General features: G+C 67.7%; 48 protein-coding genes (1 of these 48 running past the window's edge). 27 read left to right on the plus strand and 21 right to left on the minus strand.

What is annotated here, in order from left to right:
- On the plus strand, positions 1-1,139 hold a 1,139-nt coding region (locus KEG57_RS27755; protein WP_272458924.1), incomplete at its 5' end, for a M13-type metalloendopeptidase.
- 167 nt (positions 1,140-1,306) lie between these two features.
- Here the strand turns inward: KEG57_RS27755 and KEG57_RS56125 are convergent.
- Complete coding sequence (locus KEG57_RS56125) at positions 1,307-1,585, minus strand: transposase domain-containing protein (protein ID WP_372518262.1); 279 nt, start codon at positions 1,583-1,585, stop codon at positions 1,307-1,309.
- Positions 1,586-1,769: 184 nt separating this feature from the next.
- Here KEG57_RS56125 and KEG57_RS27765 point away from each other — a divergent pair, with 184 nt between their 5' ends.
- Positions 1,770-2,288, plus strand: a complete 519-nt coding sequence (locus tag KEG57_RS27765) for a hypothetical protein (RefSeq protein WP_272458925.1) — start codon at positions 1,770-1,772, stop codon at positions 2,286-2,288.
- Positions 2,289-2,581: 293 nt separating this feature from the next.
- Positions 2,582-4,327 carry an adenosine deaminase gene (locus tag KEG57_RS27770; RefSeq protein WP_272458926.1) on the plus strand — a complete coding sequence of 582 codons (1,746 nt, stop codon included), beginning with the start codon at positions 2,582-2,584 and terminating at the stop codon, positions 4,325-4,327.
- A 394-nt stretch (positions 4,328-4,721) separates the two neighbouring features.
- Here the strand turns inward: KEG57_RS27770 and KEG57_RS27775 are convergent, their stop codons facing one another.
- From KEG57_RS27775 to KEG57_RS27785, 3 genes are all read right to left on the minus strand, one after another.
- Complete coding sequence (locus KEG57_RS27775; RefSeq protein WP_272458927.1) at positions 4,722-5,264, minus strand: hypothetical protein; 543 nt, start codon at positions 5,262-5,264, stop codon at positions 4,722-4,724.
- Between the two features lie 213 nt (positions 5,265-5,477).
- On the minus strand, positions 5,478-5,906 hold the full coding sequence (locus KEG57_RS27780) for a hypothetical protein (protein ID WP_272458928.1): 429 nt from the start codon (positions 5,904-5,906) through the stop codon (positions 5,478-5,480).
- A gap of 97 nt (positions 5,907-6,003) precedes the next feature.
- Entirely contained in the window at positions 6,004-7,140 is a 1,137-nt protein-coding gene (locus tag KEG57_RS27785) for an IS630 family transposase (RefSeq protein ID WP_272458929.1), read from the minus strand.
- 52 nt (positions 7,141-7,192) lie between these two features.
- Between KEG57_RS27785 and KEG57_RS27790 the strand changes: the two genes are divergently transcribed.
- Positions 7,193-7,438, plus strand: coding sequence for a LexA family protein (locus KEG57_RS27790; protein ID WP_272458930.1), 246 nt, complete (start codon positions 7,193-7,195; stop codon positions 7,436-7,438).
- A 386-nt stretch (positions 7,439-7,824) separates the two neighbouring features.
- On the opposite strand, the gene KEG57_RS27795 is transcribed toward KEG57_RS27790, so the two are convergent.
- Positions 7,825-8,220, minus strand: coding sequence for a VOC family protein (locus tag KEG57_RS27795; protein WP_272422914.1), 396 nt, complete (start codon positions 8,218-8,220; stop codon positions 7,825-7,827).
- 442 nt (positions 8,221-8,662) lie between these two features.
- On the opposite strand from KEG57_RS27795, the gene KEG57_RS27800 reads away from it, so the two are divergent.
- Positions 8,663-10,357, plus strand: a complete 1,695-nt coding sequence (locus tag KEG57_RS27800; protein WP_272458931.1) for an AIPR family protein — start codon at positions 8,663-8,665, stop codon at positions 10,355-10,357.
- Between the two features lie 453 nt (positions 10,358-10,810).
- Positions 10,811-11,302: a hypothetical protein gene (locus KEG57_RS27805; protein ID WP_272458932.1), complete on the plus strand. Its 492-nt coding sequence runs from the start codon at positions 10,811-10,813 to the stop codon at positions 11,300-11,302.
- A gap of 339 nt (positions 11,303-11,641) precedes the next feature.
- On the opposite strand, the gene accC (KEG57_RS27810) is transcribed toward KEG57_RS27805, so the two are convergent.
- A complete protein-coding gene (gene accC / locus KEG57_RS27810; RefSeq protein ID WP_272458933.1) occupies positions 11,642-13,147 on the minus strand; it encodes an acetyl-CoA carboxylase biotin carboxylase subunit in 1,506 nt (501 codons plus the stop codon).
- Positions 13,148-13,280: 133 nt separating this feature from the next.
- On the opposite strand from accC (KEG57_RS27810), the gene xseA (KEG57_RS27815) reads away from it, so the two are divergent.
- The 3 genes from xseA (KEG57_RS27815) to KEG57_RS27825 are packed head-to-tail and all read left to right on the plus strand — an operon-like array spanning position 13,281 to position 17,672.
- Positions 13,281-14,747, plus strand: a complete 1,467-nt coding sequence (gene xseA / locus KEG57_RS27815) for an exodeoxyribonuclease VII large subunit (RefSeq protein WP_272458934.1) — start codon at positions 13,281-13,283, stop codon at positions 14,745-14,747.
- Positions 14,737-15,672: a shikimate dehydrogenase family protein gene (locus KEG57_RS27820; RefSeq protein WP_272458935.1), complete on the plus strand. Its 936-nt coding sequence runs from the start codon at positions 14,737-14,739 to the stop codon at positions 15,670-15,672. Before xseA (KEG57_RS27815) ends, KEG57_RS27820 begins: the two co-directional genes overlap by 11 nt.
- Positions 15,669-17,672 (plus strand): amylo-alpha-1,6-glucosidase, encoded by a 2,004-nt coding sequence (locus KEG57_RS27825; protein WP_272458936.1) that lies wholly within the window; start codon positions 15,669-15,671, stop codon positions 17,670-17,672. Before KEG57_RS27820 ends, KEG57_RS27825 begins: the two co-directional genes overlap by 4 nt.
- Here the strand turns inward: KEG57_RS27825 and KEG57_RS27830 are convergent.
- Both KEG57_RS27830 and KEG57_RS27835 read right to left on the minus strand, forming a co-directional pair.
- Positions 17,626-18,552: a glycosyltransferase family 2 protein gene (locus KEG57_RS27830; RefSeq protein ID WP_272458937.1), complete on the minus strand. Its 927-nt coding sequence runs from the start codon at positions 18,550-18,552 to the stop codon at positions 17,626-17,628. The genes KEG57_RS27825 and KEG57_RS27830 overlap by 47 nt on opposite strands.
- An 8-nt stretch (positions 18,553-18,560) precedes the next feature.
- Positions 18,561-19,277 carry a class I SAM-dependent methyltransferase gene (locus KEG57_RS27835; RefSeq protein ID WP_272458938.1) on the minus strand — a complete coding sequence of 239 codons (717 nt, stop codon included), beginning with the start codon at positions 19,275-19,277 and terminating at the stop codon, positions 18,561-18,563.
- On the opposite strand from KEG57_RS27835, the gene KEG57_RS55745 reads away from it, so the two are divergent.
- Entirely contained in the window at positions 19,249-20,301 is a 1,053-nt protein-coding gene (locus tag KEG57_RS55745) for a M13-type metalloendopeptidase (protein ID WP_272458960.1), read from the plus strand. The two genes, KEG57_RS27835 and KEG57_RS55745, sit on opposite strands and share 29 nt — an antisense overlap.
- A gap of 167 nt (positions 20,302-20,468) precedes the next feature.
- Here the strand turns inward: KEG57_RS55745 and KEG57_RS56130 are convergent, their stop codons facing one another.
- The gene (locus tag KEG57_RS56130; protein WP_372518262.1) at positions 20,469-20,747 is read right to left on the minus strand and encodes a transposase domain-containing protein; all 279 of its coding nucleotides are present in this window, start codon (positions 20,745-20,747) and stop codon (positions 20,469-20,471) included.
- 184 nt (positions 20,748-20,931) lie between these two features.
- Between KEG57_RS56130 and KEG57_RS27850 the strand changes: the two genes are divergently transcribed.
- Together KEG57_RS27850 and KEG57_RS27855 are read left to right on the plus strand one after the other, a co-directional pair.
- Positions 20,932-21,450, plus strand: a complete 519-nt coding sequence (locus KEG57_RS27850; RefSeq protein ID WP_272458925.1) for a hypothetical protein — start codon at positions 20,932-20,934, stop codon at positions 21,448-21,450.
- 293 nt (positions 21,451-21,743) lie between these two features.
- Entirely contained in the window at positions 21,744-23,489 is a 1,746-nt protein-coding gene (locus KEG57_RS27855; RefSeq protein WP_272458926.1) for an adenosine deaminase, read from the plus strand.
- Positions 23,490-23,883: 394 nt separating this feature from the next.
- Here the strand turns inward: KEG57_RS27855 and KEG57_RS27860 are convergent, their stop codons facing one another.
- The 3 genes from KEG57_RS27860 to KEG57_RS27870 form a co-directional block, all read right to left on the minus strand.
- Entirely contained in the window at positions 23,884-24,426 is a 543-nt protein-coding gene (locus KEG57_RS27860; RefSeq protein WP_272458927.1) for a hypothetical protein, read from the minus strand.
- Positions 24,427-24,639: 213 nt separating this feature from the next.
- Complete coding sequence (locus KEG57_RS27865; RefSeq protein ID WP_272458928.1) at positions 24,640-25,068, minus strand: hypothetical protein; 429 nt, start codon at positions 25,066-25,068, stop codon at positions 24,640-24,642.
- A 97-nt stretch (positions 25,069-25,165) separates the two neighbouring features.
- Complete coding sequence (locus tag KEG57_RS27870) at positions 25,166-26,302, minus strand: IS630 family transposase (RefSeq protein WP_272458929.1); 1,137 nt, start codon at positions 26,300-26,302, stop codon at positions 25,166-25,168.
- A 52-nt stretch (positions 26,303-26,354) separates the two neighbouring features.
- Between KEG57_RS27870 and KEG57_RS27875 the strand changes: the two genes are divergently transcribed.
- On the plus strand, positions 26,355-26,600 hold the full coding sequence (locus tag KEG57_RS27875; protein WP_272458930.1) for a LexA family protein: 246 nt from the start codon (positions 26,355-26,357) through the stop codon (positions 26,598-26,600).
- 386 nt (positions 26,601-26,986) lie between these two features.
- Here the strand turns inward: KEG57_RS27875 and KEG57_RS27880 are convergent, their stop codons facing one another.
- A complete protein-coding gene (locus KEG57_RS27880; RefSeq protein WP_272422914.1) occupies positions 26,987-27,382 on the minus strand; it encodes a VOC family protein in 396 nt (131 codons plus the stop codon).
- 442 nt (positions 27,383-27,824) lie between these two features.
- On the opposite strand from KEG57_RS27880, the gene KEG57_RS27885 reads away from it, so the two are divergent.
- Positions 27,825-29,519, plus strand: coding sequence for an AIPR family protein (locus tag KEG57_RS27885; RefSeq protein ID WP_272458931.1), 1,695 nt, complete (start codon positions 27,825-27,827; stop codon positions 29,517-29,519).
- 453 nt (positions 29,520-29,972) lie between these two features.
- Complete coding sequence (locus KEG57_RS27890) at positions 29,973-30,464, plus strand: hypothetical protein (protein WP_272458932.1); 492 nt, start codon at positions 29,973-29,975, stop codon at positions 30,462-30,464.
- A gap of 339 nt (positions 30,465-30,803) precedes the next feature.
- Here KEG57_RS27890 and accC (KEG57_RS27895) read toward each other — a convergent pair whose 3' ends face one another.
- Entirely contained in the window at positions 30,804-32,309 is a 1,506-nt protein-coding gene (gene accC / locus KEG57_RS27895) for an acetyl-CoA carboxylase biotin carboxylase subunit (RefSeq protein ID WP_272458933.1), read from the minus strand.
- Positions 32,310-32,442: 133 nt separating this feature from the next.
- Between accC (KEG57_RS27895) and xseA (KEG57_RS27900) the strand changes: the two genes are divergently transcribed.
- From xseA (KEG57_RS27900) to KEG57_RS27910, 3 genes are read left to right on the plus strand one after another with little or no spacing between them, the layout of a single operon-like run.
- Positions 32,443-33,909: an exodeoxyribonuclease VII large subunit gene (xseA, locus tag KEG57_RS27900; protein ID WP_272458934.1), complete on the plus strand. Its 1,467-nt coding sequence runs from the start codon at positions 32,443-32,445 to the stop codon at positions 33,907-33,909.
- Positions 33,899-34,834 carry a shikimate dehydrogenase family protein gene (locus KEG57_RS27905; RefSeq protein ID WP_272458935.1) on the plus strand — a complete coding sequence of 312 codons (936 nt, stop codon included), beginning with the start codon at positions 33,899-33,901 and terminating at the stop codon, positions 34,832-34,834. The genes xseA (KEG57_RS27900) and KEG57_RS27905 overlap by 11 nt, the downstream gene beginning before the upstream one ends.
- Entirely contained in the window at positions 34,831-36,834 is a 2,004-nt protein-coding gene (locus KEG57_RS27910) for an amylo-alpha-1,6-glucosidase (RefSeq protein WP_272458936.1), read from the plus strand. Before KEG57_RS27905 ends, KEG57_RS27910 begins: the two co-directional genes overlap by 4 nt.
- On the opposite strand, the gene KEG57_RS27915 is transcribed toward KEG57_RS27910, so the two are convergent.
- Both KEG57_RS27915 and KEG57_RS27920 read right to left on the minus strand, forming a co-directional pair.
- Entirely contained in the window at positions 36,788-37,714 is a 927-nt protein-coding gene (locus KEG57_RS27915) for a glycosyltransferase family 2 protein (RefSeq protein WP_272458937.1), read from the minus strand. The genes KEG57_RS27910 and KEG57_RS27915 overlap by 47 nt on opposite strands.
- 8 nt (positions 37,715-37,722) lie before the next feature.
- On the minus strand, positions 37,723-38,463 hold the full coding sequence (locus KEG57_RS27920) for a class I SAM-dependent methyltransferase (protein ID WP_272458939.1): 741 nt from the start codon (positions 38,461-38,463) through the stop codon (positions 37,723-37,725).
- 105 nt (positions 38,464-38,568) lie between these two features.
- Here KEG57_RS27920 and KEG57_RS27925 point away from each other — a divergent pair, with 105 nt between their 5' ends.
- From KEG57_RS27925 to KEG57_RS27955, 7 genes are read left to right on the plus strand one after another with little or no spacing between them, the layout of a single operon-like run.
- The gene (locus KEG57_RS27925; RefSeq protein WP_272422927.1) at positions 38,569-39,414 is read left to right on the plus strand and encodes a class I SAM-dependent methyltransferase; all 846 of its coding nucleotides are present in this window, start codon (positions 38,569-38,571) and stop codon (positions 39,412-39,414) included.
- Positions 39,411-40,361: an NAD-dependent epimerase/dehydratase family protein gene (locus KEG57_RS27930; protein ID WP_272422928.1), complete on the plus strand. Its 951-nt coding sequence runs from the start codon at positions 39,411-39,413 to the stop codon at positions 40,359-40,361. Before KEG57_RS27925 ends, KEG57_RS27930 begins: the two co-directional genes overlap by 4 nt.
- Entirely contained in the window at positions 40,358-41,539 is a 1,182-nt protein-coding gene (locus KEG57_RS27935) for a glycosyltransferase (protein ID WP_272422929.1), read from the plus strand. Before KEG57_RS27930 ends, KEG57_RS27935 begins: the two co-directional genes overlap by 4 nt.
- 12 nt (positions 41,540-41,551) lie before the next feature.
- The gene (rfbF, locus tag KEG57_RS27940) at positions 41,552-42,340 is read left to right on the plus strand and encodes a glucose-1-phosphate cytidylyltransferase (protein ID WP_272422930.1); all 789 of its coding nucleotides are present in this window, start codon (positions 41,552-41,554) and stop codon (positions 42,338-42,340) included.
- Positions 42,325-43,362: a GDP-mannose 4,6-dehydratase gene (locus KEG57_RS27945; RefSeq protein WP_272422931.1), complete on the plus strand. Its 1,038-nt coding sequence runs from the start codon at positions 42,325-42,327 to the stop codon at positions 43,360-43,362. The genes rfbF and KEG57_RS27945 overlap by 16 nt, the downstream gene beginning before the upstream one ends.
- On the plus strand, positions 43,359-44,891 hold the full coding sequence (locus KEG57_RS27950; protein ID WP_272422932.1) for a lipopolysaccharide biosynthesis protein: 1,533 nt from the start codon (positions 43,359-43,361) through the stop codon (positions 44,889-44,891). Before KEG57_RS27945 ends, KEG57_RS27950 begins: the two co-directional genes overlap by 4 nt.
- Positions 44,891-46,606, plus strand: coding sequence for an asparagine synthase-related protein (locus tag KEG57_RS27955; protein ID WP_272422933.1), 1,716 nt, complete (start codon positions 44,891-44,893; stop codon positions 46,604-46,606). Before KEG57_RS27950 ends, KEG57_RS27955 begins: the two co-directional genes overlap by 1 nt.
- Positions 46,607-46,610: 4 nt before the next feature.
- Here the strand turns inward: KEG57_RS27955 and KEG57_RS27960 are convergent, their stop codons facing one another.
- On the minus strand, positions 46,611-47,183 hold the full coding sequence (locus tag KEG57_RS27960; protein ID WP_272458940.1) for a class I SAM-dependent methyltransferase: 573 nt from the start codon (positions 47,181-47,183) through the stop codon (positions 46,611-46,613).
- Between the two features lie 77 nt (positions 47,184-47,260).
- Here KEG57_RS27960 and KEG57_RS27965 point away from each other — a divergent pair, with 77 nt between their 5' ends.
- Complete coding sequence (locus KEG57_RS27965; RefSeq protein ID WP_272458941.1) at positions 47,261-49,084, plus strand: hypothetical protein; 1,824 nt, start codon at positions 47,261-47,263, stop codon at positions 49,082-49,084.
- A 6-nt stretch (positions 49,085-49,090) separates the two neighbouring features.
- Here KEG57_RS27965 and KEG57_RS27970 read toward each other — a convergent pair whose 3' ends face one another.
- Genes KEG57_RS27970 through KEG57_RS27980 form a run of 3 tightly spaced genes read right to left on the minus strand, consistent with a single transcriptional unit; the run spans position 49,091 to position 53,698 of the window.
- Positions 49,091-50,107, minus strand: coding sequence for a glycosyltransferase family 2 protein (locus tag KEG57_RS27970; RefSeq protein WP_272458942.1), 1,017 nt, complete (start codon positions 50,105-50,107; stop codon positions 49,091-49,093).
- A gap of 53 nt (positions 50,108-50,160) precedes the next feature.
- Positions 50,161-51,549, minus strand: a complete 1,389-nt coding sequence (locus KEG57_RS27975; RefSeq protein WP_272458943.1) for a CCA tRNA nucleotidyltransferase — start codon at positions 51,547-51,549, stop codon at positions 50,161-50,163.
- Between the two features lie 40 nt (positions 51,550-51,589).
- Complete coding sequence (locus tag KEG57_RS27980; RefSeq protein ID WP_272458944.1) at positions 51,590-53,698, minus strand: serine/threonine-protein kinase; 2,109 nt, start codon at positions 53,696-53,698, stop codon at positions 51,590-51,592.
- Between the two features lie 225 nt (positions 53,699-53,923).
- Here KEG57_RS27980 and KEG57_RS27985 point away from each other — a divergent pair, with 225 nt between their 5' ends.
- On the plus strand, positions 53,924-55,630 hold the full coding sequence (locus tag KEG57_RS27985) for an ABC transporter permease (RefSeq protein ID WP_272422939.1): 1,707 nt from the start codon (positions 53,924-53,926) through the stop codon (positions 55,628-55,630).
- Positions 55,631-55,633: 3 nt separating this feature from the next.
- Here the strand turns inward: KEG57_RS27985 and KEG57_RS27990 are convergent, their stop codons facing one another.
- Positions 55,634-57,671: the 3' portion of a PAS domain-containing sensor histidine kinase gene (locus KEG57_RS27990; RefSeq protein ID WP_272458945.1), read on the minus strand. Its footprint extends 698 nt past the window's final position; 2,038 of the gene's 2,736 nt are visible here — the last part of the coding sequence; its start codon lies beyond the right edge, outside the window; it ends in the stop codon at positions 55,634-55,636.

A 57,671-nucleotide genomic window follows, 5' to 3' on the forward strand; every position in this document is an offset into this window, starting at 1 on the left:
TCGCGTCGACCAAGCCGGCGGCGTGGCAGGCCTACCTCGAGTGGCATGTTCTGAACGCCACCGCCGACGCGCTACCAAAGAGGTTCGACGACGAAAAGTTCACCATGTGGCGGTTTTTGAGCGGCCAGCAGAAGCAGCGAGACCGCTGGAGGCGCTGCGTGACCGCCACCGACGCCGCGCTCGGCGAGTCGCTCGGCCGGTTCTTCGTCGCCCGCCACTTCGCCGGCGAGAGCCGCGATGTCGTCCGGCAGATGATCGTCGCCATCAGCGAGGCCTTCGGCGAGCGCCTCGGCGAGCTCGACTGGATGGACGAAAAAACCAAAGAGCGCGCCCGCGAAAAGCGCCAGCAGGTAGCCTACCTCATCGGCTACCCGAGTTCGTGGCGTGTCTATGATTTCTCGCTCGACAAGAAGGTGTACGCGGCCAACGTGCTCGCCGGCCGGGCCTTCGAGGTGAAGCGCCAACTTACCAAGGTGGGCAAGCCCGTCGACCGCGAAGAATGGCAAATGAGCCCGCCCACGGTGAACGCCTACTACGACCCGCTCCTCAACCAGATGGCCTTCCCGGCAGGCATCTTGCAGCCGCCCTTTTTCTCGGCCCGCTCTGGCCTGGCCGTCAACATGGGCGCGACTGGCGAGACCATCGGCCACGAGCTCATCCACGGCTTCGACGACGAGGGCTCGCAGTACGACGCCAAGGGCAACCTCGCGTCGTGGTGGGAGCCTGAGACGCGCAGGCGCTTCGAGGCCAGGACGCAATGCGTCGTCGACCAGTATTCGGCCTACGAGCCCCTGCCCGGCGTGAAGATCAACGGCAAGCTGACCCTCGGCGAGAACATCGCCGACATCGGCGGCCTCAAGCTCGCCTTTCGCGCGTATCGCGCCCTGCGAAAGGGCGCAGAAGAGCGCCTTGTGGCCGACGGGTTCGACGAAGACCAACAGTTTTTTCTGTCGTTCAGCCAGTCTCAGTGCACGAAGTGGCGTGAAGAGCGGGCGCGCACGCTCTTGCAGACCGACACGCATTCGCTGCAAAAATTTCGGGTAAACGGGTCTGTCACGAACATGCCAGAGTTCGCCCGCGCCTTCTCGTGCGCCGAGGGCAAGGCCCTGAACCCCAAGCAGCGCTGCGACGTCTGGTGAGTTGCACTCGAGCGTGAGCGGGCGCGGTGATCGATGGCCGCGATCGCCACCGTGTGGAGAGACTGTGCCGGTACCTGGCCCGGCCGCCGACACAGGAACGGCTCGTCGAGATCGCCGGCAGGAAGCTGCATCATGACAAGCGACCGATGGCGCGCTCGCAGCTCGAGTCAGCCGTCGCGCGGAGAGCCGCCCGGCTTCCAGACGTTGGGGAGCAGCTCATCCAGCCGGTTTTTCGGCCAGCCCGATTGCAGCTTCCCGATGACATCGGTCAAGTAAGCGAGAGGATTGACACTATTCGTGGATATCCTTGAACCACCCGTACAGCTCATTGACCAGCGGCATGCTCCGCGCACCCCTTCCGCGGCCCCAAACTCCTCCGCCGTCTTCCCGCTGCGCTTCCACCGCGCCACGAGCGCGAACCACTCTGCTGCCTTCCTTCGTGCCATCTGTCCCTCCAGCGAATCGAGGCCAGGATGCAGCTCGACGGGAGGAGCGCGAAGATGTACTTGGTCGGGCGCTTACGCTGCGCCTCGACCGCGTACAGCCCGCGAATCAGCCGGGGGCGAGTACGGGCCGCACCGTTTCGTCGAACGAAACGAGGGCCACGGTTTTTGCTAGGATGCCCGGCCTATGAATATCGCCCGCTTCCTTTGTTCATCCCTGTGCTTGCTCGCCGCCGCGTGTGGCGGTGTGGTCGTGGAGCCCGCCCCGGAGGCGCAGCCCAAGGCCGTCCAGCTCTTCGTGCCGGACGGGGACGGCTGCGCCACGCAGCCACCGCTGGACACGGCCGCCGACGTGATCACGCCGGGCGACACCGGGGACGAGATCGCCGTGACGGACATCTACTTCACGGCGGAATGCACCGGTGCAGGAGGGCAGTACATGCTCGCGCGCGAGATCGATGGCTTCCGGTACTTCTGGCTCGGCGGGCACGGTTGCCAGCTCGGCGAGGGGCTCGCGTCGGCGACGGGCCTCGTCTTCGGGGTGGTCCGATATCGCTTTACGGCGGGCATCTCCGAGATCCCGCCCGACCTGTGCGTGGCTTGGCCGGGTGAGCCCGAGGGGTTGCAGACGGATGCGCGCATCTCGGCGGTCGCGCTGTTCGAGCAACTGGAAGAGGCGAAGCAGTTCGCGGCGTCGTTGAAATGACCCCACAGCATTGTATCGTCCGAACGAGCCCCGTTGCCCGATGCGCCCGTTTCGTTTGACGGAGCGCGAGATTGGCATCGCGGAACCCCCGAGTGTCGCGCGGACGTCTTCACCCTGACAGCAGCTTGCGCCGGAGTAGTCCGCGTCGCTCCTGCGCCGTCACCTGAAATTTTGCAATACAGATCCGATGACGCTATACGCCGCGGCCCGTGCCGGACGTCTTCCTGCGCGGCCACATCGACGTCCATCGCCCGGCGGAGACGCGGGCGATTTTAATCTTGGAGAATTGCACCATGCAACGTAGCCTCATTTTGTCCGCGCTCTGCGCGCTGCTCATCAGCACGACCGGCTGTGACGGTGACGATGGCGGCAGCGGCGGCAGCGGCGGCAGCGGCGGCAGCGGCGCTGAAGGCGGCGCAGGCGGCGCGGGCGGGGAGGGCGGCGCAGGTGGCGCAGGCGGCGCAGGCGGCGCAGGCGGCGCAGGTGGCGCAGGCGGTGGAATGGGCGGCAGCGGCGGAATGGGTGAGTCGCTCGAGGAGAAGGTCGCCGCGCAGCTCGAGGCCGTTCGCAACGATCACGCGGCCCTCGTGGAGCTCTTGCGAAAAATGCCGAAGGGCGCCGATTTGCATAGCCACACCTCGGGTGCCGTGACACCCGAGAGCATGATCGAGTGGGGAGCGGCTGACGGGGCCTGCTTCAACACGAGCACGGGTTTTGCCTCCGCCGGGCCTTGCATGGGGGACGCCGTGCCCATGTCGAATGCGCTCAATGACCAGGCCCTCTACGACAGTATGCTGATGGCTTGGTCCATGGAGGGCTTCATGGGCACCCTGCTCCAGGGCCACCAGCACTTCTTCGACGCGTTCGGCAAGTTCGGTGCCGTCCTCAACGAATCCCGCGGCGACGATATGCTCGCGCAGGTCCGCTCGACGGCGGGGCACAACAACCAGGTATACATCGAGCTGATGCAGGGCTTCGGTTCGGGCACCGTCGGCACCATCGCCGAGTCCAAGGTCATGCCGGGCGACGGGTGGGATGAGCCCTACCTCTTGCAGAAGCGAACCGAGATCATCGCGGACCCCGGCTTCCAGACAGCCATCAACAGCGCAAAGGCGAGCATCGCGAATGCGCTCTCCGGCTCCGACGTGCTGCTCAACTGTGGCACGGCCATGGCCGATCCCGGCTGCAACGTCGACGTGCGTTTCATGGTCGCCGGGACCCGCACCCGGACGCGCGCCTACGTCTTCGGCCAGTGGGTTTTCGCATTCGAGCTCGCGCAAGTCGTCCCCGAGCTCGTGGGCGTCAACCTCGTCTCGCCGGAGGAGAATGCGAACTCCCTCCTCTATTACAACGACGAGATGCTCGCCGTGAACGTCCTCCGCACCTTCAACGATCAGGATCCGAGCCGGAAGACGGTCCACGTCGGTCTGCACGCGGGCGAGCTCATTCCCGAGGTCCTGCCCATGACGCAGGCAGGTCAGGCGGAGCTCACGTATCACATTCGCAGTGCCGTGGACATCGCGGGGGCGGAGCGAATCGGCCACGGGGTCGACGTGCTCGGCGAGACGTCCGGCGAGGGCGCCGATCAGCTCCTCGCGACCATGGCCCAGAAGGGGGTCATGGTCGAGATCTGTTTGACGTCGAATGACACGCTGCTCGGCGTCGCGGGCGACAAGCACCCACTCGGCGCATACATTGCGAAGAACGTGCCCGTGGCGCCGTCGACCGACGACCAAGGCATCCTTCGAATCGAGATCACAGACGAATACGTGCGCGCCGTGGAGGAGCACAGCCTCGGCTACATTGCACTCAAGAAGCTCGCACGGACGAGTCTCGAGCACGCGTTCATCGAGGGCAAGAGCCTCTGGAAGACGCGCGACGACTTCACCACGCGTGTCGAAGAATGCGCGACCGACGTCCCGGGAATGACGCCCTCCGCCGCATGCGAGGCCTTCCTCGAGGCGAACAGCAAGGCACGAATCCAGTGGCAGCACGAGAGCAACACGGCGGCATTCGAGCAGTCCATCGCGCAGCCGTGACGCCAGTGCGCGCCCTGTCTTCGCTTATCGACAGGGAGGCGCTTCGCTGGGGCTTTGCCCCAGGCCCCACCCGGGGCTGTCCGCCCCGGGACCCGGACCAGCGCAAGCGCTGGACTCGGGGTCGATGAACTGCGCGATGCGCAGTTCATCGAACAGGCCAGGTCAAGACAAACGACGACCCTGCCCACCAAGACCGCGGCGCTGGCGGTTCACCTGGCGACGTCACCAGCGTGAAACGAGCCTTCGTGGTCTTGCCACCGGCCTGTGGGAAGAACCGCGCATCGCGCAGTTCTTCCCCGCTCGGTCCAGGGCTTGCCCTGGTTCGGGTCGAGGGGCGAACAGCCCCCGCGGGGCCCGGGGCAGCGCCCCGGCGCGACGCCTGTGGAATACCCTCTCAGAGGCATTCGACGATGCTACCCGAGCACGTCTTGCCGCCCTGCGAGCATCCCTTCGCGATCAGGCACGGGCAGAGCCCGTCGTTGCAATCGAACGGGAGACCGACGCAACCGACCTCGGACTCGACCGACGAGCTTTTTACGCAGAACTCATCCGACTTGCAGGCCGCGCAGACATCGCCCGAGCCTCCCGATCCGCTGCTCGCGCTCGAGCTTCCGCTGCTCGCGCTCGAGCTTCCGCTGCTCGCGCTCGACGAGCCCCCCGATCCGCTGCTCCCGCAGCCGTCGATGGCTGCGCATGAGCTCGCGTTCACGACGCACGCCTTGGCCTCGTCCGACAGCATCGAGCAGCCATCGCTGCAATTCGGGGGCACCTGCCCGCACTGCTTTCCGATGGCCGCGCAGACGTCGGCGCACGACGGGGTGCCTGACGAGGTCCCACCGCCGCCGTCCGAGCCCGACCCCTCGTTCGAGTCCCCGCTACACGCACCGAGTAGAAACGTAAGGAACAAGCAACCAAGAACCGCACCACGAATGTTCATGCGGCGTCCTGCTAGCCCAGATACGAAGCAAAAGCACTGCCTCGAATCGTACAGTGTCCGACACGCGGTCGTGACTTTCGCCCGCCAAAGGCAGCGCCGGGCGAGCCATTCGGGGGCTGAGGCGCGTACGATTCGGAGCCGCGGGTCCTCCGGCGGCGTGCTCTCCTTGCCGCCTTTCGCTCTGCACACCTCTGCGCCTTGATTGGCGCGAGGTTACTGCGTCTGCGTATTCTGCACGATCGTGCATTCATTCGCACCGCAGTTCAGCAGTGCGTAGCTGGCGCGACGCCCGCATCCCGTTGCGCCGAACGTGTCCTGGCCGAGCCGCGTCAACTCGATCGTATCGTTGCACTGGAGATCGAAGCCGGCTTGGCGCCGCAGCCCGCGCGAGACGACGACGTGCGTCTCGCCGACACACAACCCGTTCGGATTGCACTGGGCCACGTACCGGACGATCTCGCCGCAGCCACTTGCATAGATGAGAGCGGTTTCACCCATGCGCTCGTAGGTCAGCTTCTCTCGAGGGCATGATAGCTCGCTCGCCGGGTGATCCTGCACGTAGGCCAGCGGCCCCGCGCCACAGGCAGAGAGGACGAGCGCGAACAGGGGCAGCGTGGGCAGCAAGCGTTTCGACTTAAACATTGGAACTCTCTAGCGGATTCCACGCGGCGTCGTCAACGGCGCCTTCACCAACCACGAAGGTGCTAACTAGTACCTCGACACAGAGGTCTTGACTGTTTCACGCAGCGACAGGCAGCGCGGGATGCGCTGGCTGTGGGTATGCGTGCCCCATCTTCTTGCGAGCGTGCTGGACACTGAACATCCAGCGGATTCGGACTTTTGCAGCGTTTCGCGTCGTCTGCCACGCAGCTATCTCGCGCTTGAGCGTGGCGAGATCGCCGATGCGTCGCGCGAGGCACTGCTGTTTGAGCACGCCTATCTCGATCTCCACCATGTTCAGCCAGCTCGCGTGTTTGGGTACGTAGTGCATTTCGATCCTGCGCAGGATTCGACGGGCCTCGTCGGGTGGAAACGCTTGGTAGAGGGCGGAAGCGCTGTGGATGGATAGGTTGTCGAGCACAAGGCGAATGCGTCGTGCGTTGGGGTAGTGCACGTCCACCAGCTCCCGCATGCATTCGGCGAAGTCGATACAACTGCGATGCTCCGTGGTCTTGACGTGTCGCCAGGGGTTATGGGCGTCGACGAAGACAAATAGGTTGGCTGTACCGTTGCGCCGGTACTCATAGTCGATGCGCGCAGGAGTTCCGGGTTGGGCTGGGATCGGAATGCGGGTTTCCCCGATCAACTGCACCGGCGACTCGTCAAAGCTGACGACCGGGGTGTCGGGGCTGGGGTTTTCCGCGTACAGATCGAGCACATCCTCCATTCGTGCAATGAATTCGGCGTCGACCTTCGGGATGCACCACATCTTCTTCTGCCAAGGCTTGATTTCGTTCTCGGCCAGCCTACGCCGTACGGTCTCGCTTGAAAGAGATGAGTGATTTGTCAAGCGCACCATCTCTCCGGCGAGCAGGTCGAGCGTCCACCGTGCACGGCCCTCTGGAGGAGCCGAGCAAGCTGTCGCTATCAATAGCGCTTCCTCCTTGCCTGACAGCTTGCGGGTCCCACCGGGCCTCGGCTCATCGTTGAGCGCTCGCGAAAGCCCTCCTTCAACGAATCGCTGCTTGGTCCGGTAGACCGTCGATGTGCCGACTGCCACGCTCGCGGCGATCTCGCCGTCGCGGGCTCCCGCATCCGCAGCCAATAGGATTTGCGCGCGCTTGACCTTGCGCACCTGCGTGCTACCACCGCTGATAAAATGGCGCAGCTCTGCGCGCTCCTCTTCCGTCAGTTCCACGATCCAGCGCACGTTCATCGGATGCCTCCAAAGAAGCATCCGATCAAACTATCAATGGTTTGTCGAGTCCATGCGACCACAATTCACGGAAAAACAGGGCCAGTACCTCGCCTTCATTCACGCCTACCTCATGCTACATCGCAGAGCGCCGGCGGAGGCCGACATGCAGACCTATTTCCAAACCACGCCGCCCACCGTGCACCGCATGGTTGTCGAACTGGAGCGCAAAGGGCTGATCCGCCGCCAACCCGGACAGCCTCGTAGCATCGAGCTCCTCGTGGACCCCGAGGCGCTTCCCGTCCTTCGGCAACCCTGAAACGAATCGATCAGGATCCCTGTGTCGAGGTACTAGAAGCGATCGACGAAATAGCACGTGCAGCCGCGCAGCCGTCGCGCTCGCTCGCGAGCGTCGTGCAGGCCGCCTTCAAGATCGCGCGCCAAGGAGCCATCGAAGCGGCCGCTCGACGCGCCGCTCGGCGGCCTCGCGTTTCGTGCGATGGGAACTCGGGGACGCTTGGACAACCCTGGTGGGCGATCCCGCTCGTGCGGGTGCGTCCTCCGGCACCGCTGGTACGTCGTGGAGACGCGGGAGCGGAGGCTCGGGCAATGGATCGTCGTGGAGCGCTCACTCAGGGCGGTAGGCGAGATGATATGCCAGGAGACGAGCGCCCCGAGAGGATCCGCGTTTACGCGCGCCCGGGGCTATCCGTTCGGCACATCGGCAGGATCGACCTGCCGGCGCCGCATGCAGCCGACCTCGATCGCAATCGAGCCCGGCCCTCTGCAATAGAACATCACCCCGCGGTTATTCTGGATCACGTCCGTGATGGGACCGATCCCATCGGCGACGAGGCGCGCGTGATGCCGGCGCACCTCGTCCTCGTCGTCGATGTGGAAGCCGATGTGGAACTCCTCGGGGTAGGACGCCTGCGCGTCCTGCGTTCGCTGGAGGACCAACGTGAACCCGTGGCGGTCCGAGAGGATCGCGATCGCGGGGGACTTGCGGTTGCTGCAAAGCTCGAGGTCGAAGTAGCGCTCGAAGAACTCGACAGCGGCGCGAACGTCGGGAACCTGCAGGTCCAGGTGATTGAGTTTCATGAGAGCCTCCACGTTGGACGCACACGTGCGTCATCGTGCCGTGGGTCTCACTCCGTGCTGGAGGGACAAGGGCTCCCGACCTGGGAGTGACCGGGGCTCACCGAACCGGTCCGCCGTTTTTCGACAGGACGAAGCGTACCATGCCCGCCACGTGGATGCAAAGCGCGCGCGTGGCTTGTGCGGCTCGTGGGCGTCCCTGGACGAGGACACGGCGCTCATCCGGGATGCGGCTGCGCTCACGGCGCTTTCTCGCCGGCGAGGGAGGGTGGAGGCGGCGGCGGAGGAGTGAGGTGGGCAAGGGCCCGCGTGCTAAGGATTTCGAGCGGACACGGGGGCGGTATTTCCGGCTACGTTGCTTGGCTTCCACGGCGAGCTTGACACCGGGTCAGCTTGCCTACTAGCCTACGGCAAGTACTGGATTGCATCGTGTAAGGAAAGCCTCATGGACAAAATTCTCGAAGCGTACGTCGCTGACTTTGCCGAGGACTTCAACCTGGCCACGAGCACCCCGCCGCTGCTGTTTGAGCATTTCGTAAACTACTGCGCGATTGCGCCTGAACTGATGGACCCGCTCGATTTGGCGGATATTCACGTCGCCGGGGGTGGGGATACTGCTATCGATGGTGTCGCCATTATAGTGAATGATCGTCTCATCACTTCGCCTGAGCAACTCGACGATGTCGCTCGCCTTCGCGGGCGCTTGGAAGTGAGCTTCGTATTCACACAGGCAAAGATGGGAACGAAATTTAACGCTGCCGAGATTGGTAGCTTTCTATTCGGCGTAAAGGAGTTCTTTAACCCGTCGAGCGCACTACCGTCGAATAAGGCGATCTCACAACGACGGGGACTGGCTGATAAACTGTTTGCGAAAAGTATTAACTTTCGCCGTAACCCCGAGCTGCGCTTGTTTTATGCTACAACTGGCGAATGGCTTGGTGATGCGACCGTTCAAGCTCGTGTCGATGCCGAATTGGCCCAGCTTCGCTCTTTGCACCTGTTCTCCAGTGTTGAGTTTAAGCCTCTTGACGCCACGGGCATAAAGGCGAAGTACAAGAACCAGAAGCGCAGACTGGTCCAGGAGATTGAATTTGAGCGCCATGCTATAATCCCGCGCCTCGAAGGCGTGGCGGTGGCGTATATTGGTATTCTTTCTGCGCAAGAATACCTGAAGCTAATCACGGCGCCTGATAATCGCCTCAATAAGGCTGTGTTCTACGAGAATATTCGGGATTTTCAGGGGGATACGCCCGTGAACACCGAGATTCAGAGCACTCTCTTGAATGCCGAGTCGCAGTCTCTCCTTCCTATCCTGAACAATGGTGTCACGATCGTGGCGCGCAGTATCGAGCCAACCGGTACACGGTTTCGCCTCACGGACTACCAAGTGGTCAATGGTTGTCAAACGAGTCACGCTCTGTTTTTTGCGCAGGATGAACTCAAAACGGCCGTGCATATTCCGGTTAAGCTTATTGCGACCGAAGATCCCGATATTACCGCAAGGATTATTCGCGCCACTAACCGACAGACTGAGATTAAGCCGGAGGCATTTATTGCACTGTCGCCGTTTCATAAGCAGCTCGAAGACCTGTATGAGGCAATGTCGCGTGGCGGTGTGCATCCCCTTTTCTATGAGCGGCGCTCACGGCAATACGACGGCACTTCGGTTCGCCCTCATCAGGTTGTAACGGTCGCAGCGCAAGTGGCCAGCTTCACAGCCGTATTTCTAGAGGAGCCGCATTCATGTCACCGCTATTATGGCGAGGTCATCGCGGCCTACCGAGACCGGTTGTTCAGGGAAGACCATAGCGTGCTTCCGTACTTCCTAAGTTCGTTCATTCTGTACCGGCTTGAAGGCCTTTTCCGAAACAACGTTGTGCCCGCCTACCTCCGTCCGCTTAAATATCATATTGCCATGATGACGCGCATTGGTGCGGGTGGTGGCTCCCTTCCGCCCCTCGCTAGCAAGAAAATGGATGATTACTGCGGGGTGGTGTTGAACAAATTGTCGGACAACCGGATCTCGGCGAGCACTATCGAGGCTGCCTGCGACAAGGTCAAACAACAGCTTATGCGAGCCGGGGACGAAGCTGAATCGCCAAGAGTGCGATCGTTCACGCAGGCGTTGTTGCGCGGTTGACAGGAAATGGCAGAAGCCCGTTGACCCTGCCGCCTCGCACGTGGCCCCACCCGCCTCTCGCCCTCGTGACGTCATGTCCTGACGCGGCGTCCTCACCTTCCGAACCGCACGCATCCGTCCCACCCCGCCGATGGTGCTGTCGGTGTTCGGCTACACTCGCGTCACTCACCCCATATTCGCCCGTCCGTCGCCCCAACGACCCCGCCTCACCTCCCCCTCGCCCCCGACCCCCGCCGCCCCAACCTTCTCCGCTCCCGCCCCACGCCCTCGTGTCTCCAGAGACTCGGCCTCTCCCCGTCCACCCCTCGTCCCCATCCCCCCGCGTATACGTCCCCGTCGCCTTCTTGCTCGGCCTCCATTCTTGAAGACACGGCCTCGTCCAATACGCGTGCTGCAATCATGCAGCCCGACTGTACAGCCTTATACCCCCCGCTTTCGGGGAGGAGTCTTCCCATGTCCGATCCCAAGCATCCCAAGCCGAATGATCAGGTCATCGACGTCTCGGACCTTGCTCTCGTCGACATCACGCCCGACCACATCAGCCGTTTGAGCAAGCTGCGCGAGGGGTATGACGTTGCCGTCAAGACCATCGTGACCGCCTCGCCTGTCGCTCTCCAGCGCGCCGGCATCCATCCGGGTGAGGTCGCGGCGCTCGCTGCGAATTGGGTCGATGTCGAGCGCATCGACGAGGTCGTGCCTGCCGTCGAGAAGCTCCTCGAGCTCCTCCATGAGACGCGCCTCATGCGGGGCCATGAGATTGCGATGCGGCTCGGCGAGATGGCGCAACAGATCCGCCGCCGTGCCGATCGTTCTCCCGACGGCGCTGAGATCCTCGCCCCCTTCGAGGACCTGCTCGCCTACCAGTCGGGCCCCGCGCTCAAAGCCGTCGCGACCAAGGAGAAGGCGCGCGCCAACGAGGACACGCCGAGCACGCCGACCGGCTGATCCTCACCCACAACCCCTCTCCACTCCGGCGTCGCGCCGGGGCGCTGCCCCGGACCCCGCGGGGGCTGTTCGCCCCTCGACCCGAACCAGGGCAAGCCCTGGACCATTTGGGGAAGAACTGCGCGATGCGCAGTTCTTCCCACAGGCCGGTGGCAAGACCAGGCACGGCGTTGCCCATCGAAACGTCAGCGCTGCCGTCTTGGCTGGCAGGGTCGTCTCTGTTCGATGAACTGCGCATCGCGCAGTTCATCGACCCCGAGTCCAGCGCTTGCGCTGGTCCGGGTCCAGGGGTGGACAACCCCTGGTCGGGCCCGGGGTGAAACCCCGGCGCTACGCTGCCTACCGCATCACCCGCGCCCGATGCTGCTCCACCCACGGGGACAGCCGCCCGCGGTCTTCGAGCGCCTGCCCCTCCGTCCTCCGCGACTTCATCTCCGCCCGCGCCGCCGCCACCGCAATCGCTGCGGCTAGCGTTGCCTCGTCCTCCTCGTGCACGTCCGAGTAGCCGAGCAGCGCTTCCTTGTTCTCCTCGATGAAGCCTGTCGTGTAGCGGCCTTCGACGAAGGCCGGATGCGCGAGCAGCTTCTCGTGGAACACGATGTTCGTCTTGATGCCCGTCACCACGTATTCCGACAGCGCGCGACGCATGCGCTGGATTGCCGTCTTCCGGTCCGGCCCCCACACGCTCACCTTCGAGATCAGCGGGTCGTAATGGCTCGGCACCGTTGCGCCTTCGTAAAAGCCGTTGTCGTCGCGCACCCACGGGCCCGCGGGCACGCGTAGCGCTTCGATCTTCCCGGGGCTCGGCAAAAAGCCGATTGGATCCTCGGCGTAGATGCGGCACTCGATCGATGCGCCTCGACGCACGATGTCCTCTTGCCGCCACGACAGCCGCTCGCCTGCGGCCACACGCACCATCTCGGAGACGAGGTCCGTCCCCGTGATCCACTCCGTGATCGGGTGCTCCACCTGCAGACGCGTGTTCATTTCGAGGAAGTAAAAACTTCCGTCTTCGCCGAGCAGGAATTCGAACGTCCCGGCCGAGAAGTAGCCGACCGAGAGCGCACCCTTCACTGCCACCTCGCCCATGCGGCGGATGAGCTCGGGCGTTGCGACCGGGCAGGGGGTCTCTTCGACCACCTTCTGGTGGCGACGCTGGATCGAGCAGTCGCGCTCGAAGAGATGGACCATGTTGCCGTGACGATCCCCGATCACCTGGATCTCCACGTGCCGCGGCCGGAGGATCGCCTTCTCGATGTAGACCGTGGGATCCCCGAATGCGCGCGCGGCCTCGCTTTGCGCGCGCTCGAACGCGCTCGCCATCTCGTCCGCGTTGTGCACGAGGCGCATGCCCTTGCCGCCGCCGCCCATCGCCGCCTTGATCAGCACCGGGTAGCCGACGCGCTCGGCCGTCGCGCGTGCTTCCTCGACTGTGGAGGCGTCGCCGCCGGGCGTGATCGGGACGCCGGCAGCCGCCATCTTCGCGCGCGCGGCGGTCTTTGAGCCCATCGCGGCCATCGCGCGTGACGGGGGGCCGATGAAGGTGATGCCGGCGCGCTCGCAGGCTTCCGCGAACTCGCTCTTTTCCGAGAGGAAGCCGTAGCCGGGATGGATCGCGTCGGCGCCGGATTTGCGCGCGGCGTCGAGCACGCGCTCGATGTCGAGGTAGCTCTCGCGGGCGGGGGCCGGGCCGATGCAGTAGGCCTCGTCGGCGACCCTCACGTGGAGCGATTTGCGGTCGGCTTCGCTGTAGACGGCGACGGCGGCGATGCCCATCTCGTGCAGCGTGCGGATGATGCGGACGGCGATCTCGCCGCGGTTGGCGATGAGGACCTTGCGGATCACGGACGCCACGTAGCACGGCTCGGCGGCGGGCGGGTGGGGGTTCGGGGCTCTGTGCGCCGAAGGCGACCCGGAGCCCCGAGCGTTCAAGGAAACCCTTTCCCTCTGGCCAGTTACGAGCTACCTCTCGCCCGCCGTGCAGCGACGCGAATCGGGCCCTGCGCTCTCTTTTCACGGGGCAGGAGACTCCGACGAGGTGGCGGCCTACCAGCCTCGGGGGAGCTCCATGGAAGGCCGCGCCGCCGCGGAGGAGCCCGAGGTCCTCTCCGTGGCCGCGCTCGATCAGCGGCTTCGTCGTGTCGTCGAGGGCGCCACGCAGGACGTGCGGGTCCTCGGCGAGGTCGGAGGCTTCCGGCCGCACGCGAGCGGGCACGCGTACTTCACGCTCAAGGACGAGCGCGAGGACGCCTGCATCGACTGCGTCATGTACAAGACGGCCTCGCCGCGAGCGCGGAAGCTGCTCGCGGACGGGGCGCGCGTCGTGCTGATCGGGCGCGCGACGGTGTACGTGCCGCGGGGAAAACTCCAGTTCTCCGTGACGGATGTGCGGCCGGCCGGGCGCGGCGCGCTGCTCGAAGCGCTGGAGCGGCTCAAGCAGAAGCTCGCCGGGGAGGGGGTCTTCGCGGCCGAGAGGAAACGCGCGCTGCCCGTGGATCCGGCGGTGATCGGGGTCGTGACGAGCGGCAACGGCGCGGCCATCCACGACATCGTGACCGTGTCGTATCGGCGCGGCGCGCCGCGGATCCTGCTCGCGCGGGCGACGGTGCAAGGGCCGGGGGCCGCGCAGTCGATGGCCCGCGCGCTCGATCAGCTCGCGCGCGTGCCTGAAGTCGAGGTCGTGATCCTCGGGCGCGGCGGCGGATCGGCCGAGGATCTCTCCGCTTTCAACGACGAGGCGCTCGTCCGGAAAGTGGCGAGTTTCCCTGTGCCGGTCGTGAGCGCCGTCGGGCACGAGGTCGACGTGACGCTGACGGATCTCGCGGCGGACGCGCGTGCGGCGACGCCGTCGCAGGCCGCGGAGATGCTCGTCGCGGATCGGATGGAGCGGCGCAAGCAGCTCCGGCACCTGGTCACGCGCATGTGGCGCGCCACGCGGCAGACGATCGAGCGGCGGCGGGTCGTGGTCGACAGGCTCGCGCGGTCGATCGGCTCGCCCGCGGATCTGCTCGCGGAGCGGCAGCAGAAGCTCGACGAGCTGAACATGAAGCTCGAACGCGCGATGGAGCGGGCGACCGCGCGGCGCAAGGAAGAGCTCTCGGAGATCGAGCGGCGGCTCGGGGCGCGGCATCCACGGGCGGTGATCGCCGGGGCGCGTGCGGCGATCGGTCCGCTCGAGGTGCGGCTCGTGGCGGCGGAGCGCCGCAGGGTCGAGCGGCTCCGGACGACGCTCGGGCGGCACGCGGCGCGGCTCGATGCGCTCTCGCCGCTCGGGGTGCTCGCGCGTGGGTACGCCATCGCGACGAACGCGTCGGGGCGCGCGGTGCGGGCCGCGAAGGAGGTCGCCGTGGGCGAGTCCATCACGGTGCGGGTGCACGAGGGCGCGCTGCGCGCCGAGGTCACGGCCGTGCTCGATCCGGGGGAAGGCGAGGGGAATGATGGCTGAGGGAAAGGTCTTCGCCGTCCTCGGGCATCCGGTGGCGCACTCGCTCTCGCCGGTGATTCACACGGTCGCGTACGCGTCGCTCGGCCTGCCGCACGTGTACCGGGCGATCGACGTGCCGACCGCGGGCGAGCTCCTCGCGGTCGTCGACGAGGTGCGGCGGGGCGCGATCGCCGGGGCGAACGTGACCTTGCCGCACAAGCGCGCGGTGCTCGATCTCGCCGACGAGGTCGACACGAGCGCGGCCGAGCCGGGGGCGGCGAACGTGCTTTGCCGCGGCGGCGACGGCCGGCTCCGGGCCTACAACACGGACGCGGATGCCCTCGCGGACGACATCGCCGCGCTCGCGCCCGACGCATCGCGTAAGCGGGCGATGATCATCGGCGCGGGCGGGGCGGGGGTCGCGGCCGTGGCCGCGTGCAAGAAGTTGGGGTTCAAAGTGATCGCGGTGACGTCCCGCTCGTGGGCGCGGTCGGAGAACGTCGAGACGGCGCCGTCGGCCGAGCAGGTGCGGCGGATGGGGGCGTTGCCGCTGCCCTGGCCTTCGCCGGGTGAACCCGCGCCGGACAGTTTTGCCTCGCAGGCGCTTCGGCTCCAGTGGTGGGATCTCGCGCGGGGCGCGTCACTCGTCGTGCAGGCCACGAGCGCGGGCATGCTCGGCAAGGACCCGGGCGAGTCGGTTCGGGATGTCGTTCCCTGGGACGATCTCGGAAGCGACACGTTCGCCTACGACGTCGTGTATACCCCAAGGATGACCCCGTTCCTGCACGCCGCCGCCTCCCGTGGCCTCCGGGCCGAAGGCGGGCTCGGGATGCTCGTCAGGCAGGCCGCCCGATCGATCGTGCTCTGGACCGGGCAAGAGCCTCCGCTCGACGTGATGCGACGCGCGGCCGAGGACACGCTCGATCGCGGAGGGCACACGGTATGAGCGGGCGCGGGGGCGCCTCGGACGAGTCGATCTGGCCGCATGTCGACGTGAGGCACGATCTCGGTCGTGCGCTCTTCCGCGAGTGGGTCGCGGGCAACGGCGCCGGCGCCTACGCGAGCTCTTCCATCGCGTGCATGCACACGCGCCGCTACCACGGCCTGCTCGTCGCCGCGCTCGAGCCGCCGCGCGCGCGGCACGTCGTGCTCTCGCACGTCGACGTCGCGGTGAAGTCACTCGCGCCGCGCGGGATGTGGGATCTCGCGACGCACCAGTTCCCGGGGATCAACCCGGAGCGCGGGCCGTTTTACCTCGACCGCTTCGATCAGGATCCGGTGCCGCGCTGGACCTACTCCGTCGGGGGAGGTGAGCTCGAGGTGCTGCTCGCGCTCGTGCGCGGGGAGAACGCGGCGGTGCTGCGCTACACGTGGCGCGGTCCGCAGCCGGTCGTGATCACGCTGCGGCCGCTGCTCGCGATGCGGCACATGCACGCGCTGATGCGCGAGCACGGAGCGATGGAGCAGCGGGTGGAGCTGCGCGCCGGCGAGATGCGCGTGCGTCCGATGCGCGCGCTGCCGAAGCTCTGCTTCCGCTACGAGGGCACGTTCGTGGGCTCGCCGGACTGGTGGCGGCGCTTCGAGTACCTCATCGAGCGGGATCGAGGGCTCGAGTTCCAGGAGGATCTCTGGACGCCGGGCGTGTTCGAGATCCGCGCGGATGGATCGGGCACGCCGAGCTTCCTCGTCGTCGGCGTGGAGAAGCTGCCCGAGGGCAAACCCGAGGATCTCATCGCGGCCACGACGGCGGCGCTCGAAGCCGAGGATCCGGGGCCCGAGCGGTCCGCGCTCGAGCGCAAGCTCTCGGTCGCGGCGGAGCTCTTCCGCGCAGATCTCGCGCCGGAGCCGGGGATCGTCGCGGGGTATCCGTGGGCCGAGGGCTGGGGGCGCGACAGCTTGATCGCGCTGCCGGGGCTGTACCTGGCGACGGGCAAGATCGAAGAGGCGAAGCGCGTGGCGCGCCGGATCGTGGCGAGCATGGAGGGCGGGCTCGTGCCGAGCCGCAGGGCCGATGAAGACGGCCGCCCCGACACGGCCTCGGCCGACGCGACGCTCTGGCTCTTCGAGGCGGCGCGGTGTTTTGCCGATGTGCTCGGCGCGTCGGATCCGTTCCTGCAGAGCGAGCTCGTGCCGGCGATGACGGCCTCGTTCGAGGCGATCCTGCGCGGCGACGCGCCGAACGGGATCCGCGTGACGACGGATGGTCTGCTCGCGGCGGGCAAACCCGGCGACGCGCCGACGTGGATGAATGCGCGCGCGTTCGGCAGGCCCGTGACGCCGCGCGTGGGCTGCGCGATCGAGCTGTCGGCGCTGTGGGCGCGGGGCTGTCACACGCTCGCGCGGCTCGCGCACGCGGCGGGCGCGGAGTCGCTCGCCGATCGGGCCGACATCGCTTGCCGCAGGGCGCGGGCCGCGTTCCATGCGCGGTTCTGGTGCGAGCAGACGTCGTATCCGTTCGACGTGATCTCCGAGTCGCTGACGGGCGAAGGCGCGTTCCAGGACGCGTCGGTCCGGCCGAACGCGATCCTCGCGCTGGCCATCGATCCGGCCTGCTTCTCGCCGGAGCGGGCGCGCGCGACGATCGCGCGGGCGCGGGCCGAGCTCGTGTCGCCGGCGGGGCTCCGGACGCTCGCGCCTTCGGATGCCGCGTACCACGGGTACTACGGCGGCAACGTCGTCGAGCGGGATGCCGCGTATCACCAGGGGACGGCCTGGCCGTGGCTGCTCGGGTTTTACGCGCGCGCCGTGCGCAGCGTGCTGCCGGCGGAGGATCCGCTCGTGGCCGAGATCCCGGAGCTGATCGCCGCGGCGGCCGATCGCGAGATCGCCGTGGGGCAGGTGCCGGAGCTCGGGAGCGGCAACATGCCGTTCTCGCCGAACGGCGGTCCGGCGCAGGCCTTCAGCGTGGCGGAGCTCCTCCGCGCCCTGAAGAACGTGCTCGGCTGAGCTCGGCGAGGCCCGCCTTCGCGAGGGTCTTCCACGGGCGCGTGTCGAAGCGGAGGCCGAGGTCGATCGCCTTCCGCGCGAGCTCGCGCGCCCTGCGCGGATCCGTGGCGAGGTTCGCCTCGGCCGAGCGCAGGTAGGCGAGGGCGAGGAAGCGGTCGCGCCGCCGCGGATCCGCGAAGAAGCGTGGATGCCGCTGCACCATGATCTCGTGCGTCTCGTGGTAGCGGCGGTCGTAGCTCTTCGAGACCTTCGCGGCGTGGCCGACGCGGTAGCGATAGAGGATCTCGCCGCAGTGGTAGCCACGCCGGCCGGCCTCGGCGGCGCCGATGAGGAAGTCGTAGTCGCCGTTGCCACGCGCGAGCTCGGTCGCGTAACCGCCGAGCTCCACCCAGAGATCCTTGCGGTAAGCGCAGGGGCCGGGCGTGGGTTGTCCCGCGATGAAGTCGTCCCACGTGACCTCGCGACGGTGCTTGTGCACGAACGAGTGGGCGCCGAAGCGCTGGTTGTCGCCGTAGACGAAGGCCGCGTCGGGGTGGCGCTGGAAGGTCTCGAGGACGAGCGCGACGCTGCTCGGCACGAGTTGATCGTCGCCGTCGAGGTAGAAGTGGAACGGCGTCTCGGTCAGCTCGAAGGCTTTGTTGCGCGTCGGGTACGGGCCCATGTTTTCGGGCATCGCGTACTTCACGAGGCGCGGATGCTCGAGCGACGCGAAGATCTCGCGGGTCCGCGCGTGCTCGGTGCCATCCATGACGAGCACGGCGCACCAGCGCGGATCGGTCTGCGCGAGCACGCTGTTCCAGCAGTCGAGCAGCCAGTCGCCCTCGGCGTAGCAGGTGATGCCGATCGTGATGAGCGGCGCGCTGGAAGCGGGGTCCTTCATGCCGTGCCCTAGACGCGCACGTGGGCGAACGTCGCCTCGATGTTGAACCAGCCGATCGCCTGGAGGACCTCGGCGGCGAAGAGCCCGACGCGGGGCAGGGGGACGATGCGCTCGGCGACGTCGCGGCGCAGGTAATCCCGCTTGAAATACCGAGGACGGCGGCCGCCGAGGTAACCTTCGAACTCGGCGTACGTGAGCTTCTTGTAGTTCGGCGTCCCCGGATCCTCGCGGCGAGTCATGAGGTCGTAGAAGAGGAGCGCGCCGCCGGGGCGGAGGAGCGACAAGCAACGCTCCACGATCTTTTGCTTCGTCTCGGCGTTCGTGACCGAGGTGAGCACCGCGAAGAGCATCACGACGTCGAAGGGCCCGCCCACGTCCGTTTCGAGGATGTTTCCCGCGAGGAAACGCACGCCGGCGCATCGCTGCCGCGCCTGCTCGATCCGCTCGGGCACGAGGTCGATGCCCACGAGCTCGGTGGGATCCGCGCCCATCTCCACGAGCCACGCGAGGTTCGAGCCGCCGCCACAGCCGACCTCCAGCACCCGCAGCTTGCGCAGGTCCTCGAAGCTGCCGGCGCCGATCTCCTGCAAGCACTGGCGAATGCGGCGCTGGCGTTGGCGCTGGCACAAGTACGCGTGCGGCAGGATCGGCCACCACGCGTTCTGCGGCAGGAAACGCTCGCGGTAGAAGCGGCGGATCTGTTCCGCTTCGTCGCCTTCGCCCACCCCGCGGGCCTCGTCGAAGCAGCGAGACCGCTGGAGGCGCTGCGTGACCGCCACCGACGCCGCGCTCGGCGAGTCGCTCGGCCGGTTCTTCGTCGCCCGCCACTTCGCCGGCGAGAGCCGCGATGTCGTCCGGCAGATGATCGTCGCCATCAGCGAGGCCTTCGGCGAGCGCCTCGGCGAGCTCGACTGGATGGACGAAAAAACCAAAGAGCGCGCCCGCGAAAAGCGCCAGCAGGTAGCCTACCTCATCGGCTACCCGAGTTCGTGGCGTGTCTATGATTTCTCGCTCGACAAGAAGGTGTACGCGGCCAACGTGCTCGCCGGCCGGGCCTTCGAGGTGAAGCGCCAACTTACCAAGGTGGGCAAGCCCGTCGACCGCGAAGAATGGCAAATGAGCCCGCCCACGGTGAACGCCTACTACGACCCGCTCCTCAACCAGATGGCCTTCCCGGCAGGCATCTTGCAGCCGCCCTTTTTCTCGGCCCGCTCTGGCCTGGCCGTCAACATGGGCGCGACTGGCGAGACCATCGGCCACGAGCTCATCCACGGCTTCGACGACGAGGGCTCGCAGTACGACGCCAAGGGCAACCTCGCGTCGTGGTGGGAGCCTGAGACGCGCAGGCGCTTCGAGGCCAGGACGCAATGCGTCGTCGACCAGTATTCGGCCTACGAGCCCCTGCCCGGCGTGAAGATCAACGGCAAGCTGACCCTCGGCGAGAACATCGCCGACATCGGCGGCCTCAAGCTCGCCTTTCGCGCGTATCGCGCCCTGCGAAAGGGCGCAGAAGAGCGCCTTGTGGCCGACGGGTTCGACGAAGACCAACAGTTTTTTCTGTCGTTCAGCCAGTCTCAGTGCACGAAGTGGCGTGAAGAGCGGGCGCGCACGCTCTTGCAGACCGACACGCATTCGCTGCAAAAATTTCGGGTAAACGGGTCTGTCACGAACATGCCAGAGTTCGCCCGCGCCTTCTCGTGCGCCGAGGGCAAGGCCCTGAACCCCAAGCAGCGCTGCGACGTCTGGTGAGTTGCACTCGAGCGTGAGCGGGCGCGGTGATCGATGGCCGCGATCGCCACCGTGTGGAGAGACTGTGCCGGTACCTGGCCCGGCCGCCGACACAGGAACGGCTCGTCGAGATCGCCGGCAGGAAGCTGCATCATGACAAGCGACCGATGGCGCGCTCGCAGCTCGAGTCAGCCGTCGCGCGGAGAGCCGCCCGGCTTCCAGACGTTGGGGAGCAGCTCATCCAGCCGGTTTTTCGGCCAGCCCGATTGCAGCTTCCCGATGACATCGGTCAAGTAAGCGAGAGGATTGACACTATTCGTGGATATCCTTGAACCACCCGTACAGCTCATTGACCAGCGGCATGCTCCGCGCACCCCTTCCGCGGCCCCAAACTCCTCCGCCGTCTTCCCGCTGCGCTTCCACCGCGCCACGAGCGCGAACCACTCTGCTGCCTTCCTTCGTGCCATCTGTCCCTCCAGCGAATCGAGGCCAGGATGCAGCTCGACGGGAGGAGCGCGAAGATGTACTTGGTCGGGCGCTTACGCTGCGCCTCGACCGCGTACAGCCCGCGAATCAGCCGGGGGCGAGTACGGGCCGCACCGTTTCGTCGAACGAAACGAGGGCCACGGTTTTTGCTAGGATGCCCGGCCTATGAATATCGCCCGCTTCCTTTGTTCATCCCTGTGCTTGCTCGCCGCCGCGTGTGGCGGTGTGGTCGTGGAGCCCGCCCCGGAGGCGCAGCCCAAGGCCGTCCAGCTCTTCGTGCCGGACGGGGACGGCTGCGCCACGCAGCCACCGCTGGACACGGCCGCCGACGTGATCACGCCGGGCGACACCGGGGACGAGATCGCCGTGACGGACATCTACTTCACGGCGGAATGCACCGGTGCAGGAGGGCAGTACATGCTCGCGCGCGAGATCGATGGCTTCCGGTACTTCTGGCTCGGCGGGCACGGTTGCCAGCTCGGCGAGGGGCTCGCGTCGGCGACGGGCCTCGTCTTCGGGGTGGTCCGATATCGCTTTACGGCGGGCATCTCCGAGATCCCGCCCGACCTGTGCGTGGCTTGGCCGGGTGAGCCCGAGGGGTTGCAGACGGATGCGCGCATCTCGGCGGTCGCGCTGTTCGAGCAACTGGAAGAGGCGAAGCAGTTCGCGGCGTCGTTGAAATGACCCCACAGCATTGTATCGTCCGAACGAGCCCCGTTGCCCGATGCGCCCGTTTCGTTTGACGGAGCGCGAGATTGGCATCGCGGAACCCCCGAGTGTCGCGCGGACGTCTTCACCCTGACAGCAGCTTGCGCCGGAGTAGTCCGCGTCGCTCCTGCGCCGTCACCTGAAATTTTGCAATACAGATCCGATGACGCTATACGCCGCGGCCCGTGCCGGACGTCTTCCTGCGCGGCCACATCGACGTCCATCGCCCGGCGGAGACGCGGGCGATTTTAATCTTGGAGAATTGCACCATGCAACGTAGCCTCATTTTGTCCGCGCTCTGCGCGCTGCTCATCAGCACGACCGGCTGTGACGGTGACGATGGCGGCAGCGGCGGCAGCGGCGGCAGCGGCGGCAGCGGCGCTGAAGGCGGCGCAGGCGGCGCGGGCGGGGAGGGCGGCGCAGGTGGCGCAGGCGGCGCAGGCGGCGCAGGCGGCGCAGGTGGCGCAGGCGGTGGAATGGGCGGCAGCGGCGGAATGGGTGAGTCGCTCGAGGAGAAGGTCGCCGCGCAGCTCGAGGCCGTTCGCAACGATCACGCGGCCCTCGTGGAGCTCTTGCGAAAAATGCCGAAGGGCGCCGATTTGCATAGCCACACCTCGGGTGCCGTGACACCCGAGAGCATGATCGAGTGGGGAGCGGCTGACGGGGCCTGCTTCAACACGAGCACGGGTTTTGCCTCCGCCGGGCCTTGCATGGGGGACGCCGTGCCCATGTCGAATGCGCTCAATGACCAGGCCCTCTACGACAGTATGCTGATGGCTTGGTCCATGGAGGGCTTCATGGGCACCCTGCTCCAGGGCCACCAGCACTTCTTCGACGCGTTCGGCAAGTTCGGTGCCGTCCTCAACGAATCCCGCGGCGACGATATGCTCGCGCAGGTCCGCTCGACGGCGGGGCACAACAACCAGGTATACATCGAGCTGATGCAGGGCTTCGGTTCGGGCACCGTCGGCACCATCGCCGAGTCCAAGGTCATGCCGGGCGACGGGTGGGATGAGCCCTACCTCTTGCAGAAGCGAACCGAGATCATCGCGGACCCCGGCTTCCAGACAGCCATCAACAGCGCAAAGGCGAGCATCGCGAATGCGCTCTCCGGCTCCGACGTGCTGCTCAACTGTGGCACGGCCATGGCCGATCCCGGCTGCAACGTCGACGTGCGTTTCATGGTCGCCGGGACCCGCACCCGGACGCGCGCCTACGTCTTCGGCCAGTGGGTTTTCGCATTCGAGCTCGCGCAAGTCGTCCCCGAGCTCGTGGGCGTCAACCTCGTCTCGCCGGAGGAGAATGCGAACTCCCTCCTCTATTACAACGACGAGATGCTCGCCGTGAACGTCCTCCGCACCTTCAACGATCAGGATCCGAGCCGGAAGACGGTCCACGTCGGTCTGCACGCGGGCGAGCTCATTCCCGAGGTCCTGCCCATGACGCAGGCAGGTCAGGCGGAGCTCACGTATCACATTCGCAGTGCCGTGGACATCGCGGGGGCGGAGCGAATCGGCCACGGGGTCGACGTGCTCGGCGAGACGTCCGGCGAGGGCGCCGATCAGCTCCTCGCGACCATGGCCCAGAAGGGGGTCATGGTCGAGATCTGTTTGACGTCGAATGACACGCTGCTCGGCGTCGCGGGCGACAAGCACCCACTCGGCGCATACATTGCGAAGAACGTGCCCGTGGCGCCGTCGACCGACGACCAAGGCATCCTTCGAATCGAGATCACAGACGAATACGTGCGCGCCGTGGAGGAGCACAGCCTCGGCTACATTGCACTCAAGAAGCTCGCACGGACGAGTCTCGAGCACGCGTTCATCGAGGGCAAGAGCCTCTGGAAGACGCGCGACGACTTCACCACGCGTGTCGAAGAATGCGCGACCGACGTCCCGGGAATGACGCCCTCCGCCGCATGCGAGGCCTTCCTCGAGGCGAACAGCAAGGCACGAATCCAGTGGCAGCACGAGAGCAACACGGCGGCATTCGAGCAGTCCATCGCGCAGCCGTGACGCCAGTGCGCGCCCTGTCTTCGCTTATCGACAGGGAGGCGCTTCGCTGGGGCTTTGCCCCAGGCCCCACCCGGGGCTGTCCGCCCCGGGACCCGGACCAGCGCAAGCGCTGGACTCGGGGTCGATGAACTGCGCGATGCGCAGTTCATCGAACAGGCCAGGTCAAGACAAACGACGACCCTGCCCACCAAGACCGCGGCGCTGGCGGTTCACCTGGCGACGTCACCAGCGTGAAACGAGCCTTCGTGGTCTTGCCACCGGCCTGTGGGAAGAACCGCGCATCGCGCAGTTCTTCCCCGCTCGGTCCAGGGCTTGCCCTGGTTCGGGTCGAGGGGCGAACAGCCCCCGCGGGGCCCGGGGCAGCGCCCCGGCGCGACGCCTGTGGAATACCCTCTCAGAGGCATTCGACGATGCTACCCGAGCACGTCTTGCCGCCCTGCGAGCATCCCTTCGCGATCAGGCACGGGCAGAGCCCGTCGTTGCAATCGAACGGGAGACCGACGCAACCGACCTCGGACTCGACCGACGAGCTTTTTACGCAGAACTCATCCGACTTGCAGGCCGCGCAGACATCGCCCGAGCCTCCCGATCCGCTGCTCGCGCTCGAGCTTCCGCTGCTCGCGCTCGAGCTTCCGCTGCTCGCGCTCGACGAGCCCCCCGATCCGCTGCTCCCGCAGCCGTCGATGGCTGCGCATGAGCTCGCGTTCACGACGCACGCCTTGGCCTCGTCCGACAGCATCGAGCAGCCATCGCTGCAATTCGGGGGCACCTGCCCGCACTGCTTTCCGATGGCCGCGCAGACGTCGGCGCACGACGGGGTGCCTGACGAGGTCCCACCGCCGCCGTCCGAGCCCGACCCCTCGTTCGAGTCCCCGCTACACGCACCGAGTAGAAACGTAAGGAACAAGCAACCAAGAACCGCACCACGAATGTTCATGCGGCGTCCTGCTAGCCCAGATACGAAGCAAAAGCACTGCCTCGAATCGTACAGTGTCCGACACGCGGTCGTGACTTTCGCCCGCCAAAGGCAGCGCCGGGCGAGCCATTCGGGGGCTGAGGCGCGTACGATTCGGAGCCGCGGGTCCTCCGGCGGCGTGCTCTCCTTGCCGCCTTTCGCTCTGCACACCTCTGCGCCTTGATTGGCGCGAGGTTACTGCGTCTGCGTATTCTGCACGATCGTGCATTCATTCGCACCGCAGTTCAGCAGTGCGTAGCTGGCGCGACGCCCGCATCCCGTTGCGCCGAACGTGTCCTGGCCGAGCCGCGTCAACTCGATCGTATCGTTGCACTGGAGATCGAAGCCGGCTTGGCGCCGCAGCCCGCGCGAGACGACGACGTGCGTCTCGCCGACACACAACCCGTTCGGATTGCACTGGGCCACGTACCGGACGATCTCGCCGCAGCCACTTGCATAGATGAGAGCGGTTTCACCCATGCGCTCGTAGGTCAGCTTCTCTCGAGGGCATGATAGCTCGCTCGCCGGGTGATCCTGCACGTAGGCCAGCGGCCCCGCGCCACAGGCAGAGAGGACGAGCGCGAACAGGGGCAGCGTGGGCAGCAAGCGTTTCGACTTAAACATTGGAACTCTCTAGCGGATTCCACGCGGCGTCGTCAACGGCGCCTTCACCAACCACGAAGGTGCTAACTAGTACCTCGACACAGAGGTCTTGACTGTTTCACGCAGCGACAGGCAGCGCGGGATGCGCTGGCTGTGGGTATGCGTGCCCCATCTTCTTGCGAGCGTGCTGGACACTGAACATCCAGCGGATTCGGACTTTTGCAGCGTTTCGCGTCGTCTGCCACGCAGCTATCTCGCGCTTGAGCGTGGCGAGATCGCCGATGCGTCGCGCGAGGCACTGCTGTTTGAGCACGCCTATCTCGATCTCCACCATGTTCAGCCAGCTCGCGTGTTTGGGTACGTAGTGCATTTCGATCCTGCGCAGGATTCGACGGGCCTCGTCGGGTGGAAACGCTTGGTAGAGGGCGGAAGCGCTGTGGATGGATAGGTTGTCGAGCACAAGGCGAATGCGTCGTGCGTTGGGGTAGTGCACGTCCACCAGCTCCCGCATGCATTCGGCGAAGTCGATACAACTGCGATGCTCCGTGGTCTTGACGTGTCGCCAGGGGTTATGGGCGTCGACGAAGACAAATAGGTTGGCTGTACCGTTGCGCCGGTACTCATAGTCGATGCGCGCAGGAGTTCCGGGTTGGGCTGGGATCGGAATGCGGGTTTCCCCGATCAACTGCACCGGCGACTCGTCAAAGCTGACGACCGGGGTGTCGGGGCTGGGGTTTTCCGCGTACAGATCGAGCACATCCTCCATTCGTGCAATGAATTCGGCGTCGACCTTCGGGATGCACCACATCTTCTTCTGCCAAGGCTTGATTTCGTTCTCGGCCAGCCTACGCCGTACGGTCTCGCTTGAAAGAGATGAGTGATTTGTCAAGCGCACCATCTCTCCGGCGAGCAGGTCGAGCGTCCACCGTGCACGGCCCTCTGGAGGAGCCGAGCAAGCTGTCGCTATCAATAGCGCTTCCTCCTTGCCTGACAGCTTGCGGGTCCCACCGGGCCTCGGCTCATCGTTGAGCGCTCGCGAAAGCCCTCCTTCAACGAATCGCTGCTTGGTCCGGTAGACCGTCGATGTGCCGACTGCCACGCTCGCGGCGATCTCGCCGTCGCGGGCTCCCGCATCCGCAGCCAATAGGATTTGCGCGCGCTTGACCTTGCGCACCTGCGTGCTACCACCGCTGATAAAATGGCGCAGCTCTGCGCGCTCCTCTTCCGTCAGTTCCACGATCCAGCGCACGTTCATCGGATGCCTCCAAAGAAGCATCCGATCAAACTATCAATGGTTTGTCGAGTCCATGCGACCACAATTCACGGAAAAACAGGGCCAGTACCTCGCCTTCATTCACGCCTACCTCATGCTACATCGCAGAGCGCCGGCGGAGGCCGACATGCAGACCTATTTCCAAACCACGCCGCCCACCGTGCACCGCATGGTTGTCGAACTGGAGCGCAAAGGGCTGATCCGCCGCCAACCCGGACAGCCTCGTAGCATCGAGCTCCTCGTGGACCCCGAGGCGCTTCCCGTCCTTCGGCAACCCTGAAACGAATCGATCAGGATCCCTGTGTCGAGGTACTAGAAGCGATCGACGAAATAGCACGTGCAGCCGCGCAGCCGTCGCGCTCGCTCGCGAGCGTCGTGCAGGCCGCCTTCAAGATCGCGCGCCAAGGAGCCATCGAAGCGGCCGCTCGACGCGCCGCTCGGCGGCCTCGCGTTTCGTGCGATGGGAACTCGGGGACGCTTGGACAACCCTGGTGGGCGATCCCGCTCGTGCGGGTGCGTCCTCCGGCACCGCTGGTACGTCGTGGAGACGCGGGAGCGGAGGCTCGGGCAATGGATCGTCGTGGAGCGCTCACTCAGGGCGGTAGGCGAGATGATATGCCAGGAGACGAGCGCCCCGAGAGGATCCGCGTTTACGCGCGCCCGGGGCTATCCGTTCGGCACATCGGCAGGATCGACCTGCCGGCGCCGCATGCAGCCGACCTCGATCGCAATCGAGCCCGGCCCTCTGCAATAGAACATCACCCCGCGGTTATTCTGGATCACGTCCGTGATGGGACCGATCCCATCGGCGACGAGGCGCGCGTGATGCCGGCGCACCTCGTCCTCGTCGTCGATGTGGAAGCCGATGTGGAACTCCTCGGGGTAGGACGCCTGCGCGTCCTGCGTTCGCTGGAGGACCAACGTGAACCCGTGGCGGTCCGAGAGGATCGCGATCGCGGGGGACTTGCGGTTGCTGCAAAGCTCGAGGTCGAAGTAGCGCTCGAAGAACTCGACAGCGGCGCGAACGTCGGGAACCTGCAGGTCCAGGTGATTGAGTTTCATGAGAGCCTCCACGTTGGACGCACACGTGCGTCATCGTGCCGTGGGTCTCACTCCGTGCTGGAGGGACAAGGGCTCCCGACCTGGGAGTGACCGGGGCTCACCGAACCGGTCCGCCGTTTTTCGACAGGACGAAGCGTACCATGCCCGCCACGTGGATGCAAAGCGCGCGCGTGGCTTGTGCGGCTCGTGGGCGTCCCTGGACGAGGACACGGCGCTCATCCGGGATGCGGCTGCGCTCACGGCGCTTTCTCGCCGGCGAGGGAGGGTGGAGGCGGCGGCGGAGGAGTGAGGTGGGCAAGGGCCCGCGTGCTAAGGATTTCGAGCGGACACGGGGGCGGTATTTCCGGCTACGTTGCTTGGCTTCCACGGCGAGCTTGACACCGGGTCAGCTTGCCTACTAGCCTACGGCAAGTACTGGATTGCATCGTGTAAGGAAAGCCTCATGGACAAAATTCTCGAAGCGTACGTCGCTGACTTTGCCGAGGACTTCAACCTGGCCACGAGCACCCCGCCGCTGCTGTTTGAGCATTTCGTAAACTACTGCGCGATTGCGCCTGAACTGATGGACCCGCTCGATTTGGCGGATATTCACGTCGCCGGGGGTGGGGATACTGCTATCGATGGTGTCGCCATTATAGTGAATGATCGTCTCATCACTTCGCCTGAGCAACTCGACGATGTCGCTCGCCTTCGCGGGCGCTTGGAAGTGAGCTTCGTATTCACACAGGCAAAGATGGGAACGAAATTTAACGCTGCCGAGATTGGTAGCTTTCTATTCGGCGTAAAGGAGTTCTTTAACCCGTCGAGCGCACTACCGTCGAATAAGGCGATCTCACAACGACGGGGACTGGCTGATAAACTGTTTGCGAAAAGTATTAACTTTCGCCGTAACCCCGAGCTGCGCTTGTTTTATGCTACAACTGGCGAATGGCTTGGTGATGCGACCGTTCAAGCTCGTGTCGATGCCGAATTGGCCCAGCTTCGCTCTTTGCACCTGTTCTCCAGTGTTGAGTTTAAGCCTCTTGACGCCACGGGCATAAAGGCGAAGTACAAGAACCAGAAGCGCAGACTGGTCCAGGAGATTGAATTTGAGCGCCATGCTATAATCCCGCGCCTCGAAGGCGTGGCGGTGGCGTATATTGGTATTCTTTCTGCGCAAGAATACCTGAAGCTAATCACGGCGCCTGATAATCGCCTCAATAAGGCTGTGTTCTACGAGAATATTCGGGATTTTCAGGGGGATACGCCCGTGAACACCGAGATTCAGAGCACTCTCTTGAATGCCGAGTCGCAGTCTCTCCTTCCTATCCTGAACAATGGTGTCACGATCGTGGCGCGCAGTATCGAGCCAACCGGTACACGGTTTCGCCTCACGGACTACCAAGTGGTCAATGGTTGTCAAACGAGTCACGCTCTGTTTTTTGCGCAGGATGAACTCAAAACGGCCGTGCATATTCCGGTTAAGCTTATTGCGACCGAAGATCCCGATATTACCGCAAGGATTATTCGCGCCACTAACCGACAGACTGAGATTAAGCCGGAGGCATTTATTGCACTGTCGCCGTTTCATAAGCAGCTCGAAGACCTGTATGAGGCAATGTCGCGTGGCGGTGTGCATCCCCTTTTCTATGAGCGGCGCTCACGGCAATACGACGGCACTTCGGTTCGCCCTCATCAGGTTGTAACGGTCGCAGCGCAAGTGGCCAGCTTCACAGCCGTATTTCTAGAGGAGCCGCATTCATGTCACCGCTATTATGGCGAGGTCATCGCGGCCTACCGAGACCGGTTGTTCAGGGAAGACCATAGCGTGCTTCCGTACTTCCTAAGTTCGTTCATTCTGTACCGGCTTGAAGGCCTTTTCCGAAACAACGTTGTGCCCGCCTACCTCCGTCCGCTTAAATATCATATTGCCATGATGACGCGCATTGGTGCGGGTGGTGGCTCCCTTCCGCCCCTCGCTAGCAAGAAAATGGATGATTACTGCGGGGTGGTGTTGAACAAATTGTCGGACAACCGGATCTCGGCGAGCACTATCGAGGCTGCCTGCGACAAGGTCAAACAACAGCTTATGCGAGCCGGGGACGAAGCTGAATCGCCAAGAGTGCGATCGTTCACGCAGGCGTTGTTGCGCGGTTGACAGGAAATGGCAGAAGCCCGTTGACCCTGCCGCCTCGCACGTGGCCCCACCCGCCTCTCGCCCTCGTGACGTCATGTCCTGACGCGGCGTCCTCACCTTCCGAACCGCACGCATCCGTCCCACCCCGCCGATGGTGCTGTCGGTGTTCGGCTACACTCGCGTCACTCACCCCATATTCGCCCGTCCGTCGCCCCAACGACCCCGCCTCACCTCCCCCTCGCCCCCGACCCCCGCCGCCCCAACCTTCTCCGCTCCCGCCCCACGCCCTCGTGTCTCCAGAGACTCGGCCTCTCCCCGTCCACCCCTCGTCCCCATCCCCCCGCGTATACGTCCCCGTCGCCTTCTTGCTCGGCCTCCATTCTTGAAGACACGGCCTCGTCCAATACGCGTGCTGCAATCATGCAGCCCGACTGTACAGCCTTATACCCCCCGCTTTCGGGGAGGAGTCTTCCCATGTCCGATCCCAAGCATCCCAAGCCGAATGATCAGGTCATCGACGTCTCGGACCTTGCTCTCGTCGACATCACGCCCGACCACATCAGCCGTTTGAGCAAGCTGCGCGAGGGGTATGACGTTGCCGTCAAGACCATCGTGACCGCCTCGCCTGTCGCTCTCCAGCGCGCCGGCATCCATCCGGGTGAGGTCGCGGCGCTCGCTGCGAATTGGGTCGATGTCGAGCGCATCGACGAGGTCGTGCCTGCCGTCGAGAAGCTCCTCGAGCTCCTCCATGAGACGCGCCTCATGCGGGGCCATGAGATTGCGATGCGGCTCGGCGAGATGGCGCAACAGATCCGCCGCCGTGCCGATCGTTCTCCCGACGGCGCTGAGATCCTCGCCCCCTTCGAGGACCTGCTCGCCTACCAGTCGGGCCCCGCGCTCAAAGCCGTCGCGACCAAGGAGAAGGCGCGCGCCAACGAGGACACGCCGAGCACGCCGACCGGCTGATCCTCACCCACAACCCCTCTCCACTCCGGCGTCGCGCCGGGGCGCTGCCCCGGACCCCGCGGGGGCTGTTCGCCCCTCGACCCGAACCAGGGCAAGCCCTGGACCATTTGGGGAAGAACTGCGCGATGCGCAGTTCTTCCCACAGGCCGGTGGCAAGACCAGGCACGGCGTTGCCCATCGAAACGTCAGCGCTGCCGTCTTGGCTGGCAGGGTCGTCTCTGTTCGATGAACTGCGCATCGCGCAGTTCATCGACCCCGAGTCCAGCGCTTGCGCTGGTCCGGGTCCAGGGGTGGACAACCCCTGGTCGGGCCCGGGGTGAAACCCCGGCGCTACGCTGCCTACCGCATCACCCGCGCCCGATGCTGCTCCACCCACGGGGACAGCCGCCCGCGGTCTTCGAGCGCCTGCCCCTCCGTCCTCCGCGACTTCATCTCCGCCCGCGCCGCCGCCACCGCAATCGCTGCGGCTAGCGTTGCCTCGTCCTCCTCGTGCACGTCCGAGTAGCCGAGCAGCGCTTCCTTGTTCTCCTCGATGAAGCCTGTCGTGTAGCGGCCTTCGACGAAGGCCGGATGCGCGAGCAGCTTCTCGTGGAACACGATGTTCGTCTTGATGCCCGTCACCACGTATTCCGACAGCGCGCGACGCATGCGCTGGATTGCCGTCTTCCGGTCCGGCCCCCACACGCTCACCTTCGAGATCAGCGGGTCGTAATGGCTCGGCACCGTTGCGCCTTCGTAAAAGCCGTTGTCGTCGCGCACCCACGGGCCCGCGGGCACGCGTAGCGCTTCGATCTTCCCGGGGCTCGGCAAAAAGCCGATTGGATCCTCGGCGTAGATGCGGCACTCGATCGATGCGCCTCGACGCACGATGTCCTCTTGCCGCCACGACAGCCGCTCGCCTGCGGCCACACGCACCATCTCGGAGACGAGGTCCGTCCCCGTGATCCACTCCGTGATCGGGTGCTCCACCTGCAGACGCGTGTTCATTTCGAGGAAGTAAAAACTTCCGTCTTCGCCGAGCAGGAATTCGAACGTCCCGGCCGAGAAGTAGCCGACCGAGAGCGCACCCTTCACTGCCACCTCGCCCATGCGGCGGATGAGCTCGGGCGTTGCGACCGGGCAGGGGGTCTCTTCGACCACCTTCTGGTGGCGACGCTGGATCGAGCAGTCGCGCTCGAAGAGATGGACCATGTTGCCGTGACGATCCCCGATCACCTGGATCTCCACGTGCCGCGGCCGGAGGATCGCCTTCTCGATGTAGACCGTGGGATCCCCGAATGCGCGCGCGGCCTCGCTTTGCGCGCGCTCGAACGCGCTCGCCATCTCGTCCGCGTTGTGCACGAGGCGCATGCCCTTGCCGCCGCCGCCCATCGCCGCCTTGATCAGCACCGGGTAGCCGACGCGCTCGGCCGTCGCGCGTGCTTCCTCGACTGTGGAGGCGTCGCCGCCGGGCGTGATCGGGACGCCGGCAGCCGCCATCTTCGCGCGCGCGGCGGTCTTTGAGCCCATCGCGGCCATCGCGCGTGACGGGGGGCCGATGAAGGTGATGCCGGCGCGCTCGCAGGCTTCCGCGAACTCGCTCTTTTCCGAGAGGAAGCCGTAGCCGGGATGGATCGCGTCGGCGCCGGATTTGCGCGCGGCGTCGAGCACGCGCTCGATGTCGAGGTAGCTCTCGCGGGCGGGGGCCGGGCCGATGCAGTAGGCCTCGTCGGCGACCCTCACGTGGAGCGATTTGCGGTCGGCTTCGCTGTAGACGGCGACGGCGGCGATGCCCATCTCGTGCAGCGTGCGGATGATGCGGACGGCGATCTCGCCGCGGTTGGCGATGAGGACCTTGCGGATCACGGACGCCACGTAGCACGGCTCGGCGGCGGGCGGGTGGGGGTTCGGGGCTCTGTGCGCCGAAGGCGACCCGGAGCCCCGAGCGTTCAAGGAAACCCTTTCCCTCTGGCCAGTTACGAGCTACCTCTCGCCCGCCGTGCAGCGACGCGAATCGGGCCCTGCGCTCTCTTTTCACGGGGCAGGAGACTCCGACGAGGTGGCGGCCTACCAGCCTCGGGGGAGCTCCATGGAAGGCCGCGCCGCCGCGGAGGAGCCCGAGGTCCTCTCCGTGGCCGCGCTCGATCAGCGGCTTCGTCGTGTCGTCGAGGGCGCCACGCAGGACGTGCGGGTCCTCGGCGAGGTCGGAGGCTTCCGGCCGCACGCGAGCGGGCACGCGTACTTCACGCTCAAGGACGAGCGCGAGGACGCCTGCATCGACTGCGTCATGTACAAGACGGCCTCGCCGCGAGCGCGGAAGCTGCTCGCGGACGGGGCGCGCGTCGTGCTGATCGGGCGCGCGACGGTGTACGTGCCGCGGGGAAAACTCCAGTTCTCCGTGACGGATGTGCGGCCGGCCGGGCGCGGCGCGCTGCTCGAAGCGCTGGAGCGGCTCAAGCAGAAGCTCGCCGGGGAGGGGGTCTTCGCGGCCGAGAGGAAACGCGCGCTGCCCGTGGATCCGGCGGTGATCGGGGTCGTGACGAGCGGCAACGGCGCGGCCATCCACGACATCGTGACCGTGTCGTATCGGCGCGGCGCGCCGCGGATCCTGCTCGCGCGGGCGACGGTGCAAGGGCCGGGGGCCGCGCAGTCGATGGCCCGCGCGCTCGATCAGCTCGCGCGCGTGCCTGAAGTCGAGGTCGTGATCCTCGGGCGCGGCGGCGGATCGGCCGAGGATCTCTCCGCTTTCAACGACGAGGCGCTCGTCCGGAAAGTGGCGAGTTTCCCTGTGCCGGTCGTGAGCGCCGTCGGGCACGAGGTCGACGTGACGCTGACGGATCTCGCGGCGGACGCGCGTGCGGCGACGCCGTCGCAGGCCGCGGAGATGCTCGTCGCGGATCGGATGGAGCGGCGCAAGCAGCTCCGGCACCTGGTCACGCGCATGTGGCGCGCCACGCGGCAGACGATCGAGCGGCGGCGGGTCGTGGTCGACAGGCTCGCGCGGTCGATCGGCTCGCCCGCGGATCTGCTCGCGGAGCGGCAGCAGAAGCTCGACGAGCTGAACATGAAGCTCGAACGCGCGATGGAGCGGGCGACCGCGCGGCGCAAGGAAGAGCTCTCGGAGATCGAGCGGCGGCTCGGGGCGCGGCATCCACGGGCGGTGATCGCCGGGGCGCGTGCGGCGATCGGTCCGCTCGAGGTGCGGCTCGTGGCGGCGGAGCGCCGCAGGGTCGAGCGGCTCCGGACGACGCTCGGGCGGCACGCGGCGCGGCTCGATGCGCTCTCGCCGCTCGGGGTGCTCGCGCGTGGGTACGCCATCGCGACGAACGCGTCGGGGCGCGCGGTGCGGGCCGCGAAGGAGGTCGCCGTGGGCGAGTCCATCACGGTGCGGGTGCACGAGGGCGCGCTGCGCGCCGAGGTCACGGCCGTGCTCGATCCGGGGGAAGGCGAGGGGAATGATGGCTGAGGGAAAGGTCTTCGCCGTCCTCGGGCATCCGGTGGCGCACTCGCTCTCGCCGGTGATTCACACGGTCGCGTACGCGTCGCTCGGCCTGCCGCACGTGTACCGGGCGATCGACGTGCCGACCGCGGGCGAGCTCCTCGCGGTCGTCGACGAGGTGCGGCGGGGCGCGATCGCCGGGGCGAACGTGACCTTGCCGCACAAGCGCGCGGTGCTCGATCTCGCCGACGAGGTCGACACGAGCGCGGCCGAGCCGGGGGCGGCGAACGTGCTTTGCCGCGGCGGCGACGGCCGGCTCCGGGCCTACAACACGGACGCGGATGCCCTCGCGGACGACATCGCCGCGCTCGCGCCCGACGCATCGCGTAAGCGGGCGATGATCATCGGCGCGGGCGGGGCGGGGGTCGCGGCCGTGGCCGCGTGCAAGAAGTTGGGGTTCAAAGTGATCGCGGTGACGTCCCGCTCGTGGGCGCGGTCGGAGAACGTCGAGACGGCGCCGTCGGCCGAGCAGGTGCGGCGGATGGGGGCGTTGCCGCTGCCCTGGCCTTCGCCGGGTGAACCCGCGCCGGACAGTTTTGCCTCGCAGGCGCTTCGGCTCCAGTGGTGGGATCTCGCGCGGGGCGCGTCACTCGTCGTGCAGGCCACGAGCGCGGGCATGCTCGGCAAGGACCCGGGCGAGTCGGTTCGGGATGTCGTTCCCTGGGACGATCTCGGAAGCGACACGTTCGCCTACGACGTCGTGTATACCCCAAGGATGACCCCGTTCCTGCACGCCGCCGCCTCCCGTGGCCTCCGGGCCGAAGGCGGGCTCGGGATGCTCGTCAGGCAGGCCGCCCGATCGATCGTGCTCTGGACCGGGCAAGAGCCTCCGCTCGACGTGATGCGACGCGCGGCCGAGGACACGCTCGATCGCGGAGGGCACACGGTATGAGCGGGCGCGGGGGCGCCTCGGACGAGTCGATCTGGCCGCATGTCGACGTGAGGCACGATCTCGGTCGTGCGCTCTTCCGCGAGTGGGTCGCGGGCAACGGCGCCGGCGCCTACGCGAGCTCTTCCATCGCGTGCATGCACACGCGCCGCTACCACGGCCTGCTCGTCGCCGCGCTCGAGCCGCCGCGCGCGCGGCACGTCGTGCTCTCGCACGTCGACGTCGCGGTGAAGTCACTCGCGCCGCGCGGGATGTGGGATCTCGCGACGCACCAGTTCCCGGGGATCAACCCGGAGCGCGGGCCGTTTTACCTCGACCGCTTCGATCAGGATCCGGTGCCGCGCTGGACCTACTCCGTCGGGGGAGGTGAGCTCGAGGTGCTGCTCGCGCTCGTGCGCGGGGAGAACGCGGCGGTGCTGCGCTACACGTGGCGCGGTCCGCAGCCGGTCGTGATCACGCTGCGGCCGCTGCTCGCGATGCGGCACATGCACGCGCTGATGCGCGAGCACGGAGCGATGGAGCAGCGGGTGGAGCTGCGCGCCGGCGAGATGCGCGTGCGTCCGATGCGCGCGCTGCCGAAGCTCTGCTTCCGCTACGAGGGCACGTTCGTGGGCTCGCCGGACTGGTGGCGGCGCTTCGAGTACCTCATCGAGCGGGATCGAGGGCTCGAGTTCCAGGAGGATCTCTGGACGCCGGGCGTGTTCGAGATCCGCGCGGATGGATCGGGCACGCCGAGCTTCCTCGTCGTCGGCGTGGAGAAGCTGCCCGAGGGCAAACCCGAGGATCTCATCGCGGCCACGACGGCGGCGCTCGAAGCCGAGGATCCGGGGCCCGAGCGGTCCGCGCTCGAGCGCAAGCTCTCGGTCGCGGCGGAGCTCTTCCGCGCAGATCTCGCGCCGGAGCCGGGGATCGTCGCGGGGTATCCGTGGGCCGAGGGCTGGGGGCGCGACAGCTTGATCGCGCTGCCGGGGCTGTACCTGGCGACGGGCAAGATCGAAGAGGCGAAGCGCGTGGCGCGCCGGATCGTGGCGAGCATGGAGGGCGGGCTCGTGCCGAGCCGCAGGGCCGATGAAGACGGCCGCCCCGACACGGCCTCGGCCGACGCGACGCTCTGGCTCTTCGAGGCGGCGCGGTGTTTTGCCGATGTGCTCGGCGCGTCGGATCCGTTCCTGCAGAGCGAGCTCGTGCCGGCGATGACGGCCTCGTTCGAGGCGATCCTGCGCGGCGACGCGCCGAACGGGATCCGCGTGACGACGGATGGTCTGCTCGCGGCGGGCAAACCCGGCGACGCGCCGACGTGGATGAATGCGCGCGCGTTCGGCAGGCCCGTGACGCCGCGCGTGGGCTGCGCGATCGAGCTGTCGGCGCTGTGGGCGCGGGGCTGTCACACGCTCGCGCGGCTCGCGCACGCGGCGGGCGCGGAGTCGCTCGCCGATCGGGCCGACATCGCTTGCCGCAGGGCGCGGGCCGCGTTCCATGCGCGGTTCTGGTGCGAGCAGACGTCGTATCCGTTCGACGTGATCTCCGAGTCGCTGACGGGCGAAGGCGCGTTCCAGGACGCGTCGGTCCGGCCGAACGCGATCCTCGCGCTGGCCATCGATCCGGCCTGCTTCTCGCCGGAGCGGGCGCGCGCGACGATCGCGCGGGCGCGGGCCGAGCTCGTGTCGCCGGCGGGGCTCCGGACGCTCGCGCCTTCGGATGCCGCGTACCACGGGTACTACGGCGGCAACGTCGTCGAGCGGGATGCCGCGTATCACCAGGGGACGGCCTGGCCGTGGCTGCTCGGGTTTTACGCGCGCGCCGTGCGCAGCGTGCTGCCGGCGGAGGATCCGCTCGTGGCCGAGATCCCGGAGCTGATCGCCGCGGCGGCCGATCGCGAGATCGCCGTGGGGCAGGTGCCGGAGCTCGGGAGCGGCAACATGCCGTTCTCGCCGAACGGCGGTCCGGCGCAGGCCTTCAGCGTGGCGGAGCTCCTCCGCGCCCTGAAGAACGTGCTCGGCTGAGCTCGGCGAGGCCCGCCTTCGCGAGGGTCTTCCACGGGCGCGTGTCGAAGCGGAGGCCGAGGTCGATCGCCTTCCGCGCGAGCTCGCGCGCCCTGCGCGGATCCGTGGCGAGGTTCGCCTCGGCCGAGCGCAGGTAGGCGAGGGCGAGGAAGCGGTCGCGCCGCCGCGGATCCGCGAAGAAGCGTGGATGCCGCTGCACCATGATCTCGTGCGTCTCGTGGTAGCGGCGGTCGTAGCTCTTCGAGACCTTCGCGGCGTGGCCGACGCGGTAGCGATAGAGGATCTCGCCGCAGTGGTAGCCACGCCGGCCGGCCTCGGCGGCGCCGATGAGGAAGTCGTAGTCGCCGTTGCCACGCGCGAGCTCGGTCGCGTAACCGCCGAGCTCCACCCAGAGATCCTTGCGGTAAGCGCAGGGGCCGGGCGTGGGTTGTCCCGCGATGAAGTCGTCCCACGTGACCTCGCGACGGTGCTTGTGCACGAACGAGTGGGCGCCGAAGCGCTGGTTGTCGCCGTAGACGAAGGCCGCGTCGGGGTGGCGCTGGAAGGTCTCGAGGACGAGCGCGACGCTGCTCGGCACGAGTTGATCGTCGCCGTCGAGGTAGAAGTGGAACGGCGTCTCGGTCAGCTCGAAGGCTTTGTTGCGCGTCGGGTACGGGCCCATGTTTTCGGGCATCGCGTACTTCACGAGGCGCGGATGCTCGAGCGACGCGAAGATCTCGCGGGTCCGCGCGTGCTCGGTGCCATCCATGACGAGCACGGCGCACCAGCGCGGATCGGTCTGCGCGAGCACGCTGTTCCAGCAGTCGAGCAGCCAGTCGCCCTCGGCGTAGCAGGTGATGCCGATCGTGATGAGCGGCGCGCTGGAAGCGGGGTCCTTCATGCCGTGCCCTAGACGCGCACGTGGGCGAACGTCGCCTCGATGTTGAACCAGCCGATCGCCTGGAGGACCTCGGCGGCGAAGAGCCCGACGCGGGGCAGGGGGACGATGCGCTCGGCGACGTCGCGGCGCAGGTAATCCCGCTTGAAATACCGAGGACGGCGGCCGCCGAGGTAACCTTCGAACTCGGCGTACGTGAGCTTCTTGTAGTTCGGCGTCCCCGGATCCTCGCGGCGAGTCATGAGGTCGTAGAAGAGGAGCGCGCCGCCGGGGCGGAGGAGCGACAAGCAACGCTCCACGATCTTTTGCTTCGTCTCGGCGTTCGTGACCGAGGTGAGCACCGCGAAGAGCATCACGACGTCGAAGGGCCCGCCCACGTCCGTTTCGAGGATGTTTCCCGCGAGGAAACGCACGCCGGCGCATCGCTGCCGCGCCTGCTCGATCCGCTCGGGCACGAGGTCGATGCCCACGAGCTCGGTGGGATCCGCGCCCATCTCCACGAGCCACGCGAGGTTCGAGCCGCCGCCACAGCCGACCTCCAGCACCCGCAGCTTGCGCAGGTCCTCGAAGCTGCCGGCGCCGATCTCCTGCAAGCACTGGCGAATGCGGCGCTGGCGTTGGCGCTGGCACAAGTACGCGTGCGGCAGGATCGGCCACCACGCGTTCTGCGGCAGGAAACGCTCGCGGTAGAAGCGGCGGATCTGTTCCGCTTCGTCGCCTTCGCCCACCCCGCGGGCCTCGTCGCGCTGCACGGACGCCGAGTGCCATGCGTGCTCCGATGCGTCAAGTCACGAGGCGCCCGGGCGCCGCGCGCTGTTGCATCGATCGGCGAGGGGCCCTATACCCGGGCATCGCTTATGTCCGCTGCCCGCGATTTCCTGCGCGCCGAGCTCGAACGTGAGTACAGCGCTTGGTTCGGTCTGCCGCCGCGCCCGTTCCTCGACGGCGTGGTCGAAGCGTGGATGGCCGACGATACGAACTCGAAGCATCGCTTCGACACGATCGAGGCCGCGCTGCCGGGCGCGAAGCGGATCCTCGACATGGCCTCGGGCTGCGGGAGCGCCGTGTTCTACGGGCTCCTGCACGGCTACGACATGGTCGGGATCGATCCCGAGGGCTGGAAACACACGTTCAACGGGCTGAAGGCGAAGGAGCGTGGGTACCCCGCGGAGTGGATGAGCCGCTTCCACGACGGCGTGGGCGAAGCGCTGCCGTTCCCCGACGACGACTTCGACTGCGTGACGAGCTACCAGACGATCGAGCACGTGCAGGACGTCGATCGCGTGCTCGCCGAGGTGGTGCGCGTGACGCGGCCCGGCGGCGGGATCCACCTGCGCTGCCCGGACTACCGCGGCACGTTCGAGGGGCACTACCGCGTGCCCTGGCTGCCGCTTTTCCCGCGGCCGCTCGCGCGCGCTTACCTGCGAGCGATCGGCAAGCCGACCGCGGGGCTCGACACGATCCAGTACATCACGAAGGGCCGCGTCGTGCGGATCCTGCGAGAGCTCGAAGCGAGGAAGCGGGGGCTTCGTTTACGGATCGTGGACCTCGATCGAGAGGCCTTCACGTCGGGGCGGACGCGGCTCCCGGGCGAGTTTTCGTGGTGGAAGGCGAAGCGCTACGCGCGCGGGATCTTCCGCGAAGAGACGAGCGTGAACCTCTTCGTGTACGTCGAGGCGAAGGAAACGAAGGGCCGGCCGTGAGCCGCCTTCGCGTGCTGATCACGGGCGCCACGGGGTTCATCGGCGCGCACGTGACGCGCTCGCTCCTCGAGCAGGAAACGCGCCTCACGCTGCTCGCGCGAGAGACGTCGGATCTCAAACGGCTTTGGCGCGTGGCCGGGACGCGGCTCGATCGCACGGAGCTGCGGAGGGTCGATCTCGGATCGGCGGAGGTGATCCGCGCGGAGATGCAGCGGGCGCGGCCCGAGGTCGTGATCCACCTGGCGGCCGACGCGCGCGCCCGCGCCTCCGAGGACGAGGCCGAGGCGATGCACGCGCTTCACGTGGGCGCGACGCGTGCGCTCGCGGAGGCTTCGATCGAGGTGGGCGCGCGGCTCGTCGTGCTCTCGACGAGCGACGTGTACGGAAAACTGCCTTCGCCGCACGACGCGGAAGGCGAGGTCGCGCCGCGGACGCCGTACGCGCGCACGAAGGCCGAGGCGGACGCGCTGCTCCTCGGGCCTCTGCGCGAGCAGGGGCTCTCGGTCGTCGTGCTGCGGCCGTACCTCGTGTACGGACCGGGATCCCAGCCGCGGCAGCTCCTGCCCGCGCTCATCGCCGCCTGCCTCGCAGGCCGGGATTTTCCGATGACCGACGGTCTGCAGCGGCGCGATTTCGTGTACGTGGGCGACGTGGCCCGCGCGGTGACCCTCGCCGCGACGGCAGCGGAGGCCGTGGGGCATGTGATCGACATCTGCACGGGCACGCCGCGGCAGGTCGCCGATGTGGTGCGGCTCGTGGTGGATCGTATCCAACCCGAACGCGGCGGACCCGTGCTCGGCGCGACGCCGCGCCCCGCGGACGAGCCCGAAGCGCACTACGGCGATCCCGCGCGTGCGGAGGCCCGGCTCGCGTGGAAGCCCGAGGTCTCGCTCGAAGACGGCATCGATCGCACGATCGACGCGTGCAGGGAGGAGCGTTCCAGGTGAGCGGCCAAGATCCCGCGCGCCCCGCGGTCGCCTTCCTCCTCGGGACGGCTTTCTCGTTCACCGAGACGTTCCTCTTCAACCAGATGCGTTCGCTCACGCGGTACCAGGCGATCACGCTCTGCCACCGCGTCGCCAACGAGGAGCGCTTCCCCTGGACCGAGCCGCGGATTCTCGGGCAAAGGCATCCGTCTCGACTCGGCCAGGCGCTTCGCCCGCTGCATGGAAGGCTCACGCTCGATCCCGCGTGGATGCAGGCGCTCACGGAGACACGCGCGACGGTGCTGCACGGCCAGTTCGGCACGAACGGGCTCATCGCGGCGGTGTACGGCAAGCAGCTCGGGCTCCCCGTCGTCACCTCGTTCTACGGCGGCGACGTCGGCATCCTCCTCGAGCCGCAGAAGCACCTGCGCCGCTACTGGCACTACATCCTCGGCAAGCGCGCGCTCTTCGAGGGCAGCGATCTCGTGCTCGTGCTCTCGACCGCGATGCGCGACGATCTCGTGCGGCTCGGCTGCCCCGCCTCGAAGATCGCCATCCATCCGAACGGCGTGGATCTCGAACGCTTCAGCCCCGTGCCGCGCGCCGATCGCAAGGGCCCGCTTTCCGTCGTGATGTGCGGCCGCGAGATCGAGAAGAAGGGATTTTCCCATGGCTTCCGCGCCGTGCATCGCGCGCGGGCCGCGGGCGCGGATCTACGCGTGCGCTGGCTCCCGGCGCCCGGACCACTCGGCGCGCCGCTGCGCGCGCTCATCGAGGAGCTCGGGCTCGGGCCACACGTCGAGATCCTCGATCCGAAGACGGATCCCGCCGTCGTGATGCGCGAGAGTGATCTCATGCTCTGCCCCTCGGTGACGGCCGCGGACGGCGACAAGGAGGGCGTGCCCACGGTGCTCGTGGAGGCCGCCGGGACGGGCTTGCCCGCGATCGCGAGCCGGCACGCGGGGATCCCGGAGATCGTGGTCGATGGTGAGAGCGGTTTGCTCTACGCCGAACGTGACGAGGAGGGCCTCGCCACGGGACTCGTGCGTCTCGCGAAGGATCCCGCGCTTCGTGCGCGCATGGGCGAGGCGGCGCGGCAGAAGGTCCTCGCGACGTACGACGCGCGCAAGCTCGCCATCACGCTGGAGGCGCACTACGACGCGCTAGCCGCGCTTGCTCTGCGTCGGGCTCTCGATTAAACGCTTTTGCCCGTGTCGCGTGAAAAGGTCGTCATCCTCGCGGGTGGCCAGGGGATGCGTCTCCGAGAGGAGACCGAGTTCCGGCCGAAGCCGATGATCACCGTCGGTGATCGTCCGATCCTCTGGCACATCATGAAGGGCTACGCGCACCACGGGCTGCGCGACTTCATCGTGTGCCTCGGCTACCGGGGCGAGGTCATCAAGCAGTACTTCCTCGACTACCGCGCCATGAGCCGCGATTTTACCCTCGATCTCGGAAAGGGCGGGGCGATCACGCTGCACGAGTCGCCGGCCGCGGAGGAAGAAGACTTCCGTGTGACGCTCGCCGAGACCGGCCAGCGCGCGATGACCGGCGCGCGCATCAAGCGCATCGAGAAGTACGTCGACACCGACACGTTCTGCGTGACGTACGGCGACGGCGTGTCGAACGTGGACATCGGACGCCTCCTCGCGTTCCACCGCGAGCACGGCCGCGTCGGCACGGTGACCGGCGTTTTCCCGCAGTCGCGCTTCGGCGAGCTCCTCCGTGACGGCTCGCGCGTCGTCGAGTTCAACGAAAAACCCCTGATGCACGACGGCTGCATCAACGGCGGCTTCTTCGTCTTCAGCCGGCGCTTCTTCGACTACCTCGAGGACGACGACGGCTGCGTGCTCGAAGGAAAGCCTCTCGCGCGGCTGGCGAAGGACGGCGAGCTCATGGTCTACGAGCACCGCGGCTTCTGGCAGTGCATGGACACGATGCGTGATCTGGAGATGCTCCGGAGCCTGTGGACAGGAGGCGCGCCGTGGAAGGTGTGGTGAGGGACGAGGAGGCCGATCGCGCGTTCTTCCGCGAGCGAAACATCCTCGTCACGGGCGCGACGGGGCTACTCGGATCGTGGCTCAGCGAGCGGCTCGTGTCGCTCGGCGCGAACGTCGTGGGCCTCGTGCGGGATTTCGTCCCGACGTCGCGGCTCTTCGTGAAGGGCGCGAAGGGCACGACAATCGCCGAGGGCATGACGCTCGTGAGCGGCGACATCCGCGACCGCGAGCTGCTCGAACGCGTGATGGGCGAGCACGAGATCGACTCGGTCTTCCACCTCGCCGCGCAGACCATCGTGGGCATCGCGAACGCGAACCCGGTGAGCACGTTCGAGAGCAACATCGCCGGCGCCTGGAACGTCTTCGAGGCGGCGCGAAGGTCGCCGAAGGTGCGCCGCGTGCTGCTCGCGTCGAGCGACAAGGCGTACGGATCGCACGACACCTTGCCGTACACCGAGTCGATGGCGCTCCGGGGCGAGCACCCGTACGACGTCTCGAAGTCGTGCGCGGACCTCATCGCCCGGACGTACTGGGTCACCTACCGCCTGCCGATCACCATCACCCGCTGCGCGAACCTCTACGGCGGCGGGGATCTCAACTGGAACCGCATCGTGCCCGGCGTCATCCGCGACATCCTCGCCGGCCGCAGGCCCGTCATCCGCAGCGACGGCACGCTCATCCGCGACTACCTCTACGTCGAGGACGCGGTCGACGCGTACCTCGATCTCGCCCGCGCGATGGAGGACCCCGCGATCCACGGCGAGGCCTTCAACATCTCCGCGGGCAACCAGCTCACGGTGCTCGAGATGACGCGCGCGATTCTCGAGCGCATGGGTTCGAGCCTCGAGCCCGACGTGCGCGGGCAGGCGACGCACGAGATCGCGCACCAGTACCTCGACGCCGAGAAGGCCCGGCGCGTGCTCGGCATCCGGCCTCGTTACGGCCTTGTCGCCGGCCTCGATCGCACGACCGCCTGGTACCGCGACTTCTTCGCGCGTGAAGGCCGCCGCGCCGCCGGATGAGCCTCCTACGAAGCGCGGCGCGAGGCGGGGTCGCGCTCGGGGCGAGCCAGACCTTCGCCACGGCCCTCGGCTGGGTGCGTACGCTCGTCCTGGCGCGGCTTCTCGTGCCCGAGGACTTCGGCCTCGTCGGGCTCTGCACGGTGCTGCTCGGCTTCCTCGGCGCGCTGAGCGACATGGGCCTCACGGCCGCGACGATCCAGCGCAAGGAGCTCACGGACGGCCACCGCGACGCGGCGTTCTGGATGAGCGCCTCGATGGGCGCCGTCCTCTTCCTCGCGAGCGTCGCCGCGGCCCCAGCCCTCGCGGCCTTCTACGGCGAGCCGCGCGTCGTCTCGCTGGTCGCGGTCTCCGCGCTCCCGCTCCTCGTCGGCCCCTTCGCCTCCACGCACGCCGCGCTCCTTCGCCGTGACCTGCGCTTCGGGCGCGTCGCCGCCATCGAGGCCGGGCGCAACGTCGCGGCGAGTGCTGTCACGCTCGCGCTCGCGGCGCTCGGAGTCGGGTACTGGTCGCTCGTGATCGGCCCGCTCGCGAGCCACCTCGTCGCGGTCGTCGCGTACACGCTGTCGAGCTCGTTCCGCCCGCGCTTTCGCGCCACGTGGACGCACGCGCGCGAGCTCTTCTCGTTCAGCGCCTACGTCGCGGGGGCGAGCGCCATCAACTACCTCTCGGCGAACATGGACTACATGATCGTCGGCAAGCGGCTCGGGACCGCGGCGCTCGGTACGTACACGTTCGCGTACGAGACGATGACCTTCCCGCTCACGCGCATCGCCTCGCTCTTCAGCCAGGTGATGTTCCCGGCGTTCGCGACGATCCAGGACAAGCTCGACGAGATGCGCGAGACGTACCTCAAGATCTCGCGCGCCGTGGCGATCGTGAGCTTTCCGATCCTCGCGTGGGTCGCGGTCGTCGCGCCCGAGCTCGTGATTTTGCTCTACGGCCCGAGGTGGCTGCCGGCCGTGGGGCCGCTGCGCGCGTTGAGCGTCGCGGGCGCGCTCAAGGCCGTGGGCACGCTCGTGGGCATCATCTTCAAGTCCCGCGGCAAACCCGCGGTGGAGCTTTACTGGAACATCGCGTGGCTGATCGGGCTGACGACGGCGCTCTCCATCGGCGTGCGCTGGGGGGCGTTCGGCGTCGCGGTGAGCATCTCGATCCTCTGCGTGCCCGGCACACTTTTCACCGAGTGGCTCGCGTGTCGCTACATCGAGATGAAGCTCTCGCGGCTGCTCGGCGTGCTCGTCGTGCCGACCGTGGCCGTCGCGGTCGCGACCGCGGCCGGTGCGCTCGCGCGGTTCGAGCTCGCCGCGCTCTTGCCCGCGGGCGTCGTCGGGGACGTCGCGCGGCTCGTGGGGCTCACGCTGATCATGCTGCTCGTGTACGTCGCGACGCTCCGCGTGATCCACCCGCCCATCACGGCCGAGGTGCGCGCGTTCCTCGGGTACTTCCGCCGCGACAAGAAGGCGCCCGCGAAGGCCGCGGAGAAGACCGAGGCGCCCGTCGAGGAAGTGGTCACGAAGGAGGCGCACTGATGCCCACGCTCGTCGGCGTGTACGCACCCGTGGAGGCCGAGCGCGAGGGCGCCGCGCTCTTTCGCGAGCTCACCCAGGATCTCGGGACGGCCGCCTCCTCGCTGCACGAAGGACCGCTCCGCGCTGCGGTTTTCCCGCAGCACAACGGCGAGCGCATCGTGTGCCCCGACGCATCCGGCGCCGCGGCACACGCGATCGGGTTCGGCGGCGACGATCGAAAAACCTCCCCCGCGCGCCTCGTCCCGCCGTGGCTTCTCTGCCGCTGGGATCCCGCGCGGCGCGTGGCCGTCGTCGAGACCGACCGCCACGGCTTCGCGCTCGTCTACGTCCGCACCGTGGGCGCGTGTGTCGTGTTCTCCACGTCCGCGGCGCGTCTCGGCCAGCTCGCGCCGCGCTCCGCGCTGGATCCCCACGCCCTCGCCGAGCTGCTCGCCTTCGATCACCTCCTCGGGGAGCGCACCTTGCGCCGCGAGGTCACGGCCGTCCCGCAAGGCGCGGCCCTCGAGATCGGCCCCACGGGCGCCTCGTTCCCGCGCCGCTTCCGTTACACCGAGCTTCCGCTCGATCGTCGTGCGTCCCCGGCCGCGGCCATCTCCGCGCTCCTCCCGCTCTGGCGCGAGGGCGTCGCAGACGCGCTCGCCACGCGCGGTGATCAGCCCCTCCTCGTTCCCTTGAGCGGCGGCCTCGACTCGCGGCTCCTCGTCGCGACCGCGGTCGAGACGGGCGCTTCCGTGGAGGCGTTCACCTTTGCTCGCACCGGCGAGCGCACACCCGACATCGACATCGCCGAAGAGGTCTGCCGCACCCTCGGTGTCCCTTGGCGCGCGCTTGGCCTCGACGACGACTGGCTCGTCGACCACGCGGCCCGCGCGTCCTTGTTGACCGACGGGCAGCTCGACATCCTGCATTCCTACGGCATCAGCCTCACGGGCTCGTTCCCCGAGGGACACCTGCGGCTCGACGGCTTCGCGGGTGACGTCGTGCTCGGCGGCAGCTTCCTCCGCCGCGAGCACCTCACCGCGCGGAGCCCCGAGGCGCGTCATCGGCTGCTCTGGGCTTCCCGCGCGCGCCTCGAACGCGCTCCCTGGCAAGAGCTGCTCGTGCCCGAGGCCCGGGGCGAGATGCTCGATCTCGCCCGCGCCTCCCTCACGAAGAGCCTCGAAACCGAGCCACTCGACGATCCCCGCTGGTCCGACTTCTGGATCCTGCGGCATCGCATCCGGCGCTTCACGGTGAACGGCCCCTTGCTCTGGCGCAGCGTGGCGCGTTCGGTCTTCCCGTTCTTCGCGCCGAGCTTCATCGATCGGCTGCTCGCCGTCGCCCCCGAGGCGCGCCTCGACGCCGCACTCCAGGCCCCGTTCTTCTGGCAGGGGTTTCCGCGCATGGCCGCCATCCCCTGGCAGCGCATCGGCTGGCCGGTTCCGCGCGGCGGCGTGATGGAGACGCTCCTCCGCCGCCTCCGCAAGCCGCCGTATCCGCCCGCCAAGGCGTTTTTCGATCACGACGCCGTGTTCCGCAAATCGGCGCGTCTTCGCACGTTCCTGTGCGATCTGCTGCTCGACCCGCGGACCGGCGTCGAGCGCTTCGGCTGCTTCGACCGGGCCTCCGTCGCGCGGCTCCTCTCGGGCGTCGAGGCCGGTTCGCGCCGCGGTATGCCGCAGATCTCGCTACTCGCGAGCCTCGTGCTCTCCGAGCGGGCGTGGGCGCCGCGCTAGCGCGTCACGCGGGCTTTCGCGCGAGCACACAAGCGATCTGCCACGGCGAGAAGATCCGCCGCAGCGCGCGCTTCCATCCCTGGTAGTGCTCGGGCGCGCGGATCGTGAGGACCTCCTGCCGCAGCACCTCGGGCCAGCCGAGCAGCGCCGCGAGCTCCGCCGCCGTCGGCCGATACCCCGTGTCGATCGGATCCCGGTGAATCGGATACCGCCGCGGCACCGTGAGCACGAGCAGCCCGCCGGGCGCGACGACCCGCGCCACGTGCCGGAGCGTCGCCTCGCGATCGGTCACGTGCTCGAGGAGGTTCGTGCAGAGCACGAGATCGAACGTGCGATCCACGCCCTTCAAGTTCGTCACGTCGGCGACGATGTCGACGCCCGGCTCGGGCCGCGCGTCGAGGTGCAGGACTTGAAGGCCGCGCGCGCGAAGCGGCGCGAACACGTTCCGATCGAGGTGCGGCTGCACGACGGTGCGGAAGTGGAGGGTGGAGGACCCGATGTCGAGCACCGTCGCGCCCTTGGGGAGCTCGGTCCCTGCGAGCACGTCGCGGATCCACTCCGACTCGTCGACGAACACCCGAACCCCTTGTCACACGAGCCCGCCTCCGCGCAAGCGCGAGCCTCGGGATCGGGTATACAGGCCCCGGCGCGTCGATGTCCTCGTGTTACCTCGCCCTCCGCCCGAAGAACCCCCAAAGCCTGCCCGAGGGCCTCGAAGCGCGCCTCGATCGCGCCTTGCCTTTCCTGCCTGACGCGCGCTTCTCCGCGTCGCGCGCCGGCATCAAGCTCTGGGTCTTCCTCCGCGACGAGGGCCTCTGGCCCGAGCCCCGCTGGCACGAGGATCCGAGCGGCGCCGCGGTGATCACGGGCTACGGCGTGGCCGACGATCGCCGCCTCCTCGGCGCCGCGGAGGTGCTGCGCGCGCCGGACGCCCTGGCCCTTCGTCGCCTCTTTCACGGCGAGTGGTCGATGTGCAAGCTCACGGACGAGGGGCTCGTCGCGGCCTCGGATCCCGTCGGCACCGAGCACGTGTACGTGACGGAGCAGCCAGGGTTCACCGCGGTCTCGAACCGCGCGCGCCTGCTCTGGGAGCTCATGAAGGCGCTCGGCCCGCGTCCCGCGCCCGATTTCGAGGCCCTCGGCGGGCTCATCTCACCCGGCTACCTCGTCTGCACCGAAGGCACCGCCGTCCGCGGCGTGCGCCTCGTCGACGGCCACGCGGCCGTCGTCCTGCCCCGCGACGCAGGCCCCGCCGAGATCCGCGCGCTCGGCGGCAGCGAGCCCGCGATCACGGGCGCCTCGCCCGATTGGGACTCGCTCGCCGATCAGTTGCGCTCGAACTTCGCGTGGCTCGCGGGCACGAACAAACCCCTCCTCGCCGCGCTGACCGGAGGCAAAGATAGCCGGCTCGTCCTCTCGGCCTTGAAGAGCGCGGGCCTCGAGAAGCGCGCGAACCTCTACATCAGCGTCCCGCCCGAGCACGCCGATCATCTCGCGGCGCGCCGTATCGCCGATCGGTTCGGACTGAACCTCGAACGCATCAATCCGCCGCCACGCACGCGCATCCTCGAAGACATGCGCCGCCACGTCGCGCTCACCGAGGGCGCGCTCAACGCGTGGGACATGACCGGCGCCGTCACGTATCACTCGCGCCTCGGCCTGCACGGCCTCTTCGGCGAGCTCTACCGCAGCCGCGGCGCGGCGTCGGCCGATCCCGAGGCCGCCGCGCGCTTCTGGTTCACCTCGCCGAACCTCGGCGGCGTCCTCCGCCCCGAGGCGCTCTCGCCGCAGATCACGCGTACGGCCCGCTGGATGAAGGGCGAGCTCGATCGCGGCACGGCGCCCGAGCACCTGCACGAGACCTACTACGCGCGGCAGTACGTCCCGCGCTGGATCGGGCAGGCGCGCCTCGGCGACGGCATCACCGCGCTCGTCCTGAACCTGCTCTACCACCCCGCGATCCAGCGCGCGTTCGGCGGCCTCCCGCTCGCGGATCGCACGAGCGACCGCGTGCACTTCGAGCTCATGTCGCGCCTCTGGCCCGAGCTCGTCGAGTTCCCCTTCGCGAACGCCTCGTGGAAGGCCGACATGGTCGCGCGAAGCACGAACCCGCGCGCGGCGATCACGACCGAGCCCGTGCGGCACGCGCGTCCGATCCTGGGCTCGGGCTGGCAAGAGCCCGCGCTCGTGGGGCAGTGGCGTGTGATCCGCGAGCGCCTCGAAGACGCGACCTCCGTGCTCGAACCTCTCGTCGTGCCGGCGCGCCTCCGCGCCTTCCTCGACGTCGCCGCGGTCGTGCTCGGCGTCCCGCAGCCGGCCTCGTCCCGCGCGCGGACGGCCCTCCGCTCGCCGCTGCTGCTCCTCCACGCGCGCTCGCACAAGGCGCGCATCCTGCGGATCGTGCTCGGCCTGCTCACGGTCGTGGAGCTCGAAGGCGAGCTCCGCGCGGAAGAATCCGCGATCGTCCGCGTGACGTGACCCGCGTCAGCGCCGCTTCACGCGGTCGAAGATCGGCATCCGCGCGATGACGGACTGCGCCGCGCGCATGCCGGCGAGGACGACCTCCTCGGTCGGCGTGCGTTTCTTGACGGGCTTCTTCCGCGCGTCGAAGACCGCCATGTACGCGTCGAACTCAGGCTCGATGCCCGTGATGTTCTTGCGGACGTCCTTGTACCTGCGCGACTTCCAGACGAACTCCCGCGCCGAGCGGCAGTAGTCGTGCCGCATGATCATGCCGGGCGCGTAGACCGAGCGCAGCGCGGGGAACGCGCGCTTCATGCGGTAGGCGAGGTAAAGTCCTTCGCCGCCGTAAAGATCGTCGCGGAAGCCGTCGATCGCGAGGTAGACCGCGCGGCGGATGAGCATGTTGCCCTCGGTCGAGACGTTGTCCTCGTCCCAGAGCTCGTCGCCGCGGTCGTAGTGCCCGGCCCAGACGTTGTACCAGGGGTGCTTGTGCGGGACGATGCGGCCACGCGCCGCGCCGATGGTCTCGTCGCGGAAGAGGTTCACGCCGTACTCGAGCCAGTCGGGCACCACGAGCCCGTCGTCGTCGATGTAGGCCACGAGCTCGCCGCGCGCCCAGCCCATCGCCGCGTTCCGCGCCACGTTGAGCGGCAGCCCGTCGCGCAGCCGGAGCTCGACGTCGACGAGGTTGCCGTACCGGCTCCGCAAAGGTTCGAGCCCGCCGCTGTCCGCGACGAGGATCTCGTACGGCAGATCGAGCGCCACAGTTTGTCCGCGGAGATGGCGCAAGCAATCGAGCAGGTAGTCGCCGGCGCGGTACGAAACCACGACGAGCGTGACCGCGGGGTTTTTCACCTCGCGGCGGACGACGAGCTCGCGGAACTCGGAGGCGTACCGGGTCCGGAACGCCTCGCCGAGGCGCCTTTCCTCGTCACCGATCCCTCCGCGATCCGGCAGCGTCGGGAGGTTTTCCCCGGAGGGCTCGTGGGTCGTCTGCATCGTTCGCGGGCCCGGATCGGGGAGGGAAGTGCGCGTCACGGCTCGGCCGTCTACCCAATCGGGCGCCGCGCGTCGACGCGTTTTCTCGCGCCTCAGGGCTCGCTCTTCCGTCGCTCGTCGTAGAGCCGTAGCGACGCCGCGAGCAGCCGGTCGCGCTCGTTCTCGGCCGGATCGTCGGTCACGAGCTCCACGAGCGCCGCGAGGATCTCCCCCACGACGGGCCCCGGCGGGATGCCGAGCTCCCGCATGAGCTCGTTGCCCCGGATCTTCAGATCCTTGGTCCCGAGCGCCGCGCCCGCCGCGAGCAGGCTCGTCGCGCGCACCCGCAGCCGCTCGATCGCCTGCACCTCGTCCGTCACGTCGCGCCCCTTGCCGCGCACGTCCGAGAGCGCGAGCGCGTACAGATCCGGCGCGAGATCCGGCGTGACGCGCCGGATCCAGCGCCGCACGGCCCCGTCGGTCCAGCCCTCGTCGTAACAGATGAGGTGATGCCGAACGAGCGCGGCGATCCGATCGCGCTCCTCGTTCGAGAAGCGCAGCCGGCCGAGGATCTCGGTCGCCATCTCCGCGCCGATCTTCTCGTGATCGTAGAACGTGTAGTCCTCGGTCTTCTCGGAGAACGCGCGCGTGCGCGGCTTGGCCACGTCGTGCAGGAGCGCCGCCACGCGGAGGAGTGGCATCGGCTCGCTCGCGTCGAGGCAGGCCATCACGTGGCCCCAGACGTCGAACGCGTGCCACTTGTTCTGCACGCACCCGACGCCTTCGAGGAGCTCGGGGCACGTGATCTCGAGGACGCCGGTGCGGCGCATGGCCTCGAACGCCACGCTCGGCTTCCGCGCGCGCATGCTCTTCAGCCACTCGTCGCGCACCCGCTCGGCGCTCACCCGGCGGAAGGTCACGAGCGATCGCGGCTCGCCCATCGCGCGCTCGGTGTCGGGATCGATCGTGAACTCGAGCGTCGCCGAGAAGCGCGCGGCCCGCAGGATCCGGAGCCCGTCCTCGCCGAAGCGTTCGCGCGGCTCGCCCACCGCGCGCACCACGCGGGCGTCGAGATCACGCTTGCCGCCGAACGGATCGATCAGGTGGCCGTCCACGGGATCGAGGGCGATCGCGTTCACCGTGAAGTCGCGCCGCGCGAGATCCGCGCTGATGTCGTCGACGAACTCCACCGAGTCGGGCCTTCGTCCGTCGCTGTACGCGCCTTCTCCACGCAGCGTCGTCACCTCGTAGTGCACGCCGCGCAGGAGCACCGTGACCGTGCCGTGCTGCAGGCCCGTGGGGATGACCTTGCGGAACATCCGCATGACCTCCTCCGGCCGCGCGTCGGTCGCGACGTCCCAGTCCTTCGCGGGCTCGCCGCGCAGGAGATCCCGCACGCAGCCGCCTACGATCCAGCCCCGCTTGCCGTTGTCGCGCAGGCGGCGGCAGATCCCGAGCACGTCTTCGGGGACCTTCTCGATGAGGTGAGCGACGCCTTCCACGGCGCTCGGCTTTACCACGCTTCGGGCGCGGCGATACCCGTCACGGCTTGTTGGTGCCGCCGTGGTAGGGGTCCACGACGTCGCCGCCGCTGTTGCCCCCGGAGCTGCTGCCCTTCTTGCTCGTGGGCAGCGGGCCGCCTACGTGCGCGCCGGCCTTCGTGGTCAGCGGGCGCGCGGTCCCGGCGTCGGTTGTGGCCGGTGTCGTCCCTGCGGTCGCGGCGAGCTTGACGGTCTGCTTGTCCTGCGAGCCGTCGAGCGTGATCGTCTGCGAATCGTAGCCCTTGGCCTTCACCTCGAAGGACACGGGTTTGCCCGGCTCGACCTCGAAGTTCGCGGGGAACGTGAGCAGCTTGCCCCCGTAGGTCGTCGATGCGTTCGCGTCGCGCGGATCCACGTCGACGAGCACGATCTTCTTCGCGGCGCTCGTGGCCGTGGGCGCGGGCGGCGCTGTGGCGGATTGCGCCGTGACCGCGCCGGGATCGGTCTTCTGCGCCGGACCGCTGAGCAGGATGAGCACTGTGCCGAGCGTCGCGCCCATGACCGCCGCGCCGACCGCGACGAACCGGAGCCAGGGCGATTTCTTGGTTTTTTCCGCGACCCCGTCGGGCACGGAGGCCGAGAGCCCATCGGGCCGCGAGGCCATCTCCGCGACGGCCTCGGGCACGTGGCCCTGCTGGAAGCGCTGCAGATCGTGGGCGAGCGCGGCCATGTCGGGGTACCGATCGTCGGGCACCTTCGAGAGGCACTTGAAGATGATCGCCTCGAGATCGGCCGGGCACGGGGGATCGAGGCCGAGCTTCGCCAGCGGCGTGGGCGGCTGGTACATGTGCTGGCTCAGGATGCCCATGAAGTTGTCTGCGACGAACGGGAGCTGACCGCTCACCATCTCGTAGAGCATGATCCCGAGCGAGTAGATGTCGGTGCGGTGATCGAGCGGCGCGCCCGCGGCCTGCTCGGGCGACATGTAGTGCGGCGTGCCGAACACCGCGCCCGCGCGCGTGAGCTTGTTGTCGCCGCTCGTCGCGACCTTCGCGATGCCGAAGTCGAGGATCTTGACGAACTCTTTGTCGATCCCGCGCTGGATGATGAAGATGTTCTCGGGCTTGAGATCGCGGTGGATGATGCCGCGCTCGTGTGCTGCCGCGAGGCCGTTCGCCATCTGGATCGCGATCTTCGCGATGAGATCGGGCTCGAGGCGCTTGGCCTTGTCCTCGTTGAGCTGGATCAGGCTCTTGCCGTCGAGGAACTCCATCACGAAGTACGTCGAGCCGTCCGGCAGATCCCCAAAGTCGGAGATGTCGATGATGTGCGGGTTGCCGATGCTCGACGCGGCGCGCGCCTCCTGCAGGAAGCGCTCGAGGATCTCGCGGTCGCGCGCCATGTCGGAGCGCAGAACCTTCACCGCGACCTTCTTGTCGATGACCTTGTGGCGGGCGAGGTAGACGAATCCCATGCCGCCTTCACCGAGCAATTTTTCGATCTTGTAGCGGTGATCGAAGGTCGTGCCGATGTACGGATCCTTCGAGCCCGGCGGGCGCTCCGCGTCGACGTGCGCGGGCGGCGGGATGTCGGGGTCCTGCTCGCCGCGGCGCGACGCGGGCAAGAGATCCTCGAACGAGCGGCGCGAGTTCGGCTGCGGTTCGTCCGGGTTCGAGCTGAGCCTTTTGCGCGGGGCTTCGCCGTCGGGCACCGAAATGCGGCTCCGACGCGCGCCGGTGTCGATCTCGATCTGCGACCTCGCGAGCATCGCGAGATCCGCATCGAGCGTTTCCTCTTCGATCTGGATCACCGGCGGCGGCGCAGGGATCGAAGGCGACTTCGGCATCGCCGGCGGCGGCACGCTGGCCTTGGCCGGAGGCGGCACATTCGCAGGGTTCGTCGCGGCCGCAGGCGGCGCGGGCGGCGCGGGCGGCGCAGCCGACGGCTTCTTCAACGACGGCAGCGTCGCCGGGCGCGGGATGCCGGGCGCTGCAGGACGCGCCGATCCCGCGGGGATCGGCGGCACCGGAGGCGGCGGCTTCGTCCCAGCGGCGGGCGTGGGCGCAGCAGCGGGCTTCCCGCCCCCAGGTTGGGGCGAGCTCCCCGCTGCGACTTTGGGAACCGCAGGCGGCTTGGGCAAGGCAGGGGGCTCGTTGTCCGGAGGAGACATGCAGGAGATCGCAGATAGATCAGGAAGCTAGGGGCCATCGTAGCAGGACGCGGCGAGCACGAGAAGAGCGTGGAGGACGTCTGTCCGGTCCAGGCTGGATTGGCTTTCAGGGACGATGTTCAGGTGTCCCCCGAAGCGCCCTCACCATCGCCCCGACGCGCTCCCGTGTCCGCCCCGAAGCTCCCACGTGCTGCACCGCGCCCGTTCTGCTAGAGGCTCCGCCAGATGGGCTACCCTCTCGAGGTTGCGCTCCGATACCTGGGGAGCAAGAAGCGCGCGTTCATTTCGGTCGGCACGGCCTTCGCGATCCTGGGCGTCACGCTCGGCGTGGCTGCGCTCGCCACCGTCATGAGCGTGACGGGCGGCTTCCAGGCGCAGTTCCGCGAGAAGGTCCTCGGCGTGAACGCCCACGTGCTCGTGCTGAAGTACTCCACGGATTTCCGGGAGTACCGCTCGATCATGGAGCAGGTTGCCAAGGTCCCCGGCGTGCGCGCGGTGGCGCCGTTCAGCATCAACCCGATGATGCTGACCCACGGCGACGCAACCGCCACGGGCGTACTGCTCAAGGGCGTCGATCCCGCGTCGAGCCTCGGCGTGGGCATGCCGGAGGGATCGCCGTTCGTCCTGGACTTGCCGAAGCAGGTGAAGTTCGGGTCCCTCAACGGCCTGCGCCTGCCCGGCGCGAAGCCGCCCGAGCGTCGGAGCAGCGGGCCCGACCTGCCGCCCGTGCCCATTCTGCCGGACAAACGGCCGCTCGATCAGGACGCGGGCGCGGACGGCGGCTCGGGCACGCAGGGGCTACTCCGCGCGATCGAGGAGGATCTGCGCAAGGCCGAGAAGGCACCCGCGCCCGACAAGGAGAAGCTCGAGCCGAGCGGCGGGGGCATCGAGGAGATCCTCGCGATCGAGGCCGGCAAGCTCGGCGGCGCGGACAAACCCAAGGACGACAAACCCGGCGCGGACAAACCGGCCGACGAGAAGGTCGCGGCCGCGGACGACAAGCTCGCCGCCGACGCGCCCGTGGGCTCGGTCGAGCCCGAGGGCGGCTACGCGAGCAAGCTGCCGGACGATGACGACGTGCCCAAGGAGGTCGATCCCGACCTCTGCGCCGATCCGGTCGAGGTCGCGAAGCTGCCCGGCATCGTCGTCGGCATGTCGCTCTCGAACACCTTGAAGCTCGAGCTCGGCGACTGCGTCACGGTCACCTCGCCGACGATCGGCTACTCGTACTCGGGCGGGTCGCTGAAGCCGCCCGTGGCCAAGCGCTTCCGCGTCATCGCGCAGTTCGAGGCCGGTTTCGATCAGTACGACTCGAAGCTCGTCTACACCGACCTCTACGAGGCGCAGGCCTTCTACGATCAGGGCGACACCGTCACCGGCGTGGAGATGAAGGTCGACGACATCGACCAGGCCAAGCCGATCGCCAAGCAGATCAGCCACAACCTCGCCAGCGGCCTCTACCACACGATGGACTGGGAGGAGCTGAACCACGGCCTGTTCACGGCCCTGCTCATCCAGCAGATCCTCATGAGCGGCGTGCTCGCGCTGATCATCGTCGTCGCCGCGTTCACCGTCGTGGCCACGCTGATCATGGTCGTGCTCGACAAGACGAAGGAGATCTCGGTCCTCAAGGCGATGGGCGCGACGGACGGGGAGATCCTGCGGATCTTCCTCTACCAGGGCGGGATCATCGGCCTGCTCGGTACGACGTTCGGGCTCTTGCTCGGCGTGGCCGTCTGCAAGGGCCTGCTCGTCTACGGCTTCCCGCTGGATCCGAAGGTCTACTTCATCTCGGAGCTCCCCGTTCAAGTGCGGCCGCTCGAGTTCATCATCACGGGCGCCATCGCCATCGTGATCTGCCTCGTCGCCACCATCGTGCCGAGCCTCTACGCCGCCCGCCTCCGCCCCGCCGAGGGCTTCCGCGCCCAGTAACGATCACGCGCCGATCGGCAGCGTGAACGAGAACGTCGTCGTCTGGCCAGGCTCGCTCTCGACCCGCAGGACGCCGCCGTGCGCCTCGACGAGGCCGCGGCAGATGTAGAGGCCGAGCCCGAGCCCCTTGATCCGGGACGTACTCGCCATCCCCCGCTGAAAACGCGAGAAGAGCCGCGGCATGAGCTCGGGATCGATCCCCGGCCCCTCGTTGCACACGCTGAGCACGATCTCTGCCGGCTGCACCCGGACCCGGATCGCGATCGGCGTCCCGGGCTTGCCGTACTTCACCGCGTTCGAGACCAGGTTCTCCACCACCTGCTGGATGCGCCCCGCGTCGACGTGCACGAGCGGCACGTCCCGATCGATCGAGAGCCAGACGCGCGCGCGCGCCTCTTCGTCGGCCATGTCCTCGACGATCTGCCGGAGCAGGGCCGGCAGGTTCGTCGGGGCGCAGACGAGCTCGAGCTTGTGCGTGTCGAGGCGCGACAGGTCCGAGAGATCGTCGGTCATGCGGATGAGCCGCTCGGCGCTCGACCGAATTCGCTCGACCTTGAGCTTCACGGAAGGCTCGGCGACGCAGCGGACGAGGAGCGCCGCGGTCGCGAGGATCGTGGTGATGGGCTGCCGCAGATCGTGCGCGACGATGCTCGTCCACTCCTCGCGCAGGCGCGCGAGCTCCTTCATCGCCGTGATGTCGCTGAAGAGGACCACCGCCCCCTGGATCGCGCCGGTCTCGTCACGCACGGGCGAGGCGTTGACCAGCGAGTGCATGCAGGTTCCGTCGGGCCGCTTCAGGATGAGCTCGCGGCCGATGATCACCTCGCCCTGCATCGCGCGCTCGACGGTCAGATCGCCGGGCTCGATCGGCGTGCCGTCCGGGCGCGTGACGAGCTTCCGCAGGTTGTCGAGGTTCGGCGTGGCGTCGACGAGATCACCGAGGATCTGGTCCGCCATGCGGTTGCGCGTGACCCGCGGCGACGTCACGCCCTCCCAGAGCTGGATGCCGATCGGCGAGCTTTCGATGACGGCCCGGAGCCAGCGGCGCTCGTCCCCGAGGGCCTTGAGCAGCGCCTCGCGCTCGCGCTCTGCCCGGCGCAGCTCCGTGATGTCCTGCACGACGCCGAGCACGCTGTGCGGTTCGCCCGCCTCGTCCCGCGTGAGCTCGGCCTCCACCCGGACGATCCGGAGGTCGCCGTTCGGTCGGATGACCCGGTGCTCGCACGCGAAGCGCTCGCCGTCCTCGATGAGCGAGCGGAAGCCGAGGAGGATCCGCATCCGGTCCTCGGGGAGGAGCACGCTCGCGAGCCTCTGCGGCGGCTCGGGGCCCGCGCGCGGCGGCAGTCCGAAGATGCGGTAGACCTCCTCGGACCAGTACGACACGCCCGCCTCCGCGTCCCACTCCCAGTGGCCGACGTGCGCCATGCGTTGCGCCCGCGCGAGGCTCTCGCGGCTCCTCCGGAGCTCCTGCTCGGCGCGGCGCTGCTCGGTCACGTCCTGGAGCGTGCCGACGACCCGCGCCGTCTTGCCCGCGGCGTCGCGCTCGATGTCGGCCTCCTGATGGAGGAGCCGCTCCTCGCCGTCCGGGCGGCGGATGCGGATGTCGACCGACAAGCTCCCGCCGGTCTCGAGCGCCGCCTCGTAGGCCGCGCGCAGGCGCGCTTGCTCCTCGGGGCTCATTCGCGCCGCGAAGATCGCGTTCGCGTCCGCGAGCGTGCGCGGGGAAGGGGAAGGGGAGGGCTCGAGCCCGAGCAGGCGGTAATACTCGTCCGACCAGACGACCTGGTTCTGCTTGATGTTCCAGTCGAGGCTGCCGACACGCGCGACCCGCTGCGCGCGCGCCAGGCTCTCGTGGTTGCGGCGGAGCTGCTCCACGGCGCGGTTGCGCGCCGTCACGTCGTGAAAGCCTGCGACGTGGCAGCCGGGGACCACGTTCGCCCGCGCGCGGTACTCGACGTCGATCGTGCTGCCGTCGCCCCGGACGAACGTGAACTCGCCGCTCAGGATGCCGTCGACCAAGAACCTGCGCCAGAGCTCCTCG

The sequence above is a fragment of the Polyangium jinanense genome, assembly GCF_028435365.1.

Bases quoted from the DNA above. Each gene is read 5' to 3' on its own strand.
- KEG57_RS56125 (WP_372518262.1), bottom strand. From the start codon at position 1,585: ATGGCACGAAGGAAGGCAGCAGAGTGGTTCGCGCTCGTGGCGCGGTGG.
- KEG57_RS27915 (WP_272458937.1), bottom strand. From the start codon at position 37,714: ATGAAGGACCCCGCTTCCAGCGCGCCGCTCATCACGATCGGCATCACC.
- KEG57_RS27860 (WP_272458927.1), bottom strand. From the start codon at position 24,426: ATGAACATTCGTGGTGCGGTTCTTGGTTGCTTGTTCCTTACGTTTCTA.
- KEG57_RS27770 (WP_272458926.1), top strand. From the start codon at position 2,582: ATGCAACGTAGCCTCATTTTGTCCGCGCTCTGCGCGCTGCTCATCAGC.
- KEG57_RS27855 (WP_272458926.1), top strand. From the start codon at position 21,744: ATGCAACGTAGCCTCATTTTGTCCGCGCTCTGCGCGCTGCTCATCAGC.
- KEG57_RS27795 (WP_272422914.1), bottom strand. From the start codon at position 8,220: ATGAAACTCAATCACCTGGACCTGCAGGTTCCCGACGTTCGCGCCGCT.
- KEG57_RS27905 (WP_272458935.1), top strand. From the start codon at position 33,899: ATGATGGCTGAGGGAAAGGTCTTCGCCGTCCTCGGGCATCCGGTGGCG.
- KEG57_RS27790 (WP_272458930.1), top strand. From the start codon at position 7,193: ATGCGACCACAATTCACGGAAAAACAGGGCCAGTACCTCGCCTTCATT.
- KEG57_RS27825 (WP_272458936.1), top strand. From the start codon at position 15,669: ATGAGCGGGCGCGGGGGCGCCTCGGACGAGTCGATCTGGCCGCATGTC.
- KEG57_RS27980 (WP_272458944.1), bottom strand. From the start codon at position 53,698: ATGTCTCCTCCGGACAACGAGCCCCCTGCCTTGCCCAAGCCGCCTGCG.
- KEG57_RS27780 (WP_272458928.1), bottom strand. From the start codon at position 5,906: ATGTTTAAGTCGAAACGCTTGCTGCCCACGCTGCCCCTGTTCGCGCTC.
- KEG57_RS56130 (WP_372518262.1), bottom strand. From the start codon at position 20,747: ATGGCACGAAGGAAGGCAGCAGAGTGGTTCGCGCTCGTGGCGCGGTGG.
- KEG57_RS27890 (WP_272458932.1), top strand. From the start codon at position 29,973: ATGTCCGATCCCAAGCATCCCAAGCCGAATGATCAGGTCATCGACGTC.
- KEG57_RS27885 (WP_272458931.1), top strand. From the start codon at position 27,825: ATGGACAAAATTCTCGAAGCGTACGTCGCTGACTTTGCCGAGGACTTC.
- KEG57_RS27765 (WP_272458925.1), top strand. From the start codon at position 1,770: ATGAATATCGCCCGCTTCCTTTGTTCATCCCTGTGCTTGCTCGCCGCC.
- KEG57_RS27800 (WP_272458931.1), top strand. From the start codon at position 8,663: ATGGACAAAATTCTCGAAGCGTACGTCGCTGACTTTGCCGAGGACTTC.
- KEG57_RS27925 (WP_272422927.1), top strand. From the start codon at position 38,569: ATGTCCGCTGCCCGCGATTTCCTGCGCGCCGAGCTCGAACGTGAGTAC.
- KEG57_RS27820 (WP_272458935.1), top strand. From the start codon at position 14,737: ATGATGGCTGAGGGAAAGGTCTTCGCCGTCCTCGGGCATCCGGTGGCG.
- KEG57_RS27785 (WP_272458929.1), bottom strand. From the start codon at position 7,140: ATGAACGTGCGCTGGATCGTGGAACTGACGGAAGAGGAGCGCGCAGAG.
- KEG57_RS27870 (WP_272458929.1), bottom strand. From the start codon at position 26,302: ATGAACGTGCGCTGGATCGTGGAACTGACGGAAGAGGAGCGCGCAGAG.
- KEG57_RS27880 (WP_272422914.1), bottom strand. From the start codon at position 27,382: ATGAAACTCAATCACCTGGACCTGCAGGTTCCCGACGTTCGCGCCGCT.
- KEG57_RS27830 (WP_272458937.1), bottom strand. From the start codon at position 18,552: ATGAAGGACCCCGCTTCCAGCGCGCCGCTCATCACGATCGGCATCACC.
- KEG57_RS27775 (WP_272458927.1), bottom strand. From the start codon at position 5,264: ATGAACATTCGTGGTGCGGTTCTTGGTTGCTTGTTCCTTACGTTTCTA.
- KEG57_RS27910 (WP_272458936.1), top strand. From the start codon at position 34,831: ATGAGCGGGCGCGGGGGCGCCTCGGACGAGTCGATCTGGCCGCATGTC.
- KEG57_RS27850 (WP_272458925.1), top strand. From the start codon at position 20,932: ATGAATATCGCCCGCTTCCTTTGTTCATCCCTGTGCTTGCTCGCCGCC.
- KEG57_RS27875 (WP_272458930.1), top strand. From the start codon at position 26,355: ATGCGACCACAATTCACGGAAAAACAGGGCCAGTACCTCGCCTTCATT.
- KEG57_RS27955 (WP_272422933.1), top strand. From the start codon at position 44,891: ATGCCCACGCTCGTCGGCGTGTACGCACCCGTGGAGGCCGAGCGCGAG.
- KEG57_RS27805 (WP_272458932.1), top strand. From the start codon at position 10,811: ATGTCCGATCCCAAGCATCCCAAGCCGAATGATCAGGTCATCGACGTC.
- KEG57_RS27950 (WP_272422932.1), top strand. From the start codon at position 43,359: ATGAGCCTCCTACGAAGCGCGGCGCGAGGCGGGGTCGCGCTCGGGGCG.
- KEG57_RS27985 (WP_272422939.1), top strand. From the start codon at position 53,924: ATGGGCTACCCTCTCGAGGTTGCGCTCCGATACCTGGGGAGCAAGAAG.
- KEG57_RS27865 (WP_272458928.1), bottom strand. From the start codon at position 25,068: ATGTTTAAGTCGAAACGCTTGCTGCCCACGCTGCCCCTGTTCGCGCTC.
- KEG57_RS27965 (WP_272458941.1), top strand. From the start codon at position 47,261: ATGTCCTCGTGTTACCTCGCCCTCCGCCCGAAGAACCCCCAAAGCCTG.